Raw genomic sequence first — 57,671 nt, 5'->3', positions numbered from 1 at the left:
ATTTCCGGACGAGACCTTTCCGTACATCATGTACACGCATACGATCCATCGCTCGATTCCCGAAGGCAGAGGCTTTAACGATCTGCATTGGCATGAAGAATTGCAGATTACGTTAGCGACCAAAGGGAATTTAACGATCCAGATTAACGGAATCGACTATCGTTTGCATACGGGCCAGGCTATTTTCATCAACAAAAGCGTCCTTCACATCGTGACTGACCTGACCGCTGAAGGCGAATATGTCAGCTTTAACTTCCCGGAGAAGCTGCTTGCCTTCTATTCCGACAGTGCCATGGAAAAAAACTATGTCCTTCCGTTTACCAACTCCTATCTATTGTCCTTCGAGATTAAAGGCGATACGGAATGGCAAAAGCAAATCTTGAACATTCTCTGGTCCATGAAAAAGGAATTCGAGATCAAAAAAAGCTGGGGATGGCAGTATGAGATTTCGATTAAAACCGTTCAGTTATGGTTGATTCTGATCTCGAATATCTCCCTGCCGTCGGAGGAATCCTCTAAGCATAACCGGCTGAAGCAAGAGAGGCTGCAATTAATGCTAAGCTTTATCCATCAGAACTATTCGAATCCGATAACGTTGAAGGAAATTGCCGATGCCGCTCATTTAAGCGTGTCGGAGTGTACGCGCAGCTTTAAAACCAGCATCCGCATGACTCCTTACTCCTACTTGGTTAAGTACCGGATTAACAAAAGCTGCGAGCTGCTGCAGTCGACGGAATATACGATAACCGAAATAGCCAGCAGAGTTGGCTTCAATCAAGTGAACCATTTTATCCAGGCTTTTAAGAAGGATCTCAAGCTTACGCCAAAAGAGTTTCGTAAAAACAGGACGGAATAGCCGGGCATAAAAAAACCGCCAAAGCTTGGCGGTTTTTTCTATCTTCTAATCCTGTAAAGTCAGATAAGCCAAATCCGCTTCGGTAAACCGAATCTCATCGGCTTTTAAAGAATCCTCAAGCTGATCATGAGTATGGCAGCCAATGATCGGGATAGTCGGAAACGGCTGTGACAGCATATAGCCTAGAACGACTTGGCTGACGGAAATGCCTTTCTCTTCTGCGAGAGTACGGATCCGCTCTAATTTCTTCCGATTATGTTCCGATCGATACTTCGGCGCAACACTATCGTTGTCAAAGTTTAGCCGACCAGCGGCAAGCTTGCTGAATAATCCTTGCGCCTGCGACGAATACGGAATGGCAGCCAGACCAGTCCGGCGATGCAGCCCAAGCATGTCCTCGTCCATAACGACCAGCGTTTGATCTTCCAATTGGGATGGATCAACCGAAGCCAGACTCCACATCGGCTGGTTCGCGGAAAATGGCTGCAGCCCATGCGATGCGGCATAAAGCTGCGCCTCTTGAATTCTATCCGTTGTCCAATTGGAGCAGCCGAAACATCGTATTTTACCTTCCTTAACAAGATCATTCAAAGGCTCCACAATCTCGCCGACATCACGGCTATTATCATCCCGATGGAGCCAGTACAGATCGATGGTGTCCGCTTGCAGTCTTCCCAGACTTCCTTCAACGTCTTCTCTGATTTCCTCGGGAGACATGCGAGAAGTCAACATCGTCGATAACCGAGGATGCGCCCCCTTTGTCGTTACAATTAATTGATTGCGGTTGCCTCTGGACTTCATCCACTTTCCGATTGTACGCTCGCTGACGCTTGGTTCGCCCGGCAGCCAGTTCGCGTACACCTCCGCCGTATCAACCATATTTCCGCCGTTGCCCGCGTAAGCATCCATTAGCGCAAATGACTCCTCTTCGCTCAGCGCACTGCCAAAAGGAACACCGCCCAGCGCGAGCGATGAACTTGTAAGATCGGTTCCCGGTATCTTTACCTGCTTCATATGTACCTCCTAACCTTAGTCCTCCTTATATTGTATCAGGGAATAATTTCTATAAACAATCATCAAACCTTGCTCCAAGCAAAAGCGGCAACGGAAAATGATATCCGATTGCCGCTGTTATTGCGCATGTACTCCTATATTCAGCTATCCAGTCCGAATTTCCACAGCAGCACGCGTTCGAATTCACACCGGCGCGTTATTCTCTCTATGTGACGCTCTAATGCTACTTTTTCGCCAACCTCTTCACGGCGTTCTGCGCTGCCTCCATTATCACTTCACCTAATGTAGGATGAGGATGGATAGTTAACGCCAGATCTTCAACCGTCGCTCCCATCTCGATGGCAAGGCTAAGCTCCGATACGAGAGTGGAAGCTTCTGCTCCAACGATTTGAGCTCCCATAATCAATCCCGTTTCCGCGTGGGCAATCACTTTTACGAAGCCTTCCGGCGCTCTGACTGCCAAGGCCCTTCCGTTTATGCCAAATGAAGACCTTCCGGCAATCGTCGGAATCGCTTTTGCTTTGCACTCCGTCTCGCTTAATCCGACGCTTGCCAGCTCCGGCCCGGAGAACACGACAAGCGGGATCACTTTGTAATCTATCATGGTTGGCAATCCGGCAATAGCTTCGGCTGCAACTATAGCTTCGTAAGAAGCTTTATGGGCAAGCGCCGGTCCTTCGGTAATATCCCCGATTGCAAAAACATGAGGAACTTCGGTTCTGCATTGCTTATCCGTCCCCATTAATCCTTTGCTTGTTGTCCGCAAACCGATTCGGTCGAGCCCTAGGCTTCCATCCGTATTTGGTCTTCTTCCGACCGTTACCAGCGCATAATCGGCTCTAATGGAGTGGCGGACGTCATTTCCGACGTAATGAAGCGTAATCCCTTCCGAATCCTGCTCCGCTCTAACAGCTGTGGCTTCGGTTACGATGGTCATCCCGTCGGCATTCATTTGCTTCATAACCGGAGCAACCAGATCTGCTTCGAACCCTGGCAAGACTTGTTGTCCCCCCTCCAAAATAGTGACCTTGCTGCCGAATTTCGCGTACATCTGTCCCAATTCAACCCCGATATAACCGCCCCCGATCACAATCAGGCTCTCCGGTATGCTGGCAAGAGACAAAGCTTCCGTCGAAGACAAGACACGGCTGCCAAAGGGAATGGCCTTAAGCTCAACCGGACGAGAGCCCGTCGCCAAGATTGCGTATTTGAAAGCTACTGCCTGCTCCGTTTCCAATTGTGTGATCCTGGCCGTATGTTCATCAATAAAGCTCGCCTCACCTTCCAGAACCGTGACGCCGGCACTCTTTAAGAGGTATTGAACGCCTCCTGATTGCTTGTTGACGACCGCTTCTTTAAAAGCCTGGGCCTCCTCAAAAGAATCCACGGAGCTGGAACGGCTCCATAACCTACGCGAATGATAGCGATGCGCCTCCGCGATTAACGCTTTGGAAGGGATACAGCCCACATTCGTGCATATACCGCCTATTGGGCCGCGTTCAACCACGATTGTCTTCATTCCAAGCTGCGCTGACCGTACAGCCGCCGCATAACCTCCCGGCCCCGAGCCAATGACTAAAACATCTGCTTCTATTTGTCTCTCCATTTCCGACAACCTCCCAAACCCTAAATATGATGACCATAATATATTATTATCATCATATATAGATGGAGTCAATATATCGACTAAATGGCGAATTAAAATTGCATAAACGTTAAAAATCCCTATAATAATATTAAGATCATCATATTTACGGGAGTGTGGATTGGAATGCCCTATACCAAAGCCCATAAACTAAATATCCGCGAGAAAATAGTTCAAAATGCCGCCAATGAATTCCGCCAGAAGGGTATCAAGGAAGTCAGCGTACCTCAAATCATGAAGGGGGCCGGCTTAACGCATGGCGGTTTCTATGCCCATTTCGCGAATAAAGATCAACTCGTGGCCGAAGCTTGCCGGAAAGCCATCGAAGAGACGATTAATCTTCTGCAAGGAGCTACGGTTCGGAAAGAAGATGCTGCCAAATTACAAACCGTCATCGATTATTACCTCAGCACCACGCATCGGGATCAACGGGAAATCAGCTGTATCCTCCCTACGCTGTCCAGCGAAATCTCCCGTTCTTCGGAAGAAATTAGAGAAGCGTTTACTTTGGAGGTCACCCGATTTTTCAGCTTCATAGCGGGAATGATCGGAAAAAACAATGAAAAAAGCATGGCCATTGTAAGCTCTATGGTTGGCGCTTTGTTACTAGCCCGCTCCGTTAACGATCCCGAATTAAGCCGGAATATTCTGGATGCCAGCAAGCGCTATGCCAAAGAAATGGCAGCCTTGCAATAAGTCATTCAAGCTGCTCGCGCACGTCATATTAACGTATTGTTAAGTTTATAAAAAAAGGTAAGTAGCATTGCAACCTTTTTTGGAAAAGCCCGTCTATGAGGAAGGAACGTTCCAAAAACTTGATGAGGTGATTCCAGCATGACGAAAAAATCCAAATTCGTTACTTTAGCAGCTACAGCCGTACTTACCCTGTCCATTGCCGGACAGAGCTTTGCGGCAACAAATCCGTTCTCGGATATTGCCAATGTACCCGCTAAGGATAAAATTACGGCATTGCAAAATAAAGGTTTGGTGCAAGGCGTTGGCGAGGACCGCTATTTCCCTGACGCAACGCTAACTGCAGCACAAGGTATTCAGCTTATTGTTAATGCTCTTGATCTGAACATCGATACGCTTCGTTTCTTCAAAGAGCCTCATGCTACGGACTATTTCCCGAAAGCAGACGATAATGCTTGGTATGCGGATGCGCTTATCATTGCGGCTAACAATAACATTGGCCTGCCAAATGATCTGGATCCTAACAAAACATGGACCAAAGAAGAGTTCACCCACCAGCTTATCCTTGCTATCGAGCAGCATAGCAATCTGCCGATGATTAAAATTGCTCCGGTGGCGTTTAACGACCAAGACGAGGTATCCGTCTCGTACGATGGTTCCATCCAAAGAGCGCTTGTTCTGAAAATCGCTGAGCTTGACCAGGATGGAAACTTCAATCCTACGGATGATATTACTCGCGCGGATGCAGCCGTACTCATCTACAATGCACTCGCCTACATCGGTGAAGCTCCCGCTCCATCGGCTGAATAATTGTTAGAAGAAAACAGCTGGCCCATTGGGCCGGCTGTTTTTGCGTTGCAGTATTTTTTGTGAGATACCTCGTGCATAATGGCGGTTAAAATATCCATAATAATACAGGTTGTATGATTAAAAATGCACAAGGAGCAGATAAACGTGAAAATGAAATGGATACTGGCATTACTTTTAACCTTCGGGCTCGTTACTACCTTGAATCCGGCAGGTGTATCCGCTCAGGCGGCTAAAGAACAGAAAGCGGAATGCATAACTCCCCAGATGGTACAATTGAAAGCGGATATGCAGAGACTTTTGATCGACCATACCATATGGACGAGAAGCTATATTGTAAGCGCGCTATCGGATCTTAAAGATCAACAGGACGTTTTGGACCGACTTTTGAGGAACCAGCAAGACATCGGCAATTCAATTAAACCTTACTATGGGGAAGCAGCCGGAAATAAGCTTGCTGATTTATTTAGAGAACATATTGTGATCGCAGGAAAAATTGTAGCGGCTGCAAAAGCGAACAAACAAGACGAAGTAAAGAAGTTAGAGGCTGATTGGCATAAAAACGCGGATGATATTGCTGCATTTTTAAGCTCCGCAAATCCAAACTGGCAGTTTAAAGCCTTGCAAGATATGCTGTACACTCACCTTCAGTATATTACAGATATGGTGCTGAGCTATATTAAGGGAGATTGGAAGGCAAATATTACGACTACGGATCAAAATGAGACGCACATGATCCATCTGGCTGATATGCTAACGGAAGGCATTATTAAGCAGTTCCCCAATAAGTTTTAGATTGAGTAAAAAATGAACAAAGAGACTCCTGTTGTTTGGGAGTCTTTTTTATTTTCCAGTATTTGACTGTTATCGAACAAGACCGACCTAACATAAGCTTCATGAGGCGACAATTACGGGAGGGTGGTTGCAATTGAATGAATTTGTAACGCGTTCGCTAGACGAGGTTCGTTTCTGGTCCAGAATTATGAAAGAGCATTCGCTGTTCTTGAAACTTGGATTTCGCTGCGAGGACACCCAGCTCATTCAAGAAGCTAACGGATATTACTCCGTGTTTGAACAGATTGAAACAAAGGCGGATCAATATAATGCTAACACTGACCCTCAAACCATTCGGGCATTCAATGTAGAGGTGTATAATGCCGCCGTTCATATATATGTTTTTAAACGCAAGGTGCTTGGTTTAATCATAAACTGCAAGCTCCCTGGCGGAAACAACTTCCCCCTCTTGGTGGACCATACCAGCAGAGAAGCCAACTACTTTAGAAATCGTCTCGCCGAACTCAATAACGGTCAGCTTGAACCGCTGCATGATGCTATTATTGATGAGAACGTGTTCTTCTTAAAAATCATGGCCGACCATGCCAAATTTATAGGACATTTACTTGATCCTTCAGAACGGAAATTAGTGGAGCAAGCAAGGGATTTCAGCAATGATTTTGATACCTTGCTTTGGCAGGCCCAAGATTTAAGCTCCATGAGGCCCCAGTCGCAAAGCCAACCCTTATTGACTCAATTTTTGGATCAAAATCGTGTTTCCGTGGTCAGCCTTCGCGATTTCAAAAAGACTGCAAGGGATCTTATTGAGGCTTGTCGCATTAAAAGCATCATTCACCCTTTGCTTGCTGATCATGTTTATAGGGAAGCCGAGCGGTTCCTGGAAATTATCGATATGTTCGAAAATCATTTAAACGGGAATCGGCCACCGGATTTTGATTATCATTCATTGCATTGAGTTTCCTTTTTGATAATCGAGCAGCCGGTCATATTGACCGGCTGTTGTTTAGCTGTTCATATAATGTCTTAAAGCTTTCGGCCACCGTTTGATGAGCGGTATCGATGACGATGCGATCTCGGTCCCAAGGTTCGTACTGACGGTTCCTGACCTGCTCCCACGTAGGTAGAGCAAAGTCCGGAATATCTGCTTCACGCGTTTCGACCCGATGCCTGTGTTCGCGTTCGTCAGAGCAGACCACTTCGATTTCAACTAACGGAATTTCAAGAGCTTCCGCCACATGGCGCCAAGCCTCACGCGTTATTTGGATGGGATTGACCGTATCCGCTATCACGTCAAGACCTAACCTGAGATTCTGCGATGCCATCGCGTAACATACCATGTAACCTTCAGGTCCATCGATCAACATTCCAGCTTCCTTCATAGCCTGCTCCACCACATCCACCCGGAGATACACACCGCGTAACTCCTTGGCCAAAGCTGACGATAAGGTTGTCTTCCCAGCGCCGGGCAATCCGCTAAATATATAAAGCATATACTCGCCTCCTTCGCGACCCGATAGTTGATTTTTATGCTATAGATTTATTAGTTTTTATTCAAGTTCATCCGCTTATTTCTTAGCCGTCATTTCATAATTACTCTTTACTGGAATAGGTCTGCTGCTCCACAAGACAAAAAAGGAAATAATGACGGTCGCAAGGCATACCCAGTAAACGTCTCGAATTCCTGCATATTCAGCAATAATACCGCCGCCTAAATTCCCCAATAATCTTCCCATAATGGATCCGTTGTAATAGATCGTCGAAGCCATACCCGGCGATTCCGGAAGCAACTCCGTAAAAAAACTTAATCCGTTCCCCATAACTATAGCTACAAATATGGCTTGCAAAAGCTGTGCCGGAATTAGCTGCCAGGCATCCGTAGACACACTTAATACAACGTTGTATAGGATGGCAATAAAACAAGCGCCTATCAGCAAGAGATGGTTCGATACTTTTCCGCCGAATGAACCTAAAATAAACATGATCGGAATCTCCAAACCGGCACAAATACTAACAACCAGCCCTACTTCAGAATGTGAACCATGAAGCTCGTTTACTATAAATAGCGGCGTCACAATTCCGTTTACGGCATTTACCGCAAATAGAAAAATAAAAGCGATCAAAGGATACCATATCCTCTTTCGGTCAACTGAGGTTGCGGCAGTATGGTTTGCTTTCTTTTTTTGAATCGCTCTTCTATTTGGAAGCAATAGAAATACGATAGTTGCAACAACAATAAAGATAGCGGACGTTCCGAGGAATAGTCCCTTATAACCGTTGACTTCCAAAATAATGGTCCCAAATAGCGGTCCCACTAAGAATCCTAGCGATACAAGCGAACGCAGCGCAGACATCGCAAACGTCTTATCATCCGAATTGCTTTCATTGGCGGATTCGTGCGCATAAGCGTAAATCTGGGGCATGGCCGATGCTCCTAATCCGCTGAAAAAGCTAACGACAATAAGTAAAGTCAAAAAGTTATCAAACACGAGATAAGAAATATAACCAAGCGCGGACGACGTGGCGGCTAAAGAAATAATGATTTTTCGATCAAAGTTACGATCCGAGTATTTGCCTATGATGGAGTTCGCAATAACCCCGCTTAACGAACCCACAGCTGTAAAAGCGCCAAACGCTCCGGTGCTCATCCCTAATTTCTCGGTGCAATAGAGAGCTAAGTAAGGCATTGTAATCGAGATTCCGATACCGATTAAGAGAACGCAAATGACAAATAACCGATATCCCTTAATTACCAAAATACTTTTTAGTCGCAGATACACTTTTGACCTCCTAATAGCATCTGAATTCTTTTATCTTATTATGGAGGTCGTAAACAAAAAGCCGTTATCCCGTTTATCCCGAATCTTTGCCTATTCCTCTCAATGCTGATAAAAGCATTGATTCATTCAGGCTGTCAAATAGGCGACTGACCTTTGAAACGTTTAATATCCTGGATAGGCGGAGAGCCAAACATTCTGGCATACTCCCTGCTGAATTGCGAAATGCTTTCATAACCAACCCGATAGGCGACATCAGAGGCATCCGTTGACTCGGTTAGTAATTGCCTTCGAGCTTCCTGCAGTCTCATTTGCTTTTGAAATTGAAGAGGACTCATGGCCGTAACCTCTTTGAAATGACGATGGAAAGTTGAACTACTCATGTTCGCTATCTCTGCAAGTTCCTCGATCCGTATTGGATGATGGAAATTATTCATGATATGTTCGATCACGTCTCTAATTTGATGAATTGAACTCTCCTCCATGACAATTCCCTTTAAAATATCTCCATTTTCCCCTTGCAGCACTCTATAGAGAATTTCATCCGTATACAGCGAAGCAAGTAAGGGAATATCTTCAGGATGATCCAGCAAACGGGCCAGCCTGATAACCGCATCCAGCAGCGAAGTTTCCACATGGCTGACAAACATAGCGCGTTTAGGGTTCTCTTTAGGAGCGGTTTGAAGTTTAGAATCATACAGAACCTTTAAGATTTGACTAGGCATAAATTCAAGCCTGAGACCTAAATAAGGGACATCGGGAGTAGCTTCCGTAACCTGGGTGGTAACCGGCAAATGAACCGATGCAACAAGATAGTCGGCAGGACTGTAGACAAAGTGGTCTTTACCCAGCCATACGTCCTTCTCCCCTTGCGCGACTAGACAAAATGAAGGCTTGTATACTCCATGGCTCGGACCGGTCGCATTCGAACGCCGCATAAAAAACAGGGATGGAATTGCTGTTTTTAGAACTCCGTCTTCTTCTACGTAACGTTCAATAATTTGGGCAAGCTCATTTTGCCGCGTAATGATTATAGACATTTGATTCTCCCCGTTCCATTGATCTGTAAGTTAATTATAGACCAGATGTTCTCTGTTAAATAAGTAGTCGCGAGAGGATTAGGCAAACATTTGGGATGAATGGGATAACGATCGCTGTATCATTAGGTACATAATAACGATGTGATTAAAAATATGGGAGGGTAATATATGCAGCAAACCGTAACTTTGAACAATGGCGTTGAAATGCCTATTCTCGGCTTTGGAGTTTTTCAAATTCCGGATCCTTCCGTATGCGAACAAAGCGTATATGACGCTATTATTGCAGGTTACCGGCTCATTGATACCGCGGCTTCTTATTTAAATGAAGAGGCGGTCGGAAAAGGAATCAAACGCAGTGGCGTGGCAAGAAAGGACTTGTTTATTACTACGAAGCTTTGGGTTCAGGATACCGGTTACGAACGCACTAAAAAAGCATTCGAAAATTCGTTGAACCGATTGCAATTGGATTATTTGGATTTGTACTTAATACATCAGCCTTATGGAGATGTTCACGGCTCTTGGCGTGCTATGGAGGAATTGTATCACGAAGGTAAGGTCCGGGCGATTGGCGTCAGCAACTTCCATGAGGACCGCTTGATCGATTTGATTCTTCATAACGAGGTAGTCCCTGCCGTAAACCAGGTTGAGACGCATCCATTCCACCAACAGGTTGAGAATGCAACATTTATGAAGGAACATCATGTTCAGATTGAATCCTGGGCCCCGTTTGCGGAAGGGAAAAATAACTTATTCCAGAATGAAGCGTTAGTAGCTATAGCTGCAAAGCATAACAAATCCGTTGCCCAAGTGGTTTTACGTTGGTTAACCCAAAGAGAAGTTGTTGTCATCCCTAAGTCGGTTCGCAAAGAAAGAATTATCGAGAACCTTCATATTTTCGATTTTGAATTAAATCGCGAGGATATGGAGTTGATTGCTTCTTTAGATACAAAACAAAGCTTGTTCTTCTCGCATCGGGATCCCGAGATGGTGAAGTGGCTCGGTACCCGCAAACTTGATATTTAAACAAATAAAATCCCTCCGGTCGACAAAGCCGTAATCAGGCTCGCATGCGCCTGATTGCGCTGTCTTCCGCGAGGGATCTTATTTTGCTGACGAATTTTCATTAATTTGATATAGCAGCTTCTGGATCGTTCCGTTCAATACGCCAATTTCCGTTTCGGTCATCCCGCTTGCTTCAAGAAGCGACCTCGGTACGCACATCGATTGATCTTTGAGCGCTATTCCTTTGTCGGTAATCCGGATATGCAGAACCCGCTCGTCTTCCTTCGAACGTTCCCGCCGGACAAGTCCCGCGGCTTCCATTCTCTTCAGCATCGGCGTCAACGTACCGGAATCCAAGACCAATTGTTCGCTAATATCTTTGACCGACATCGTCTCATGTTCCCATAGTGCAAGCAGGACCAGGTATTGAGGGTAGGTTAAGTCCAAATCGTCCAGCAACGGCCGGTACATACGGAAAATAGCTCTCGAGCACGCATATAACGAAAAACACAAATGAGCATCCAACGGTATATGAGGCCCCTGACTATCTTGATTCATCGTTCATCCCTCCTCTGACGTTTCTTCGTTGCCCTTCATATTACAATCCTTTTCCTAAAAAAACAATGCAACTGAAGAAGGCCCTTTGAGCGAAAGCTGGTCAAAGGGCTCTTCATCTCCAGGCCGAGGGATCGCTTACTGCGAGAGCTCGCGCAAGGCAGTAAGCGCGGCATCGTAATTCGGATGATCGGACATCTCGCCCAAATATTCGGCGTAGCGGATGATATCGTTGGCGTCGACGATAAAGATCGCGCGTTGATCCAGCTGCAGTTCCTTAATCAACACGCCATATGCCGCGCCGAAGCTGCGATGTTTATAATCCGACAAGGTGATGACGCGCTCGATGCCGGCTGTCGCGCAAAACCGGCTCTGCGCGAATGGCAAGTCAACCGAGATCGTCAATACGACAACGTTATCGCCCAGCTTCGACGCTTCTTGATTGAATCGGCGAGTTTGCGCATCGCATACGTCGGTATCCAGCGAAGGCACGACGGAAATAAGCTTGATTTGGCCTGCATAGTCGGAAAGGCTTGCTTCGGTCATGAGATCTTTGTTGATGGTGAATGCCGGAGCCTTGTCCCCGATTTTCAACTCCGGGCCTATCAGCGTAATCGGTTGTCCGCCTACTGTTGCTTTACCTGTACGTTCTTGTGTCATGAGAAAAACCTCCATTAGATAATTAGTTTTTATTGTTATTAATTCGAATTAGTGCTGTTCAAACAAAAAGCTTTCGCAATCCAATGCCGCTTTGGCGCCGCTGCCCGCTGACGTAATCGCCTGACGGTATATCGGATCCATGACGTCTCCGCAGGCGAATATGCCGGGAACGTTCGTGCGGGAGGTTCCAGGAACAACCTCTATATAACCGTGCTCGTCGGTTTGAATCTGGCCGCCTAGGAACCCGGTATTCGGACGATGTCCGATCGCGAGGAAAATTCCGTCCGTTTCCAGCACTTCTTCCTCTCCCGTCGCGTTGTTGCGTACTTTAAGACCGGTTACTCCTTTGCCTCCGGATATTACTTCCAAAGGAGTCTCATTGAGACTCCACGAGATTTTCTCGTTTCTGCGCGCGCGATCCTGCATGATTTTCGAAGCTCGCAGCTCTTCTCTGCGATGCACGAGGCGGACTTCGGAAGCGAATCGCGTCAAGAACTGCGCCTCCTCCATCGCGGTGTCGCCGCCCCCGATGACGATAATTTTTTTGTTGCGGAAGAAGAATCCGTCGCAAGTTGCGCAAGTGCTGACCCCTTGGCCGATATTTTCGACTTCGCCGGGTATACCGACCATTTTCGCCGAAGCCCCGGTGGACAGGATCACCGCATCCGCCGTTATTTCGGTTCCGCCTTCCAGATACAACGTAAACGGACGTTTCGACACATCCACGCGGGTTACGAAGCCGGATTGAATTCGTGCACCGAATCGCTCGGCTTGCTTACGCATATTGTCCATGAGCTCCGGCCCCGTGATTCCATCGGGAAAACCGGGGAAGTTCTCAACTTCCGTCGTTGTTGTCAATTGTCCACCCGGCTGCGATCCTTCAATAATAAGCGGAAACAGGTTCGCCCGAGCCAAATAGATTGCAGCTGTTAGTCCCGCAGGACCCGTTCCGATAATAACCGTTTGATGATGCATGATGTACTCCTCCTCAAATTCATTTGCCAACAAATCGTTTGCGCACAAATCTTTTGAACTAAGCATATCCTCTGCATATTAGTTTGTCAACAAATTAATTGTAAACAATTTAAATGACGGCATTTCACTTATCGGTACGGGATGGCAATCGGAACGAGAATCATATCATCCACGATGGTTTGGTTTCACTCGCTTTGGCGTCCATTGTGTAATCATCCTTTTAAATAAAGAGTGCCGCTCTGAACAAGAGCGGCACTTTGTTATCAATCATGTTTCAAATGTTGTAGGGTTTGAACGAAAATTTGCTCAACGTGCTCATCATCAAGAGAATAAAACACAGTCTTTCCCACTTTACGTCTCTTCACAATCCGCATATTGCGCAAGGAGCGCAATTGATGGGAAATCGCTGACTGTCCCATTCCCAGCACCTCACATAAATCATGAACACATAATTCGGACTGTAATAAGGTATGGATAATTCTAACCCGAGTCGGATCCCCTAATGCTTTAAATAAATCTGCTAAATCCGTTGCTGCGGATTCAGGTATCAGTTTTTCTTGTATTTTAGTGATATCAACCGCTGTTCCGTTGCAAGTCTCATCACATGCATCAACTAATGTTTTATCCGTCATAGGTACCTCGCCGGTATTTGTCTTTTAACGTGAAGATCATTATATCATAGACGATGCAAGTTAACTATGCGGATGTCGGATGTCACTACTCTCCAACTCAATTGCTCCAACACATGAACATATTCTCAATTATTAATTCATGATAAGATAGATCCCAGTAGTCCAATCCTTGCTTTGGAGTTGATTCTTTGTATATCTACTTTTTTGAAACTCTTCTTTACCTCTCGTTCGCCATCACCGCAGGCTATCTTTTACTCGAGTTTATCCCGGGCGGATTAAAACCGGAAGTCCTTGTACCCGTTCGCATTATCCAATTAGCGGCTATTGGAATTCCGATATTCTCTTTTGCGTCTATCGTGAGAACGTCCGTCATTCTAATGGATTTTGCCCCGCAAATGTCTTTTGCGGAAGTCCTACTGATTGTGTTAAACGACTATTCATTCGGGCGGGCCTGGATCATGAGTTTTATTCTTGGCAGCGCTTTATTTATGGTTATTTCTTTTAATGGCTTAAAGCATAAATCTTCGAAATGGGTCGCAGCAGGTATTTGGATTTGCATGGTTCTGGTTCACGGATATGCAAGTCACCCCGCCGCACTCTCCAAAACCTGGGGACTTCTAGCTCAAACTATACATGTTGGTGCAGTCTCTGTTTGGCTTGGCATTCTTATTCTTGTCGCTTGGTTTAGAAAAGGAAGCTGGAATTGGAGAGCCTTTACGCGCTGGTACACGCCATTGTCGATCGCTTGTATGACGCTTATCGTAATCGCGGGTTTTGTGATGATGTCAATTATCATTGAGGTTGGGTATATCAACTCATGGGGAATTAATTATGGCGAGGCGCTGCTGTTAAAGCATCTACTGTTCATTCCGCTTATCCTGTTAGCATTCATGAATGGATTTCTAACCAAAATATATGCAAACGGCCAGAATGAACGTAGCTTACAGTCCTGGCTTAAAGCGGAAGGTCTTGTTGCCTTATTTATTCTTATTACAACGGCATTCATGGGTATTCAGGAACCGCCTCACGAGACAGAATCCGAAGAACCCGTACCTTCTCCTTTGTTTAAATTGCTACATAATGAACGAACTGACTTATCTCTTCAATGGCATTGGAATATGGTTGGAGCCCTTTGCGTGGCAATGGGCCTTATTTCGTTCCTTCTTTTATTTGCAGCCTACAGAAAAAACAAAATGGGGTTATTCGCGATCTGTACGGTGGCTGCCGTGTTATTCCCTTTCTTAGGCTTGCTTCAATCCGTGAGTTAGAAAAAGTTCAATGCGAGAGACAGCTTTCCTTCTTTTGGGCAGAATAGGTTTGACAATTCTCAGCCTGTAACATAATATATGAGCAAGTATTCATATAACGAAAGAAGGAAGTTCCTATGAATGAATATCGCATTAAAGGACTGTCCTGCGCCGGTTGCGCGCAAAGAATCGAAGATGAAATAAAACAGCTCGATCACGGTGAAGATGCTTCTCTTAGCTATAACTCTGGGAAATTAAAGGTTCGTCCGGATATAGCAATGCCCGAGGTTAATCGAATCCTAAAGTCAGATGGGGCATATATCTCCGAGCAGCTTAACAAGCAAGCGGAAAGTCACGATCACAAACACGATGGTCATAGTCATGGTGAACATGCTCATGATCATGAGCATGAGCACGAGCATGGCAACGGAAACAAAATGTTAAAGCTCCTTATTGCCTCCGGTATCATTTATGTTGCGGCAATCTTATTGGATGGCGTTTTGCCGAATTGGACCGTTATTATCCTTTATTTAATGGCCACCGTTATTAGCGGTTACACGACTTTTTTCCGCGGATTAAAAAACCTGACCAAGCTCAAGTTTAATATTGATACGCTTATGACCATCGCATTAGCTGGCGCGGTTGCGATTGGCGAGTGGAAAGAAGCTACCTTAGTTGCGATCCTGTTTGGCTTAAACGAACTTCTTGAAGGCTACGGCATGGAAAAAGCCCGTCGTTCAATGGAAACCTTGCTGCAAGTGGCCCCTAAGGAAGCCATAAGGCTGGAGAATGGTCAAGAAAGCATTGTCCCTATTTCCTCCCTGCGCGTTGGAGATCTCGTGAAAATCAAGCCCGGCGAAAAAATCCCGTCTGATGGCGTTGTATTAGAAGGGAAAAGCTCCGTTAACGAAGCTGCTATAACAGGCGAGTCCCTCCCGATCGAGAAGGAGACCGGTGAACCTGTTTTTGGCGGAAGTATCAACAACGAAGGCTTGCTAATCGTTAAGATCGAAAAGGCCTATAACGATTCGTCTTTGGCCAAGATTCTTCACCTCGTTCAAGAAGCGCAGGAAACGAAAACACCTACGGAGTTGTTCATTAATAAATTTGCCAAATACTATACGCCTCTTATAATGATTGTTGCGGCGCTGGTAACCGTGGTCCCTCCTCTTTTCTTTCAGGGCAGTTGGATCACCTGGCTTTATCAGGGACTGTCCGTTCTAATCGTTGGTTGTCCATGCGCGCTAATCCTATCCTCGCCGATTGCCATCGTGTCCGGCATTACGCGTAACGCGAAAAACGGTATTCTCGTTAAAGGCGGCGTTTTCCTGGAGCAGCTTGGAAAAATCGATACTCTTGCTTTTGACAAAACCGGTACGTTAACGAAAGGCGAGCCGCATGTCGCGCAATTAGAGATTTATGATGAAGAACGTTTTCTGACAGTAGCCGGCGCCATCGAGAAGTCCTCTTCTCATCCGTTGGCAAAAGCAATCATGAAGGAATTGGCCGATAGAAACATCGCAGCGCCCGACCCGGATGAAATAGAAACCATTACAGGCCGCGGGATAAAAGCCAAAGTAAATGGCGTGTCTTATTGGTTGGGGAACGAAAAAAGTATTGCGCACCTTACGATACCTGAACCAATTCAAAGTCAGATCAATCTCTTCAAAGAAGAAGGGTTAACGCTTGTTTTGGTAGCCGACGAGCTTCAAGTGCTTGGGATGTTCGGAATTGCCGATGAGATCCGTCAAGAGAGCAAAACGGTCATTGCCTCCCTGCACAGATTAGGGATTAGGAATACCGTCATGCTTACCGGGGATCATCAGAAAACGGCAGAGAAGGTAGCTTCAGCGGTTGGCGTCACAAATTTCTATGGAGGCTTGCTGCCGGAAGACAAAGTCAATCACATCAAGGAGCTCTCTTCAAAGGGAATTGTGGCCATGATCGGTGATGGCATTAACGATGCTCCCGCTCTTGCCTCCGCGCAGCTCGGTATTGCCATGGGGAAAGGCACGGACAGCGCAATCGAGACGGCCGACATTGTACTGATGCAGGATCATTTAGGCAAGCTGCCGGCTGCTGTTGCAGTCGCCAAGCGGGTTAACCGTATTATTCGTTTCAACATTATCGTGGCCCTTGGGTTAAAAATCATTGCGTTATTGCTGACTATCCCGGGCTGGTTGACCTTATGGATCGCCATTCTCTCGGATATGGGCGCTACCATATTTGTTACGCTTGTCAGCTTGACCGTCCTCATTGAAGGCAGAATAGAAAAAATCTAGCAACGAGGCAGCCCTAATTCCATCACAATTAGGGCTGCCTTTTTGATGCCAAACTTTTGGATGTCTAGAGAATATAAAACCTATATAATGAGTAATGACCCAATAAATTGCATGGAGGTGGGCCTTAATGGGACTTTTTGATTGGATTCGAGAAAGTATTACTGGTCAAAAAATCTGCCCTCCAGAACATCTGGAAAGCTATAAGCGACTCGGAGAGCAGGTGTACGGCTTACACGTTGAGCTTGTGAACAGCGAGATGCCAAGAGCTCTCGCATTTCTGCAGGCTACGCGAAGCATGCAAATGATGGCAGACGCGCTACTGGGAGACGCACTCTTGAGCGAATCAATATCGGTACCCATAATTACTCACAATCAAGCCGATATTTGGTATGGCAAAATTCCCGACTTAATGGTGGCAACAAGGCAAGAGGCGGTTTTCGCAAATGCAGCATCCATCGCGTTGCCAATCCAGCTCGGTCAGCAGGAAGAAGGTCCTTCCCCTTGTCCTGTCGAGCATTTGGCAGGCTTAAGACGTTCGGCAGAAGTAATGGATGAGATGACAGCACAAGCGGTTGAATTAATACGGGATCAAGGTGAAAAATTCAAAGAAGTTATTCTATTGTACGCATCGGCTAAAACACGCAAACAAGCAGGCGATGCGATCGTCGGAAACATTTCGAACGGACGCAAGGTATCGGCAGAGAGCCATGAAGATGCCGAGGAACAATATTGGATGGCGCTTTCGGATTATTTGCTTGTCGCACAGGGGTTAAAGGTCCCTGACCTGGTTAAACGTTCTAATACAGGTTCCTCAAGTCATTTCTTCGTAAATGCTCGTTGCAAATTAGATTCATCTGACATTTGGAAAGTGACTTCGGCAGAAGCAAGAAATGATATTATAGAATCCGGTGAATGGGCACAAGCGGTTGCAGACTTGGAAGAACATTGGTCCGCTTGTATAATAACGCCGCTCGAGCGCGAATATGAGACCACAGCTGAAGAGCTTATAAAACAGGGTCTAATTAAAGAAGACGGATACTGGTATTGCTGTCCCTTCCCTCCGGTCTACCGGGTAACGGGCGATTCGGTTCATGTGCTTGGAAGAGTGCTTCCTAGAGGCCATGTTTTTGTTTATGAATATGGGGATGATGGAGCTTCAGGAAACTTTATTACGGCAGCTTCCTTCCAATCCGGTGTGGATCGGAAATATTGCGAAGATGATTAAACGATTTTGAGGAGGGTATTCGATGGGGATCTTTAGCCGCATGAAGGATCTATTCTTGTCCAGGGTTAACAGCCCTCAAGAAGAGCATCCCGTGCGAATTCTCAACGCTTTTATCGAGTCCTACTCAGAAAAACTGCGCGAACTAACCGTTTCCGTAAATAAATCGGAATCAGAATGGTTGCTTTTAAAAGGAAAATTGAAAACATACCAGGTCAGCTCGTCCATGCATCGGGATAAGGCCGAACAAGCAGCTAAAGAAGGCAATGCCGATAAGGCCAGACATTGGCTCGCGCAGGCCCATTCGCAGAAAGCTTATTCTCAGAAGCTGGAGCCCGAGGTGGAGAGATTAGAGCGGACCACGGAACAATTAAAAGATACATTAGCTCAACTTGAAAACAAACTTCAGACAGCTAAGGACATGCGGCAGCAATTCATTCTTCGTATTGAAGCAGCCCATTCACAATTGAAAATGAATGCAGCATTAAATGAATCGTTCTCTGCTTCCGCAATGGAAAGATTAAAAGAGGAAACTTTTTTAGCTGAAGCTAAGGCCGAACTAATGCGGTCACGTTCGTAATCGACTTATACCGGATGCGAAAAGCCCCTAAGATATCAGCTATCTTAGAGGCTTATTTGTTCCCCGCTGAATCCCACGTATTCGGGGGTCCGAAGCATATGATTTGAGGTCCAGTCACGGAACCTTACGACTACTTTAAGTATGGGCTTTACATAGACAAAATGTTTGTCTTGTCCGGTAACAAGAGATTGAGCCCGTTTGTAAAAAGCTTTCCTGTCATCCGTCGGAATCGTCCATTCGATACAGCCGACTGTTCTTCCTTCATGCTCGATAAGCCACCCGAATTCTTTACGTCTGTAGGCGCAGATGGAAACCTCAAGGTATTGATAGTTAATGACCTTGAGCCAATTTTCGGATCTTTTGCTCACGTACTTAGAGTTCTTTTTCTTTGCTACAATGCCTTCCAGACCTTTATCCTCCATTACTTTGAACAAAGCTCTGCCCTCGTTTTCAATGGACATGGTTATATGATAATAACCGCTTGGTTTAAGAATCCGGGCAAGAATCTCTTTCCGTTTGACAAGAGGCAAGTGCGCCAAGCTTTTTCCGTTCAGATACAAGATATCGAAGACGTAATATTGCACGGGATGAGTTCTGGAAGCATCCTTTATTTTTGTTGCTTTGCCAATCCGGTATCTTTGAATAAGTTCTTCGAAATCATTCGTTCCGTCTTCCCTAAGCCTCACAACTTCCCCGTCAAAAACAACATCCACACCGCTATCAACCGGAACATTGAACAGCTCGGGGTACTGTCTTGCAACTTCATTGTTGTTCCTGGTGTACATCTTCACTTGTCCGTTGATAAAAGAAACGATTAGACGATGACCATTCAATTTGGGTTCAAATAAAAACTCCTCTGAGTTGAAGGGTTCCTCAGCTTTCGTAGGCTGCATAGGCGAGATAAACATAAACATTCCCCTCTCATCTCACCATTATAACATCGTCATTATTTGCTAGCCGATGGTAAGTGATGTGCGAGATGGAGGGGAATTACTGTTTTGCTTACTATCTTCTTGTATTGGAGAATTGTGCTCCGCTTAAAGATTGTTCTGCCATTTGAACAAGGCGTCTCGTAATGTTGCCGCCAATCGTACCCGCTTCGCGAGTCATCAGATTGCCGTTATAACCTTCGGAGAGCGGAATGCCGTGTTCAGTAGCAATTTCGTATTTCATGCGGTTCAAAGCTTCTTTCGCTTGCGGTACAACTAAATTGTTGGATTGGTTAGCCATAATAGTCAACTCCTTCTTGGATGTGAGGTTATTTTGCGGAGTCGCTGGAAATTTATACGTGGGATAAAAACTTTTTCGGCTAACTGCTCCAAGCTATAAAACGCGCAACTATGGCGGACACTTCTGCCCGGGTGACGCTACTTGCGGGTTCCAGAAGATTCCCTGGCTTGCCGTTCAGGATCCCCGAGGCTGCAGCCCAATCCATAGCTTCCCTTGCCCAAGCGGAGATATCGTTGCTGTCCGCAAAGCTTTTGCCGTTGGCGCTGGCGTCAGGTTGTCCGGCGTACCGATACAGAAGAGTGATCAACTGCTCCCGTGTAATGGCAGCTTCAGGGGCGCTGCCGTCACTAATCCCGGCAGTCACAGCCCAGCCTTGCGCCTTTTCGTACCAATTGGAACCGCCTTCGGTCTCCACGCCGTTAAACCGGGCCAATACGGTAAAGAGCATTGCGCGGCTCATGGATGCATTTGGGGTAAAAATCCCTTGCTCCGTTCCAAGGAATAGTTCGCGGCTGGCGGTAAAGGCAATCGCCTCCGCGGCCCAATAGCTGTCCGGCACATCCTTGAAGGTGATCTTATTGTCCATCAGTTTCACCGTCATATCGCCTTTGGCTATGAAGCTCACTCCATCCTTCGTTAGAACGGAATCCCCAATGATTTTCTTGGAGCCGTCTCCTTTGACCATATAGGCCACAGTGGAAGCGGAGGCCTTCTTGGCGGGAATCGTAATCCGCGCCTGCGCCACTCCTTCGGGCAGCTGGACGTTGGCCGTTACTTCCCCAAGAGAAGTCGTCATCGTCGTAACCTTGACCCCGTTAGGCCAAGTGGTCGTCTCCGTTACCGTTCCGGTTGTCTGATCCGTGACGATGGTCGTCGTACTTCCATCCTCGTTTTTAATCGTAGTGCCAGATCCATTGCTGGAACCGCTGTTTCCACCACCGCCGCCAGCGGTATATACCGACACAGTCACTGTGCAAGACGCGGTGTAACTGCCGTCTGCAGTCGTCGCCATAATAACGGCTGTACCTGAGTTGCGGATCGTCACAAGGCCGTTTTCGTCCACCGTAGCTACAGCCGAATTTGACGTGCTCCACGTCACCTTTTTGTTCGCTGCATCAGCAGGCTCCACATTGGCGGTAAGCTGAACGGTCGAGCTTCCATAGTTGGTATACAGCTGGGCGCTGGTCTTTTCCAGGCTCACCCCGGTAACAGGATTCGGCTGAGTATAGCCCGTAACGGTCAGCTCCACATGGGAGCTGGCTTTATGGGTATCCGTCTCCCGGTATCGAACCCAGTAGGTTCCCGGAGACAGATTCGAAATAGCATCCCCCTCTACTGTAGACCACGTCCCTCCATTGTCGGAGGACCATTCCATCGAGGCGTTCACGCCGGTAATGCGCCCATCGTTGGCTCCAGCCGCTGTTTCATTGCCGGCGGCAAGCCCTTCGGGCGTAGCCTTCGCGACTCCGGTAACCATAACTTTGAAGTCGTCAAAGTCGATGGAGGCATTGGCGTAACCGTCGACGCCAAACCGCTGGCCGGTTAGCTCAGTGCCGCCTGTATGGCGGAAGACGAAGTCCGTGGCCACTGGAACCGGATCGTCGTTTATATAAACGGTGTAAGTCTTGGCATCCCAGTTTGCCACCATCTTAATGTCGTACCAGGTATTAAGCGCATAGTTTAGGACGGATTTCTTGGATCCTCCGTTTTGCACCATAATCTTACCCGTATCAAAAGCCGTAACCATCGAATAATTGCTTGTACCGCTGTCGTTCCTCGTCATGGCGCCATTGGCATACTGGAAGTTGGTATTTAATCTTGCGCGATATTCGATAACGATGCGCTGATCCCCCGTAGCCGTCACCTCACCCAGATAAGGCAGGAACAGGTTAGCTTTGCCCGACGTAGCCGTTGTAGTCAGCCGAAGGAACTTATTCCCGTCTTCTTCCTGCACGGTAGCGGCAGCGCCGTTGGTTAGATCTTCTACGTTAAAGCCGTAAGGAACTTCTCCCGCTTCATCTCCGGAAAAATCTCTGTAGGCATTATAGGCCACGCCATCCTGTGTAAGGACGAGAGAATTGGCTAGCGCTGTCTCGGCGACAGTAATAGCATTCAGAGCTTCGTCAGCTTGCTGCTCAGTAGCCGTACCGCTCTTAGCCAAGGCATCCGCCGCGTTCAGCGCATTCATCAAGGAGTCATAGGCAGCTTGACGGTAATGACCAAGAGCATCGCCTAATGGATAAGAAATCCCGGACATCCCGGCGCGCTTTGCGTCCACGGCAGCTTGGAGCCTTTGTCCCGCAGTACTCTCCGTCCGGAGGGAAGGATTCCATAGGGCGTCGGTTGGGGTTTCTCCACTTTTCGTCAGGTAGATGCGATCAATATACAGGCCGTCCTCGCGCATCCATAGGCTGAAGGAGTGCTCGTCCGCTGTCGCGACGTTAACCTTGCCTACGTTTTTCCAATGCCATTTCTCATCCAAATTATTGGTGAAGAAAACATCCGTCGAGAAATTTCCGTTACTTCCATCTAAGCCGCCGCGAATGGAGTCGGAAGCGTTGTCCACATACCTCCAGCGTACCCAGACATTATAAGTTCCCGTATTGCTAAAATCGATTTTATACGTCAATTCCGGACTGTATACAGGGAATTCGGCAGTCTCGGACCACTGTCCGCCCAGGTCGGGAAGGCGCATCGCCATGCCGGTGTCTGATTGCGTGAGACGCCAGGCATTGGGGATCTTTCCTGCAACCTCGACAGCCTTATCACGCTTGGAAACGGTGTAAGCCTTCATGTCATCCGTAATTTGACTTTCGGATTCAAGCTCATGTTCCATGGCGAACTCGGCTTCAATGCCTACCGTACCACCCGATTCAACAAAAGCACCCGCTCCCCAGCCGGCCGGGATGTTTTTCGGTTCCGCTGCTGTTGAGGTCCTGGGCAGAAGATCGGTGCCAGGACTGAACTTCGTATTATATTTATTGTTGTAGCTTTCGTCAGGACCAAGCTCGGTTGGAATGACGCCATCCGGACCGGTATACAGAACCATCTTGTCAATCATCATAAAACTATCCACCATCCACAGCTTGATGGTATGTTTTCCCGCTGTCATAGCGGGCATTTTCACCACATGCTTCTCGATCATATGGAAGAGGTTGCTTACCCAGATCGTGCCTTGCCCCTCATCGGCAGCGGCGGATTCCACGACAATCGGGGATTCGTCGTCCACGGATACGGCAAAGCGTACCTTCCCTTTGGAATTAAGCGTGGGAATCCGGTATATCTCGAGCGGGAACTGTCCTGCGGAAGTTAGGTTGATATCATACTCCAAGCTGGGAGCAGTAGAAGTGATCGCAGCTTCATCCACGGCTCCAAGATCAGGATCGTAAGCACGTACGACATCACCGCCATTCCCACGACCCAGGTCGTGAATGATTTGCCAGGTCTTATTGCCGTTTGCGTTTAAGCGGCTGTAATGCTCCGCTACAATCGAGACGTAACCGTCGGCTTCCGCATATCCTTGAATTTCGGAAAGGGCCAATGCCGGATTCTCAATCGCCACCTGAATGGTCTTGGCCGTGCCCGCTGTCGTATCGGTAATCGTAATCGTTGCTGCTTCGCCTTTGTGGGCTTCCATCTCATCGATTGTAACGGAGAGGCGAGTCTCGTCGCTGATGGCGCCTGCTAAGGAGGAGAGATGTACCCAAGGCTGATCGGCGGCTGCAGTCCAATTGATGCTGCCGGCTCCTTTATTGAAGATATCGATAAATTTACCGTCTTGGTTGTAAGGGGAGAAGACTAACTTAGAATTCTCCTGCGGTAAATTCTCGCCTTGTACAACCACGCCTAGGGACGGTTCCCCCAGCACTAGCGCCGGCGTGCCTGGCGGAAGCTGATTAATGACCGGAGGCGCCGCATTCTCGGGATCAATGAATCCCTTCCACTTGCCGCCCGCCATTGTGCTGTATCGCTCAATTTCCGCTTTCTTCGCCAGATCCGCCTCTTGCGACAGCTTGAGGAACGAATCGGCGGAAGCCATCCTGCCCTGATCGTAAGCCAGATTGCTTCGATCCGCATAATAGTAGGCTTTATTGACATAATACGCCCAGTTTATTTTGGATTGGACCAGCTCATAGAAGCTTAGCCTCTGCTCCTCTGGCAGCGCATTATAAATGGCCGCGGTGCGGTTGAACAAGTCCTGATATACCGCCATGCGCTTCGAAGCTTCATCCCCGTATTGGGTCTGGTTGAAGACGCCAACCTGCATATGCTCAAGCTTGCGAACGTTGGTCTGCTGGTAGAAGGCAGTGAGAATGTCAGCTGCCTCGTCGCTGTGCGTGCTGCCGAACTGTTCGCCAATCCAGTCTTTCAAAAATTGATCCGACTGATTCTTGTATTTCTCTACATCCCATCCGTAACGGATAAAGAAGGTCATCTCCGCTTCCTGCGGCTTAATATCGCCTATATTCAATATCCAAGACTTTCGAATATTATGGTCCCAGGACTTGCTAAGCTCCTCCCCCATTAAGGAAAGAGGGATTGAATTGAGCCACGTATAGCTCTGGTCAGCAGGAGCCCAGTAGGAAACGTGATCGTATAACCCATGTCCGCCTTCGCGAGCGCGTTCTGTAGCATCAGGCATTCTCCGCATGATTCCGTGATTATCGTCGCACCAGATCACGGTCACATTCTCGGGCAGATCAAATTTGGGATGATTATAGATCGGAAGAACTTCCTTGTAAGGGATAAACGCCTGGAACGAATTATCGTATTTTTCCTGACCTAATATCTCCAGAAGCATCTTCTGCTGCTCCCGAACGATCTCATTCATCAGTCCGGCTTTCCGCTCATCCAGATCACCACCCAGGTAATCATAGGCGGGTTCCATCAGATTTTTCACATTGAAAGCTTCATCATGTATGCCCCGCATCCCCAGTGTCCATTGCGCATCGATATCTTTATGGCTTTCAATGCTTTCGCGCCAGTACTGGAGCACGGCATCCTTGCTTACCGTGTAGTCATATTCGATTGTATCCGGATTAATCCCCATCTTCGCGGCATAGTCCTGTTTCCAAGCATCCCACTCGTGCGTGTTCGTCCGCAGGAGCATATCCGGGTGACTGGAACCAAGCACGATGCCGTATTCCTTTACGAGATCAATATTACCCGGTACATTGTTAATCGAATTAACATGCATAGCCGCCCAGATGTAGTTGCCTTTCAATCGTAAAATAAGCTCGAAAATTTTGGCGTATGTTTTGGGCCCCATATTATCCGGGTCTTTAAATACTTCCTTGGCCCAGCGGCCAAGCTTCTCTTCATCATTGAGGAAAACGCCGCGGTACTTCACATCCGGCATATCGGTAACGGAAGTACCGGCAGCTACATATACGGTGCTCTTGGTCTTGATTGCTGCGTCGGCAAAAAAATACCAGGGGCTAACCCCCATACGTTCCGAGAGCTCGTATACGCCAAAAATAGCTCCGCGGGTATCCGAACCTGCTATAACCAGGGTGTTTTCATCCACCACTTTGATTAAGTAGGCCTCCCATTTATCTTTAATTGCGCTTACTTCATCGGCTGTAATTTTCCCTTCGCTCACCAGCGTCTTAATTTCAGCGCTGTCAGCGAATGTGCCCACAATCACGACAGGACCTGAAGGCAGCGCCGATTCGCTGCTTACATTGGCGTCCAGATTGGTGACTCGCTTGATGTCCTCCTTCAAGTCGTTCACCACTCGTCTGACCGGAGCTTCCTCCGCATCATCAACCCAGATGTTCGCTGCCGTTCCGTTAACCGCTACGGGGAAATCGCCAGCTTCTCCCTTTTCCGATACAAGTCCGTCGTCCTCAGGGGAAGGATTACTTGCTGCATAGGCGGGCATCATCCCGGCAAAAAGCGTGATCATGATCATTACGGCGATCACGCGTCTTGTATATCTGATCACTTTAATTCACCTCATTTTCCGTTTTTGTTATCGCTTACATTTTCAGTTAAAATACACTCCCATTTGGACAAAGCCTGAAAATGGGAGTGTAAGGATAAGTTCTTGCTAGATCCGCAAAGCTATAAAACGCGCAACTATGGCCGACACTTCAGCCCGGGAGACATCGCTGCCAGGCTCCAGAAGGTTCCCTGGCTTGCCGTTCAGAATCCCCGTCGCTACAGCCCAATCCATGGCCTCCCTTGCCCAAGCGGAAATCTCGCTGCTGTCCGCGAAGCTTTTGCCGTTGCCGCTGGCGTCAGGTTGTCCGGCGTACCGATACAGAAGAGTGATCAACTGCTCCCGTGTAATGGCAGCTTCAGGGGCGCTGCCGTCACTAATCCCGGCAGTCACAGCCCAGCCTTGCGCCTTTTCGTACCAATTGGAACCGCCTTCGGTCTCCATGCCGTTAAACCGGGCCAATACGGTAAAGAGCATTGCGCGGCTCATGGATGCATTAGGGGTAAAAATCCCTTGCTCCGTTCCAAGGAACAGTTCGCGGCTGGCGGTAAAGGCAATCGCCTCCGCGGCCCAATAGCTGTCCGGCACATCCTTGAAGGTGATCTTATTGTCCATCAGTTTCACCGTCATATCGCCTTTGGCTATGAAGCTCACTCCATCCTTCGTTAGAACGGAGTCCCCAATGATTTTCTTGGAGCCGTCTCCTTTGACCGTATAGGCTACTGTGGAAGCGGAGGCCTTCTTGGCGGGAATCGTAATCCGCGCCTGCGCCACTCCTTCGGGCAGCTGGACGTTGGCCGTTACTTCCCCAAGAGAAGTCGTCATCGTCGTAACCTTGACCCCGTTAGGCCAAGTGGTCGTCTCCGTTACCGTTCCGGTCGTCTGATCGGTGACGATGGTCGTCGTACTTCCATCCTCGTTCTTAATCGTAGTGCCGGATCCGTTGCTAGAACCGCTGTTGTTGCCACCACCGCCGCCGCTAGCGGTATATACCGATACAGTCACCGTACAGGATGCGGTGTAACTGCCGTCTGCGGTTGTCGCCGTAATAACGGCTGTACCCGAGTTGCGGATCGTCACAAGACCGTTTTCGTCCACCGTAGCTACAGCCGAATTTGACGTGCTCCACGTCACGTTTTTGTTCGCAGCATTAGCAGGCTCCACATTGGCGGTAAGCTGAACGGTCGAGCTTCCATAGTTGGTATACAGCTGGACGCTGGTCTTGTCCAGGCTCAGTCCGGTGACGGGATTCGGCTGAGTGTAGCCCGTAACGGTCAGCTCCACATAGGAGCTGGCTTTATGGGTATCCGTCTCCCGGTATCGAACCCAGTAGGTTCCCGGAGACAGATTCGAAATAGCATCCCCCTCTACTGTAGACCACGTCCCTCCATTGTCGGAGGACCATTCCATCGAGGCGTTCACGCCGGTGATGCGCCCATCGTTAGCTCCAGCCGCTGTTTCATTGCCGGCGGCAAGCCCTTCGGGCGCAGCCTTCGCGACTCCGGTAACCATAACTTTGAAGTCGTCAAAGTCGATGGAGGCATTGGCGTAACCGTCGACGCCAAACCGCTGGCCGGTCAGCTTAGTGCCGCCTGTATGGCGGAAGACGAAGTCCGTGGCTACTGGAACCGGATCGTCGTTTATATAGACGGTGTAAGTTTTGGCATCCCAGTTTGCCACCATTTTAATCTTGTACCAGGTATTAAGCGCGTAGTTTAGGACGGATTTCTTGGATCCTCCGTTTTGCACCATAATCTTACCCGTATCAAAAGCCGTAACCATCGAATAATTGCTTGTACCGCTGTCGTTCCTCGTCATGGCGCCATTGGCATACTGGAAGTTGGTATTTAATCTTGCGCGATATTCGATAACGATGCGCTGATCCCCCGTAGCCGTCACCTCACCAAGATAAGGCAGGAACAGATTGGCTTTGCCCGAAGTAGCCGTTGTAGTCAGCCGAAGGAACTTATTCCCGTCTTCTTCCTGCACGGTAGCGGCAGCGCCGTTGGTTAAGTCTTCAACGGTAATCCCGAACGGATACTTGCCCGTCTCATCGCCGGAGAAATCCCGGTAAGCGTTATAGAACACGCCATCCTGCGTACTGCTCAGCGAACCTAACAGATCTGCTTCCAATTGAGCCAGAGAACTCTGTTCCTCGTTGAACTGCTCTTCCGTCAGACTCGCGTCTGTGGCTATTTCCTCCGCATGGCTCAGCTTATCCAGAAGGGCATTATACGCGGATCGGCTATAATTGCCGAGGCCTTCGCCCAGAGGATAGGAGAAATTGTCTATCCTGCTGCGAATTTGATTCACGATTTCGTCAAGGCCCCATCCCGGAATAACCTCCACGGAAACGGCAGCAGGAATACTCTCGCCATTCAGCGTCAAAATGACGGGCACCTGAACATGGCCTATGGAGTTGAAATCAATTCCTTCCAGCTTCCAGCTTGCCTCTGCAGTGCCCTTCTCCCCCTTGTAGTCGACGTCAACAACGCCGGGCAGTCTTGGTGTCATTCCGGAGGGAGTCTTTACTTGAGTAAGAACCTGAGGCAACTCGGACGGATCAGGTGTTACCGTTAAGTTGAAATTTGCTTCCTTGCCATCGTATGCGGCTGTAATCACCGTATCTCCCGGTTGAACGTCATATACCTGACCCGTATCCGTAACCTTAGCCACGTCGGGGTTGCTGCTGGAGTACGATGCACTAGACGTCACATCCTGAACTTCATAGGTGTTGTAGCTCGCATCCAACTGCAATTGCCCTGTCATACCGCTGTTCAGGATGTTGTTCAATCCGCTGATGGCAATAGACTTCACGGACTTAGGCTCAGCGGCAACAACTACCGTAGCCGAGACCGTTTGCCCGTTATATGCCGCGGTGATCGTGGCGCTGCCCGCCTTAAGCCCCTTCATCTCATTCCCATCAATATCCAGAATCTCTTTGTTGGAAGAAGTGAAGGAAACTCCGCTGTTAATAGGGGAATAACTAGTGCCTGTCACCTCATACACGGGTAAACTGCGGCTTTCACCCAAACCAAGCGTATACCCCGGAGTATCGAATAAAATTTCCGATGCCACATTAAGCTTAACGACATCCATACTGTCCATTTCGGCAAGGTTCGTACCCGCACGGAAGCGAATGCTATTGTCGCCTTGCTTCAGATAGACCTTCGCCGTGGAGGCCCCCCAGCGATTGCCGCCGGAATAAACGATGTTCAAATTAGTGCCGGAGCTGCCGTTGACCGACAAGATTTGGGAGGCATCCGCCCCGTTTGATGCGCCGTTAGCATTTCGCGCGGACAGCACGTAAAATCCCGCCTCCGGGACGTTGACTGTAAACTGAGCATAATCGTTGGCATTCTTGATATTGGTGATCTTCTTCCCGCCGGAAGCGGTATTTTCCAGCCTAACGGCGGGAGAGGTTTCGCCGCTCGGATCCTTCACCAATAAAGCGGTCTCCGCTTCATAGCGCTGGCGTACCGGCTCCCCCGAAGGTATGGCAATCGGTTTGTTCGGATCGACCGGTTCTCCGAGGTTCGGCGTTCCGTCTGCATTCCAGGTAAATTTCTGCGCACGGACATTGCGGGTCCACCCGGAGCCTGACCAGCGGGCGGAATGGTAGATAATCCAGTCCTCGCTGCCGTCGGGAGATGTGGTGAGGCTATGGTGACCAGGGCCGTAAACGCCGTTGGCGCTGGAGAAAATCGGCTTGTCCTGTTTTACCCAAGAACTGGGGTTCATCAGATCGTCGCCAATTTGGGCAGTGATTAGTCCAAGGCAGTAGCTGTCTGTCCAGCTGCCGTTTGCGGAATAGACCAGATTGATGGTGTTGCCGCGAATGGTGACCTCGGGGCCTTCATTGATCCGGCCCGGGGATGTTTCCCAATCATGGTCAGGCGTCGATATTAATACCCGATTCGAGCTGATCGTCCGCGGATCGCTCATTTCCGCCATATACAAGTTTTGAAAGCTTCCATCCGTGTCCTCCCAGCCGGACCAGATGAAATAATGTCTATCATTTACCGTCATCACGGTACCGTCGATCGCCCAACGGTCGGTAGAATCGGTAATTTTCCCTTTAAACTCCCAGGTTCCGGTCATCGGATTATCACTGGCATTCTCCAGCACGTACATGCGGTGGTTGGCATTGGTTCCGTCGTCAGCCGCGAAGTAAATGTACCATTTATATTTGCCGTCGGTATCTTTGAGATAGTGCATTTCCGGCGCCCATACATCGGAGCTGTACATAGTCCCCTTAACCGGTGTCCAGGCTAAGCTCCTCTCGCCCGAGTCAATGCCGGTGATAGTCGTGGATCTGCGGATCATAATGCCGCTGGCGTTGACAAAGACGTTGTAGTAATAGCCATCCGTATGCTTGTAAACCCAAGGGTCAGCTCCTACCTGCATAATGACATTATAGAAATCCGACACCTCCGTCCCCCCCGTTGCTGCCGATGTCGATATCGAATCTGTCTGGTCCGGCGTCTGTTCAGCCGCCGCAGCCGCTCCGCTCCATTGCGGCAGCATCAGCAGCACCGCGAGACAAAGCAGCAAATACCTGAATCTTTTCGTGAGCATTTACAATCCTCCCCGGAATCATATCAATAAACAGCCCCAAGCTAAGTCCTATCGGCCAAATAAACCGCTTTCATTTATTCCCTCCCTGCCGTAGTCATTTTTGGCTATTGCCCTCATTCTACCTTTGGCGGAAATCTTACAAAATGTACTATCTTAAATTGTTTTTGGTAATCGTTTTAGAATATAAAGATCGAAGGTAGATTGAAAAGTTTATAAAAAAGAAAAGACTGAAGACATGGTTGGAATAATCGCCAACCAAGCTCCAGTCATTTTTAAGACTGCTATTTCGTTTCATTCCCAAACCTATCAGCTATATTTCCGCTGCCTCACAGCCTCATACAAAAGCACCGTTGCGGCCATCGCGACATTCAGCGACTCCGCTTCGCCCTGCATCGGAATAATAACCGATTCGTCAACCGCCAGCCGTACCGCATCGGACAATCCTTCCGATTCATTGCCCATCAGTAGCCAAGTGCCGGCCGTCCAGTCATATGTATAGCAGGTGTGCGTCGCCTGCAGGCTTGTCCCGACAAGCTTGATTCCTTTGCTTTGCGCCTCGGGCAGCAGTTCCGCGAGATCCGCCTCGATAATCGGCAGATGGAATAACGAGCCCATCGTGGAACGCACCGTCTTCGGATTATACAGATCTACGCTGCCTTTGCCCAGCACAACCGCATCCGCGCCAACCGCATCCGCACTGCGGATAATCGTGCCGACGTTGCCCGGATCGCGCACCCCGTCCAGGACAACTACCAGGCTGTTATTCCGGAACAAAGCGGTATCGTCGCGCTTCAGCTTCTCCAGCACGGCGAACACCGGCGGCGGCGTATCGGTTCCCGTGCATTTCGCCATCACTTGCGTTGTTGCCTGCACCCATTCCGCCCCGCCCTCCCGGGCAAGCTGCTCAAGCTCATGCGGGATGCCGCGCTCCGAATTATACACGACGCATTGCACGGCTGCGGAGGACTTGAATGCTTCTTGCACAAGATGGACGCCTTCAATAATAAAAAGGCCTGTCCGGTCCCGGTATTTTTTATCCAGCAAGGAAGCCCACTGCTTCACCCGTTCATTTTGAATAGAGGTTAATAGTAAATGATTCATAATTCCGATCAGCCTTCCGAATAAGCTATTTCCAAATTGGATAAATCCGCGTTTCTTCCAACGATAACAAGGACATCCTCCGGACGGATCAGATCATCGGCATAAGGGGCGATGTTCATTTGTCCGTTCGTCTTGATCGCCATTACATTGCATTTGAATTTCGCCCGGATATCCAGCTGCTTGAGGCTCTTCCCGATCATCGCTTCCGGCGCCTTCAGATCAATGATACTATGATCCTCCGAGATCTCGATATACTCCAGAATATTAGGGGAAATTAAATGATGAGCGACGCGCATGCCCATATCCCGCTCCGGATAGACCACTTTATCCGCACCGATCTTGGTTAATACTTTGCCGTGCAGTTCGTTTTGCGCTTTGACGACAATCATTTTGACGCCAAGATCCTTCAGGATTAGCGTAGTGAGAATACTTGCCTGAATATCTTCCCCAATGGCCACTACGACAACATCGAAGTTGCGGATGCCAAGCGAACGAAGCGCTTCTTCATCCGTTGAGTCCGCCGATACGGCATGGGTAACTTTATTAATGGCGTCCTGAATACGGTCTTCGCTCGAATCTATGGCCAGCACCTCAAAGCCCATTTCCGTTAGTGAACTGGCGATACTGGAGCCAAACCGCCCCATTCCGATAACTGCAAATTGTTTCTTGGCCATTTCGTTTCATCCTACTCCCTTCAAAGCCTGCAAGATGCGTTTACGACGTTGCCTAATCCTGATTATTATAGCATATCCACCGCGCCCGGATGAAAATCGCCTGATTCGGAAACAGTAATGAAGCACGATTTCATGAAGACTTGGAGGGAATCCGATTGATTAATCTGGATTTGCGTCAAGCCATTATCAACAACGTCAGAAACAACACAAAAGAACAAATGAAGGACGTTATCGAGGACTCCGTCGGCAATGAGGAAAAAACGCTCCCCGGACTTGGCGTATTATTTGAGCTGATCTGGAAAGAGATATCCGCCGAGGAGCAGTCAAAGCTTGTTGATGCCCTGCATGCGAAGCTTCAGCAACTGAAGCCGGCTGCGACCTAACGCACATCCGCAGTATAGACGGTTTTGCCGCCAACAATGGTATGCGTAACCCAAGGATGGCCCTGGTATTGATCAACAAGGATTAAATCTGCAGCTTTACCCGGCGCGATCGCCCCGTATTGATCGGCAATGCCAAGCGCCTGCGCCGGGTAAAGAGTCCCCAAACGAACAGCCGCCGGCAAATCCAGCACTTCCTGCTCTGCAAGCATAAAAATAGCCTTTAATAACGAGGACGGATGATAATCGGAGCAAATAATGGTTGCTTCGCCTTCCTTAATAACATCCAATGCTCGCAGGTTATGATCATGGGATCCTCCTCTCACGAGATTAGGAGCTCCCACGCATACGAATAAACCTGATCTGGCGGCATATTGGGCGGTTTCCATGTTAATCGGAAATTCCGTTACCGAAACGCCAAAGCCCCTCGAACGCTCTACTTGCTCCACCGAATCATCATCGTGGGAAGCAAGCCTGATGCCTTGCTGTCCAGCCAAACGGCTGAGCTCGCGAAGATTCTCCCAATCGATCTGGTTTCTGCGCATAAGCAGCTCTTCAACGATAACCTGTACTTCCTCGATGCCAACCCCTTGATTTTTCATGACATACCGTTCAAAAGATCCCGGCGCCCTGTACTGACCTTGACCCGGGGAATGATCCATAAAGGACAAATAGTCTATCTTCCGATCTTTAATATACTGTTCAACGATTGAATAGCCCGCTAGGTAAGAAACCTCATAACGCAAATGGATCCGGTTGCGGATAACCGAGCGCTCCCTCCGGTACTGGTCAATACATTCAACCATCCCCGTCAACAGATGATCTCCTCGCAAGCTTAAGCCTACGCCAAGCGACAAAGAATGGTACATCGTTGTAATGCCATGAAGCGGCATTTTGCGTTCGAATTCCAGGAACGACATCGCGAGCGGAAATAAAGTGTTGGGCCTTGGCTGCACTTCTTTCTCTATCGCGTCGTTATGAATATCAATTAATCCGGGGAGAATATATCGCCCTGCTGCATCAATCCGATTCATAGCCTCATCTCCGCAGCTATGCTCATACTGCCGAATAGCCTCTTCATCAGTCAGAAGCGCGTCAATGATACCGTCCTTGACGGCGATCGTTGCAGCGACAAGCTGGTCTTCAAGCACAACAATCCCATTACGGATGAGCACGCGGTTCTGCGTTTGAGCAGTCATCAGGCATAACCCCTTTCAGGCTTCTACCCAAAAGATACCATAATTTAACTCCGGCCATAAGAGGGTTTAATCGAAAAAAAGCCGGCGGGATACCCGCCGACCTAGAATGGCTTATATTTAAAAAATTAGTCCAAGCTGTTCGGTTGAAGACCAAGCGTAAACGGCGCCGGCTTCTCGCAGCTGCTCTTCATGGTATAATGCGCGCCTTGCTCGGCCGCATCGAAGAAGCCATGCATCGCTTCCAGCACGTGATAAGCAAGCTCGCCGCTTGGACGCGCTTTGCGTCCGGTAAGCGCCGCTTTCGCAAGATCGGCAGCGCCTAGGCCGCGTACGTTATCCGTGTTCGGATACACGAGCGGAATCTCCGACCACTCATGCGAGCCCGCGCGTTTGAACTGGATAGGACCGCCAAACGTATTGGGATCCGGAACAAGCAAAGTGCCCGCCGAGCCGTACACTTCGATGCGAGGCAAAGTGGACCCGCCTCTTACGTCAAAGGTTTGCAGAATCGTGCCAATCGGACCGGATGCAAATTCGATAATGCCCGCGACATGCGTTGGAACCTCAACCTGAATCTTTTGCCCGAACTTCGGCTGGCTGGTAATCGTCCGTTCAGGGAAGGAAGCGCGAGCCATGCCGGTTACGCGGCTGATTGGTCCAAGCATGGCTACCATAGCCGTCAGATAGTATGGCCCCATATCGAACATCGGGCCGCCGCCCTTCTGATAATAAAACTCAGGAGCCGGATGCCACATCTCGTGTCCGCCCGACATCATAAACGCCGTTGCGCCGATTGGCGTACCGATCCAGCCGTCTTCGATCAGCTTGATGCTCGTTTGAATACCGGCGCCAAGGAACGTATCCGGCGCGCTGCCCACAAGCAGCCCTTTGCGTGCCGCAAGCTCTAGCACGGCTTGCGCTTCTTCGCGGGTAACCGTGAATGGCTTCTCTACGTATACATGCTTGCCGGCTTCAAGCGCCTGCAGGCATACCGCCGCATGCGCCTGCGGAATCGTCAGGTTGATGACCATACCGATTTCCGGATCGGCGAGCAGTTCTTCCACCGAGCAGCCGCGGATGCCGAATTCCTCGGCTTTCGCCTTCGCGCGGTCTACATCCAAATCCGCGCAAGCGACAATTTCCATCGAATCGAATTTCGTTCCGTTGTTCAAATACGCGCTGCTGATATTGCCAGTTCCGATAACGCCAACCTTAAGCTTTTGCATGAGCGTGAGTCCCTCCGTTTACCGCTGCCGTTTTGCCTTCCGCACACCAGTTGAAGCCCCGGCGCATCATTTCTTTGACAACGGGAATATCGATAATGTTGGCTTGGTGGCCAAGCGAGTTATAATAAACGCGTCCAACGCCCCAACGCTTCGTCCAGGCTACCGGCATATCAACCGCCTTGTTCAGGGAGTGAGGCCCTTCAGTCACCGGGAACCGGGTTGTTGCGAGCACTTCAACTGCCGGATCGACATGCAGGTAATACTGCTCCGAGCTGACTTCAAAGTCTTCGATGCCTTCCGTCAGAGGGCTGGAGCTATGCTTGATATTTACGACATAATCCGTACCGTCATTGCCCGGATGCGCTACCCATTGGCCTCCGGTCATGAACTGCCAGTCTACGTTTTCCCGGAAAGCATCGCACATGCCGCCATGACAGCCGGCAAGGCCAACGCCGCTTTGAACGGCTTCCGATACGTTTTGCACATACTCCGGCTTAATCTTATCCATCGTCCAGATCGGAACGATCAGATCAAGGCCCTTCAGCTTTTCCCCGTCCGCAAACGCGTCCAACGTATCCGATACTTCTACCTCGAAGCCTTCCTTCGCCAGCACGTCTTGAAAAATACCCGCAACTTCCTTCGGCTGATGACCGTCCCAGCCGCCCCATACGATCAGTGCTTTTCTCATCGTCTTCGTTAGTCTCCTCTGCCCGCAGAATTATTGGAACTCTTTCAAAGCAACCCAACGGCGTTCCGCAATCGAACGTTCCACCGCAACAAGCACCTCTTGGCATCTCACGCCGTCATGGAAGTTAGGCACCGGCTGACGGTCTTCCGCGATTGCCGTCATCAGCTCATGCACCTCATGAGTGAAAGTATGCTCGTATCCGATTGTGTGACCGGCCGGCCACCAAGCATCCATGTAAGCATGGGAAGCATCGGTTGCGAGTACGCGGCGGAAGCCTTGCACATCGTCGGCATCCTCCGTGAAGTATACCTCCAGCTCGTTCATCCGTTCGAAGTCGAACTTGATGCTGCCTTTGCTGCCGTTAATCTCGAACGCATTCGTGCAACGGTGGCCTGCCGCAAAGCGCGTCGCCTCAAAGCTGCCAAGCGCACCATTCTCGAACCTTGTCAGGAACAGCGTTGCATCATCAACCGTTACTTCACCGCGCGGCGCGTCCGCACCGCTTTTTGTTGCGCTAAGACCCGTCATCGATTCGGACACCGGACGTTCCTTGACGAAAGTCTCTTCCATCCCGATGACTTCCTGGAACTCGCCAACGAGGAAACGGGCCATATCGATCAAATGAGCGCCAAGGTCGCCATGCGAACCGGAACCGGCAATTTCCTTCTTCAGTCGCCATACCAGCGGGAATTCCGGATCAAGAATCCAGTCCTGCAGGAAGACGGCGCGGAAGTGATGGATTTTACCGATACGGCCTTCCGAGATCAGCTTCTTCGCCAATTGAACAGCCGGAGCAAAGCGGTAGTTAAAGCCAACCATATGCTTCACGCCTGCTTTCTCGGCAGCAGCGAGCATTTCGTTAGCATCTTCAAGCGTCAATGCAAGCGGCTTCTCGCAGAACAGATGCTTGCCCGCTTCGGCGGCCGCAATCGTAATCTCCTTATGAGCATCGCTTGGCGCATTAATGTCGATCAGATCAATATCCTCGCGTGCGACCAGCTTGCGCCAATCGGTCTCGCTGCTCTGCCAGCCGAATTGCGTCCGCGCCTTCTCGAGACCCACCGGATCACGTCCGCAGATCGCCGACATTTCAGGCAGTACCGCGGTTTCCGGGAAAAACATCGGCAGCGCGCGGTACGCGTTGCTGTGCGCCTTCCCCATAAATTTATAGCCAACCATTCCGACACGAAGTTTGCTCATTCTTAAACTACCGCCTCTCGAATACGTATTTTAGGTTGTTTCTCTCTTAATGAGTTGAACGGGAAGAATCGTATTCCCCGGCTCTTCGGTTTCCGCTGCCAGCAGCTTCATAGCCGCTCTCCGTCCCATCTCGTAAAAAGGGACCGATACCGTCGACAGCTTCGGCGTTACGATTCTCGAACTATCCGAGTCATCGTAACCAATCAGGCCGATATCCTTGCCCGCTTCAATGCCGTGCTCCCGAAGACCGTCCATCAAGCCAATCGCCATCCGGTCATTAGCCGCAAAAACAGCGTCAATCTGCCTGCTCTTAATTCCCTCAACTAGCCGCGAGGCCGCTTCATACCCGCTCTTCCTGCTGTAATTACCGGTAAATATCCGCTTTTCCTCGTGCCGAATTCCCGATTCCTCCAGCGCACGTTTATAGCCGGCAAGCCTGTCCCCGCTGCTAGAGAAAGCATCTGGCCCGTTTAGGAAGGCAATCTGCTTGAAGCCGTTTGCAATAAGATGCTGAACAGCCGTATAGCTTCCCGACTCATGATCCGCATCAACGGTCAGGTATCCTTCCTCGTCAAACCGCTGGTTCACAAGGCAGAACGGATAACCTTCTTCTTGAAGCTCGGCTAATGCTGCACGTTCCTCGGCAACATTCTGAGCGCCCAGCACGATACAGGCATCCACCTTCTGCGTTCGGAACAGCTTGGCATAATCACGCGGACTGTCCTGCTCTCGGAATATTAGCAGCAGATCATAGTTGCAGGCTTTCGCCGCCTCGCCGATCCCGCTTAAAATTTCCGCGAAATAATAGGTCGAGAACAGATGAACCTTCGGCACAAACGGCAGAATGACGCCAACGTTCCCGCTTTTCCTTCTGGCAAAACGCTGGGCAAGCGAATTAGGCACATATCCCAGCTCTTTGGCCGCCTCCAGCACGCGGATTCGAGTCTCTTCCTTAATAGGCCCTACATTGTTCAGTACCCGGGATACCGTTGCTTCCGATACACCGGCCAGCTTCGCTACTTCTTTCCTGCTGATAGTCGGCGCCTCCTGTTATTGCATTTATTACTTAAGTCATTTGCTGTTGCATTTCTATAATGTACACGCGTACATTATGTCATGAAAGCGCTGTTCCGTCAACCGGATAAGGCAATAAAGATTTCCATTATTTTTACGTAAATTTGGGTTGTATGATTTTTACATAACCCCTATACTTTAGCTGGTGGACTACAATTTAGATAAAGGGGAGCAATACATGTCATTTAACATCGCGCAAAAAAGCCAACTCGACGCCAGGGAACTACTTCTGCTGGAGCAAGAAGTGAAGGATCGGGGCAAGAATATGATCGTCGCTTACGTGCTCTGGTATTTCCTCGGCATGTTTGGCGGTCACCGCTTCTATCTCGGGCGCAAGGGCTCCGCGATTGCACAGCTTATTCTAACTATTTCCGTAATCGGTACGATCGTGACTTCCGTCTGGTGGATCGTGGATGCTTTTCTCCTGCACCAATGGGTGAGAGACCGCAACCGCGCTGTCGAGGGTCAGCTTATTGATGAAATTTTGGCTCACAAGCATTTTCACGGTGGTTCATTCTAGGAGGTCCCCATGAATCGACAAGACCTCACGCTGAATGAATTGATGGTATTCAACTCCGAGATGCGAAGTAGCGAAAAATCGGCGGCTATCGCTTATCTGATGCTTCTTGGCGGTCACTTGGGTGTACACCGCTTTTACCTGAAGCGCAAGAAGACAGCCATTATCCAGCTGATTCTCTTCCTCATCGCAACTCCAGCCTATATATTACTCAGTATTGCATCCGCAGCTGAACAAAAGGCCTTGCAAATTATCGGAATCATCCTATTCGCCCTGCCTGCCGCTGCCTTGTTCATCTGGGTTATCGTGGATCTCTTCTTAATCTCCAGAATGGTCAAAGAGTACAACAAGGAAGTCGAACGGGATTTAATTGAGCAAATTATCCGCTACCGGCAATAGCAATGCAAAAAAATCCCCTGATCTCAACCGATCAGGGGATTTTTTCATTATGAGTCTGTTTCCACTTAGGGAGCAGTCTCCAGGAATTTCATTGTTGGATTCTTATCCATCGCTGTACGCATCGCATATTCATTCTCGAAGAGAACAACGTAATTGCCTTTTTTGTCCTTCACGAGGGTAGAGTTGATCCGGAACTTCGAAGGATCGATCTTGTCGTCAATGATCCAGCGCGCGAATTGGAACGGCATACGGTGCAGTTGAATATCAACGCCGTATTCACCCTTCATCCGGTACTCGAATACCTCGAACTGCAGGTGGCCGACTACGCCAAGAATCGTTTCGTCAGCAAAGCCGCTTGCAGAGTAGAACACCTGAATGGTGCCTTCCTCCGTCAGTTGGTCTATACCCTTCTGATACTGCTTATGTTTCAAAGCGTTCTTCACGGTAACCTTAGCAAAGATCTCCGGCGAGAATGTCGGAAGCTCGTCGAATACAACCTCGGAGCCTTGCGACAAGGAATCTCCGATTCGGAAAATACCCGGGTCGAACAAACCGATAATATCGCCCGGATAAGCCGTTTCGACAATATCGCGGTCCTGCGCCAGGAATTGCTGCGGCTGGGACAGCTTAATGTCTTTGCCTGCACGGATATGGCGTACGCTCATGCCGCGTTCGAAACGTCCGGAGCAAATCCGAAGGAAAGCGATACGGTCGCGGTGTGCCGGATTCATGTTGGCTTGAATCTTGAAAACATAACCGGAGAACTTCTCGTTTGTTGGGTCAACGGAACCGTTTGTGCTCATCCGTGGAGCCGGCTTTGGCGCCAGCTCCAGGAAGTTCTCCAGGAAGGTTTGAACGCCGAAGTTGTTCACGGCGCTGCCGAAGAAGATCGGTGTCAATTCGCCTGCCCGAACCTTTTCGAAATCAAATGGATCGCCCGCTACATCAAGCAGCTCCAAGTCCTGTATAAGCTGATCATGCAGGTAGTCGCCAGCCATTTCGCGGATGATAGGATCATTATAATCCTCGACTTTGCGAACCTCGATCGTACTGTGGTCATTGCCCTGGAACAGCTCAACCTGATTTTTCATCCGGTCGTATACGCCGCACAGCTCGCGGCCCATGCCGATTGGCCAGTTCATTGGCACCGAACGAATGCCGAGTACCCGCTCCAGCTCTTCCATCAGCTCGAATGGGCTTTGGCCTTCACGGTCCAGCTTGTTAATAAAGGTGAAGATCGGAATACCGCGTTTGCGGCAGACCTGGAACAGCTTGATTGTCTGCGCCTCGACGCCTTTCGCAACGTCGATCAGCATGACCGCGCTGTCCGCTGCAGTCAGCGTACGGTACGTGTCTTCGGAGAAATCCTGGTGACCGGGTGTATCCAGAATGTTAACCCGGTGTCCCAGGTAATCGAACTGCATCACACTGGACGTAACGGAGATACCGCGCTGCTTCTCGATTTCCATCCAGTCGGATGTAGCATGACGGCTCGCTTTGCGGGCTTTTACCGACCCTGCAAGACGAATAGCTCCCCCGAATAAGAGGAGCTTCTCTGTTAACGTGGTTTTACCGGCGTCAGGGTGAGAGATAATCGCAAAGGTACGGCGTTTATCTACTTCCTGTGTTATTTCATTACTTAACGTTTGGCTCATGCTTGCCTTCCCTTCATGGCGTCGCCGCGAAGCAACGCTCCTTTATCCATTCCCGATCAGCAGCGCGCGTGCCGGCGCCGCTTCAATACCGGTCAATTTCAAAGGTGCAATCACCATGAAATAAGAGCCAGGGGGCACTTCCTTCAGGCGAAGCCCTTCTACAATAATGACATTGTTGCGGAACAACGTCCGGTGGGTTGGATACTCCGCCTGGGAGCGTTCAATCCCAAGTCCGTCCGTACCAATCCCGCGAACCCCTATCTCAACGAGATAACGGGCGCCATCCTCCCGCAAGAATACAAAATCGGATTCAAAGGAATCCGTATATGAATTCTTCGTTTTCACAAGAATGAACTCGCCCTTTTGCAGGCCATGCTTCTCCAGGTCTTCTCTTGTAATGCTGTCGTTCACGTCCGTGAAGTCCAGAACCCGGGCATTTCCGACGAGCTCCTCGAGACCAATTGTTTCGATTGTTGAGCCATCCTCCGGCAACATATGCAGAGGCGCATCGACATGGGTGCCGCAATGGACATCCATATCGATGCGCGATTCGTTAACGCCGTCTGGAGAGGTAGGCTGAGAGTTGATTTCGGGCTGCTTGCCGTCATGGTTGCCCCATACCGGCATGCCCTTTTCGATTGTCATCGAAATATCGTAAACCTTAAACATTAAGGCATATCCCCCCGTCAGCGGTGTGCTATAAATGAATTACTTGCCGCTATTCGATACCCAAATCACATTGTCTTCTGCTTGCCCGTTAACCGGCCACCATTTGAAGCCGTCTTGCGCCAGCAGCTTTTCAGCTTTCTCTGGGCCCCACGAGCCCGCAGGATAGTGCTGCAGATCAGTCGGATCCTCACGCCATGCAGCTGCAATTCGGTCAACGAATTCCCATGCTTGAGCCACTTCATCCCAACGGGTGAAGTACGTCGAGTCACCGCGAACCGCATCATGGATTAGGCGCTCATAGGCTTCCGGAGTATTGATGCCGATTTGGCAGCTTTGGCAGAATTCCATGTTTACGGGTTGTACCGAATTGTCTTCGCCCGGCGTTTTGGCATTCATTTTAATATAGATGCCTTCCATCGGGTTAACGCGAATAACGAGCAAGTTCGGCTGCAGGTCATGACGCTGCGCGAACAATACGTTTTGCGGCATCGATTTGAATTCGATAACAACTTCCGTTGTTTTTACCGGAAGGCGTTTGCCTGTACGGATGTAGAACGGTACTCCCGCCCAGCGGAAGTTATCAACCGCCAGCTTAGCGGCAAAATAAGTTTCCGTTGTGGAGTTCTCGCCTACCGAGTCCTCTTGACGGTAACCGGGAAGTTCTTTCCCTTTGAGGGAGCCTTCGCTGTATTGGCCGCGTACAACCTGGTTGCGCACTTCGTCGCTCGATTTGTAAGGACGAAGGGAACGAAGCACCTTAACCTTCTCGTCGCGGATATCTTCGCCATGCAGACGGCTAGGCGGTTCCATAGCGATCATCGTCAGCATTTGAAGCATATGGTTTTGACCCATGTCGCGAAGGGCGCCGGATTTATCATAGTAACCGCCGCGTTCTTCTACGCCAACCGTTTCGGAGAGTGTAACTTGCACGTTTGCGATATGATTATTGTTCCACAGCGGCTCAAAAAACGCATTCGCAAAACGAATCACTTGAATATTTTGCACCATCTCTTTGCCGAGGTAGTGGTCAATACGGTAGATTTCTTCTTCTTTGAATACTTGCGTGATTTGGTCATTCAGCTTTTGTGCCGATTCCAGATCATAGCCGAACGGCTTCTCGATTACGACGCGGTGCCAGCCCTTGGATTCGAGCAGTCCGCCGTCACGCAGGCTGAACGATACAGGTCCGAACAGCGACGGTGCAAGCGCCAGATAGAACAAACGATTGCCCGGAATATTGAATTTTGCATCCAGTTGATCGGACAGAGTAGCCAGACCGCGGAATGCTTCTACATTGTTAATATCAAGAGGCATATATTCGAAGTGCTCCGCGAAGCGGTTCCAGAGCTCTACGTCATCTGCTTTATAACGGCAGAATTCCACAATGGACTCATACAGGTCGGCGCGGAACTGCTCGTTTGTACGCTCTCTGCGTGCTAAGCCTACAACGGCGAAATTTTCAGACAGCTTTCCTTCTTTATATAGGCTGAACAAGGCAGGAAACAACTTGCGCTTCGCCAGATCGCCTGTCGCCCCGAAGATATAATAAATAGCGCCTTGCGCATTTGATGATTCAACGTTCATAACAGTTCAGTTCCCTCATTCTTTCCATATATTTTTTTATTTTTATTTATGTAGTTTAGCATATTAATCCTTAAACTGCTATTGATCCAATCATAAAAAAAACTAATTAGCCATCATATTTCTTCTAATCGTTTCCTGCTTCCGAAACGGTGTAATCTCCCGTTATTAACGGGGTTCCGACGATTAAAGACAACGCTCCGGATTCCGTTTCGCGATGCTCGGCAATTTGCAGATTCGCCTTCTTCCCCGCCCCTGCTTCTACCGATGAAAACAGCTTTTCAGAGTAGTAAGCTTCGCTGACCGTTCCGCTCTCATCCTTGTACCGGTCAATCCGCTTGCCGCCCGCGGCCTGGGCCAGACGTTCCGCTGCGTTATTATATTCCGTCTTGCCCCGAACCGTCATCCCTCCGGAATAGGTAACGCCCTCCTTTTTTAATACGGCTTCCGTACGGTTTACGATAGCAAGCAGCTGCTCCTTGTCCGCCTTTTGAGTGGTCGTAAATACAAGCATCGCCTGATGCTCCGACGTTAGCGGGAATATGGACAGTGTTCCCTGCTTCTGCCCCTTTTCATCCGCCTGAAGCCGCTCTTCCGCCTGCTCCAGGCCAGATGCTTCCCCTTCAAGATCCCATCTTATTGTCCATTCGGTATCAGCTGCGCCTTTACTGTAGAGCTTGTCCGTCCACTGCCATAGCAGAACTAGATCATGAGCAACGATACCGGGATTTTCATCGGACCGGAGCTGATCCCTATTGAAGACTGCCCATATGATGCCGACCACCAGTACAATTGCTGCCAAAATAACCGCGCGCCGTGCTTTCTGCCGGTTGGACTGCTCGGCTGTCTTTTGAACAAATCGATTCGCTGCGATGTCAATAACCTCCCCTTGACCATTTATTACTGCTAGGTGTTTAACCATACCTATTCGCCTCTGGGTGAATACACTGGTTGCAAAGCCTAATGCAAGTAAACATAAGGAGGAGCCTGAAATGGAACAGATTTATCCTCTCGAGGAAGATATCGTATCGCGATATTGCGGGATGCCTGTATATATCATTATGAAGGATGGATCGAGGCATATCGGTATGTTGAGCAGATGCGCGGGTGGAAAGCTTACGCTTAATGGAGATCCTAATGTTTCCTCTGCCGGTGAGCCGGAGGATGTTCCTGCTAAATCTTCGAAGAAGAACAAGAAAAGCTCAAAATCCAAACTCCAGCCTCAAGCCAAATCAAGCAAGCCGGAACAGCCCGTACAAACGCAATCCTACCCGTTTGACCCTTATTACTACGAGCCTCGCCCATACTATCCGTTCCGCGATTTGATTACGCTTGATTTCGCGCTAATTGCCTTTTTATTTCTTTTGTTCTGAGAGACACCATTCGCCAGCCTTTGCCGCGAAAGCATAATATGCTGGTCATACCAAACGTCAAAGGAGGCAGTCTAAATGCCAATGATGTCTATAACGCCTGCCAGGCAAACCGACCGGCTTCTAGCCGCTTCTCCGGTTCGCCCTTACGGCAAAAGTACATTCCGTGAAGAAGAGCCGATAAGGCTGTCTCCCGGATCTGCTATATTTGACAGCTTCGATTGGGGCGCCCCTTACCGTCATGCTGCCGAAACGGCCGCAGGATGGCTTCGGCACAGCAGACAAGCCCAGCTCATGATCCGGCTCTCCGCCCGTAAAATCAAACAAAATCCTTCTTTGTCTGTCATTGAGGAAGAACTGCGGAAGGTGGCCGGAGCCGTAAACGGACTGCTTGCTTTCCTCGAAGAGGCTGAACCCTTCCTGAGTCCGCAGCTTAGGTTCACTATTGAACAAGCAATGTCCCATCCTGCTGCGGTTGAATACGGACTGATGCTTGAGAACGGTACCTGGCAGATCCAACTCCCGGATTCCGGTAAGAACGAATCCTCCGTTCAACTGCTCACAGGTCCGCAAGGCTGGATTACCTGTCTTCACAAGGCGCTGGAAGAGCCACTATCTGCAAGAGTACTGGATTTACTGCGCAAGGATATCCCGCTTCTGCAGCCCTATAGCTGTTACTACAATTCCATGGCAACGTATTGGCCTTTTCCTTCAAGCGGAATGCTTCTTAACCGCCGCCTTTAACTTATTTTAGCAAAAACTGGGCTTCCTCTCCAGCTGTCACAAGAAAAAAGGGGCCTGCCGGAAGTTCAACTTCAGGCGAGCCCCTTTCTGATATATATGCTTTCTACTCCGCAATCCCTTGCTTATGTGCATAAATCGCCGCTTGCGTGCGGTCTTCAACGTCAAGCTTGTTAAAGATGTTCGTAATGTGGAACTTCACGGTCTTCACGCCGATAAACAGCTCGTCCGCTATTTCCTGATTGGACATTCCTTGCGCTACCCGCTTCAGCACGTCCATCTCCCGTTCCGTCAAATCATCATGAAGCGCGGCCTGTACCGGCTGCTTTGGTTTGCGGAGCCGGTTCATCATCTTGGCGGCAACCTGCGACTCCAGTACCGACTGTCCGCGTGCCGCTGCGCGTATCGCATCCGCAATCTCCGTTGCTCTCGCCGTCTTGAGAAGGTAGCTGAACGCCCCCGCTTCAATAACCGGATACAGCTTGCTATCGTCAATAAAGCTGGTTAATACGATAACCTTGCATTCCGGATACAGTTCAAGCAGCTTTTGCGTTGTCTCCACGCCATCCATGCCATCCATAACAAGATCCATAAGTACGATGTCAGGCTTATAGGCCTGAGCCAGCCGGATTCCGTCATAACCGTTGCTTGCTTCCCCTACGACTTCGATACCTTCTTCCGTATCTAACACCGCAGCGAGTCCGATACGCACCATCTCATGATCATCCACTAACAATACTTTAATCCGTTCATTCAGTTGCTCGATCGGTTCCACCTTATTCACCGCTTCCTTCAACATGTACATGGTCCTACTTCTCTATATCGCCGCCGTCAATCGGAACCCGGATATCTATGCTTGTTCCCTCTCCCGGTTTTGAGATCATATGTAAATAGCCGCCAAGCTCATTCACACGCTCTTCCATCGTTAATAAACCGTAAGAGGTTTGTTTCTTCGCTTCCAGGTCGAAGCCGATGCCGGTATCTTTTAATAACATACGTACTTCGGGGCCTTTCCGATGCAGCTTAATTTCCATACTTTCCGCTTTTGAATGCCGAAGGGTATTCGACAAGGCTTCTTGCGCGATCCGGAACAAATGATCCTCCGTTTCAGGCTTCATCGTAATCGAATCATCAACATCCAGATCAATTGTCATCGGAACCTTCTGCTTAAGCTCGTCCACCAGCGCGGTTAATGCGGCAGCCAAATTTTTGCCGTCCAGGTGAACGGGTCTTAAATGCAGCAGCAGGGCGCGCATCTCTGATTGCGCTACGGAAGCCATCTCCTCGATAAGCTGTACCTGTCTCTTCGCCCGCTCCCAGTCCCGCTCAATCGTGCGGCTGACAGCCGTCGCCGTCATCGAGATTGCGAACAGCTGCTGACTGACCGCGTCATGCAGCTCTCTTGCAAGCCGCTGACGTTCTTCGATAACAGCCGAGAACTTGACCTTCTCCGTCCAGATCGCATCGCTTTGCTCCTGTTCGGACACCGGAACACCGCCTTCCTCCTCCGCCGAATTCAGCGTTACCCGATAACTGCGTCTGCGTTGCTGTTCGCTAAGCCGCTCAACTGCCTGCTTGAGTTTGGAATTCTGCAGAAAACCAACGATCGCCGCTGCTGCCATTGCTGCCCCGATTACGGTAAGTCCTAAGATAGCCCACTTGCCTTGGAAAGTATACAACCGCACGTAACCAATCGCTTGCAGCACAATGATGACAAGACTCACGATAATAATGAGCCATAATACGGTCTCGGTCACATTTTTGCGTCTTGCTTCTTTATTGGGCCTCTCCGCACGATGGTGCTCATTCGCTTGTCCTTCAGCCATCCAGGTCCACTCCTTCAAATACGCACGCAGGGAAGAGCAGACCGGTCCCCCCGTCAATTTCATTAAGTTAAAGCTTAATGAAATTGCGGTTACCCGATCCGCTCTTCCGTCTTTGCATACTGCTAGTTGATTATACTTCTTCCGGTTTGTTCAGCTTGCTTTTCAAAGCTTCAAGCTGCTCGTCAACCTTCAGCTTTTTCTCCATGTCAGCAGAACTGAAGGAGCCTGCGTTGTTGCCTGTACCGCTGTATGCTGCCGAGTAAGGAGTGCGAAGAACATCCGCTTCCGCTTCAAGCTGCATGATTTTCTCTTCCATACGGTAGAAGCCTCTCGATGCTGTACCGCTGTCGATCGTATGGTTCGAAGAAATTTGAGCCATTTGCTTTTGCGCTTTAGCAATTTGAGCGCGGGATGCCAGCTCATTGCGTTTATTTCGAAGCTGGTAGAACTCATCCTTCATGCCGTGCAATTGCTGCATCAGCTCTTCTGCTTGCGTTTTCGCTTGTGCATGAAGATCGCTGTATTCATTCACCTTCTGGTCGAAATAAAGCTTCTCTTCGAGCAGCTTGCGAGCGAACTCCTCTTGGCCGGCGCGAAGTGCTGCTTCTGCCTTCGACTCACGGTCGGCAATGCTGCGTACCGCTTCATCCAGACGTTGTTTCAGACGGCGTTCGTTAGCCATTTGTTTCGCTACCGTTACTTCCGCTTGATGAATTTCCGATTCCATGTCACGCAGATATTGATTCAGCATGACTACCGGATCTTCCATTTTATCCAATACCTCATTCACCGATGCCTTAGTCAGATCCTTCATTCTTTTAAAGATTCCCATTGTTAAATCTCTCCCTTCTCATATTTAGCCAATTTGGCGCGTAATTCTTCGATTTCTTTACGAAGTGCTTTTTTCTCCAGATCATCCATCATGCTATCGAATTGCGACGACGAGGCCTGCTGCCCGGGACGAGCTTGCGAGAAATTGTCCCATTGTCCTTGCGGCGGGTTCTTGTATGGACCGCCGAAGGAGGAACCAAAGCCGCCTTGCCCGCCTTGACCACCGTTATAGCCGTTACCGTAACCGCTGCCGCCGTAGCCGCCTCCAAACCCGCCAGGCCCAAAGCCGTGACCGTTATAAAACGTTGGTTCCTTAGGAACGATAAGGCCGGCAATGATATAGACAGGAATTGCGAAGCCACTTGTAAAGATGGTAACGACGATGAGCAGGATACGGATAAGAGTCGCATCGACATTGATCATTTCCGCGAGTCCGCCGCAAAGACCAAACAGCTTCTTGTCGCGGGTAGACCGGTACAGTTTTTTCAAGACGACCATCCTTCCTTCTCAAGCTTCTTCTTTAATTGCTGCAGCTCGCGTTCGATAACGGATTGTACTTGATTGCCTGCTTCGCTGATGAACTCTTTGCCCATCCGGCGAAGATCATGCAAGCTTTTTGCCTCCATCTCCATATCGCCGATCCGGTCTTCCAATCTGCGGAACATCGAGCCTGGCTGAATGCCGCCCGCTTGGCCGCCTTCTGTGTACCGCGCATTCATGCGCTGCTGAAGTCTGAGCGACTCCATTCTGGCTGCATAGTATTCGCGTTTGTCATAGACGAGCTGATATTCGCTCCGCATTTCGCGAAGCTGGTCTTCCAGGTCCATCGTATTCTGACGGCTTTGCTCGTACAGCTCGCGGTATTGATTCGATCGTTCCTCGCTTGTCGTCTTCTCGTGAAGGGCGATTCGTGCAAGCTGCTCTTCGCCGGCTTTCAATGCGGTCAGCGCTTGCTGTTCGCGCTTTTCCTTCTGCTGTTCTGCTTGCAGCCATTGCGCTTTCAGATGATTGCTATGTCCCAGATATTGCTGGTGCAGCCGTTCCGCTTGAATAATCTCTTCGCGTGTCGACCAGAGGAACTGGTCAATCAGGCGAACCGGATCTTCTGCTTTCTCCAGTCTTTCATTTAAACTTGCCACTGTAATGTCGCGCACTCGCCGCATAATGCTCATGTATGGCCCTCCCAACTTTTTTTATTAGAAATGTCGATTGTTGTTCTTGTTTTTCACCATCGAAATACCGAACAGGATCAGCACGACAGCAATACCCAGCATAATCAGTTTGGATAATGCCGGCAGCAGCATCAAAATACCGATTGCGCCTACAATACCGCCAATAATCTTTCGATTGCTTCTCCAGGCAACTACCCCAAGTCCGATCAATACGATTGCGAACAGGGTACCTACCAGTGCACCAAGATGGATGCCGAAGAATTTTAATACCATGATGCCGCCTGCAACTGCAAGCAATAAGCCTAACGCTTTTTTACCATCCATTGCTTCTTCCACCGCCTCTCAAAGATTGCTTTGTTTTTCTCTTCTTGTGAAGCTCTCTTGCTTATGTTCCTATTGTAGATCGAATCCGCGCTTTCTAAAACGGACCAACGACGGTTTCTATGCTAGACCTAGGTCGAGTGGCTCTTCCGCCTTAAGGGTCGAATCTTGTCCTGTAACGACAAAAAAGGCGCTCACTCTATCCAGAGTCAGCACCTCATGATGATGATTGGTTCTCCTTAAAGCTGGAACGGAAAGCATCTATGCCAAGCAGCCCAACTGGGATAAGGACCATAAAGATGGTCGCGTACACGGAGAAAACCTTGGGCGTAAACGCAATAAAGCTAATGATATTGTCATAGACAAGAAGAGACAAGAAAACAAGCAGCAGAGCAAACGGAAGGGTCAACGTACGGTATTCTTTCAATTTCAACGTCTGAGCTGTCCCAAGTGTTACGGCATACACGCAAATCACCGTCTTGAAAAAGATCGTGATCAACCATATAATCGCCAGCATTGCCTCGACCCTCTGTAGAAAGTTCCCCACGCTGATTTGCTTCGCCAGGGTATAGCTGGCATACATATTCCTCTGCGTAAATTCAGTGCCCAGCACCAACGTCGACAGCAGAACGCTAACGATAATAACCACGCTGCCAAGCAATGTTCCTGCGATCAGGGCGCTTCTTGCTTTTTCCGGCCGGTTCGAATAGGGAATCAGCATCATTAGAATAACCTGTTCTTGAAGATTAAAATAATAAAACGCTCCTAGAATTATTGGTTTTATTCCATTCTCGAAAACAGGCTCAGCCCGGTCTAACTCAATCTGAGGCAGCAGGAAAAAGGTCAAGAACAGGAACAATGCGATCACAAAAGGCAAGAAAATCTCTGCTGCCCTAGCCGTTGTCTCAATACCAAGCCGAACCGCGTAAACCACTACAACCATAAATATAATGATGATTATTTCGATTGGCGTATTCGGCATGATATGAGTAGTCATAAAATTCCCCACGACCCGAAGCAAGAAAGAAGACAGCAAGAAGATAAACGATAGGAAAAACAACGAAATGGCCTTTCCAAGCCATTTCCCCAATATCTTCTCGCTAAATTCCGCAAGAGTTAGCGTAGGATAGCGGCCGGCCAGCGCGCTGTATGTCCATACGCTTAGAAGATTGGCTGCTATCCCTATAAGGCATGCAATCCAGCCGTCTTGTCTGGAGAACACGGCTATGATGGAGGGAACGATCAGAATGGAGGTGCCAATCGTATACAGAAGCGTAAGTACGGTCAACTGCCGGTGACTTATTTTTCCTTTCTCAAGCAATCTCCATCATCCCCCACTTAAATTTTGAAAAATTGCCTCGGCCAGGGGCCGCAGCATATAATCGAGCCCGTTTACGGGATTAGGAATATGCAAATTGAGGAACCTCATAATCACCAGCACGATACCTAACCCCATCAGACAAGAGAATACCCAAAGATCCTTCTTCAGCTTTCTCTTCCTCAACGACGGTACTTCAATCAGAATAATTACAGCTGCAGCTGCGAATAGCCATATATATTTCATCATAGTTGCTATTCCTTCTTAGTTCATTTCTTGCATAAACGAGTTATTAACCGTGCCGGTCTGCCGGATATTGACCACAACGTCTAGCTTGACCGGCATTTTCTGAAAGACGGAGTCCCAATTATTTTCAACTTTTTTCCAATAGGCAGGATTTGCGCGATGAACAACATCCCCAAAACCAAATATATCAACTTTGTACTTTTCCTGAGCCTGATCGATTGTTTTCTGCACAAAGCCTCTTATCGCATCCTCGCTTTTGTGCTCCATTTTATAAATAGACGATTTTTGAGTCAGATCGATTTTACACAACACTTCGCCTATGCTGGCCTCGATACGGATCGCTAAATGTATTTCCGGTTCTCCGTTTACAAACTTGGCTTTGGGTATCGTCTTTGATCGAATGACCTCAATAGTCATTTTCCCGCCATCAGGACACTTAAGAACCCCCACCGTATTATGAACATCGTTATGGATAAAAGAGTAACCCCTGCTTTCCACTTCATTCAGCCAGCCAATAAGCTTATCCTGGTTGATAACAGCCAAGCCTGAATACTGCAAGTGGGCTGCAGAAGCAATACTCTCCACATTTTCTCTGCTCATCCCTTTTTCCTGATCTCCTCGTAGGCGAAGTCCGGTAACAACCGGTTGTTTGCCTTTGCTAACGATATCCATAATGAGCTGATCCAGCGTTATCGATGCAGTTGGTGCCCATTGCTTCTGCGAGTTAAGCAAAGAGGAATACATCTGATTGGCAGGTATAGCCTCCAAATGGGTTAATATTTTCAACGTGCTTGCAGCGGTAGTCTCTCTTGCAATGGCGATGTAGAAATCGGTGCGATGCTCATAATATCTGGACATGTACTCAAGAGCGTCTCCAATCCCTTCTTTGGCTAACTCCTCGCCTATGACTAACATCCGAAGGTGGGCCGAATAAATAGGCCTCGGCGATACCGTGGTCATTTTTCGTATGGCTTCAAATATGGTTCGCCCCCTCGCTTGGTAAAACGTAACGGGAGTCCGTGTCATCGTTCTGTTGTTTGCGGCAACTTCTCCCGGGTCAACCACCTGAACCGAAACCTGGTATTGATTCTCCCCATCCTTATCGATTCCGATTGCCACGGCAATAGCTAGATCATTAAGCTCGCGGCGATTCCAGCAGCCCGCCAGCGTCATCGCTATTAAAACAAACAATAAGGGAACTAATAGTCTTCGCATCATCATCGCAATTCCTCATCTCGTTGCCTTTATTCTCGATTAACGCTTCGGACCGGGAGCCTTGTTATTGCCGCGGGTAATATTATTCTGACTAATTAGACGCAGACGTTTCCGCATCGCCCAATGCGGCAGCCGGAATAAGGTATCCTTCGTATCCTCGGCAATAAAGGGGCCAAACGGACTCATATACGGTACTCCGAATGTACGAAGACTGCATAAATGGAGTACGAGCGCAAAAATGCCCAAGATAATCCCGTATAAACCAAACGACGCAGCCAGACCCATTAACGCAAAACGGATCATCCGGATGGAAATCGACATATTCATTGCAGGCACAACAAAGCTTGATATAGCCGTGATGGACACGACAATGACCATCGCTGCGGAAACAATCCCGGCATCAACAGCTGCCTGTCCAATAACCAATGTACCGACAATCGAAATGGCCTGCCCCATTGTTCTTGGCATGCGAACCCCAGCTTCACGTAGGATCTCGAACGTAATCTCCATAATCAGCGCTTCGATAAAAGCGGGAAAAGGTATCCCCTCCCGTTGGGCAGCAAGTCCAATGAGCAGTTGAGTAGGAAGCATTTCCTGATGAAAGGTCGTTATGGCTATATATAGCGAAGGCCCTAACAAGGCAATAAAAATCCCCACAAAACGAAGAATCCTTATTAGCGAGCTGATATCCGCGCGCTGGTAATAGTCCTCTGCAGAATGCATGAAGGAAATAAACAGTGCTGGAACGACAAGAACATGAGGCGTTCCATCCACCAATATCGCCACTTTGCCTTCGAGAAGCTCGGCAGCGATGACATCCGGCCGTTCGGAGTTATACATGGTCGGAAATGGACTATAAGCGGAATCCTGAATGAGTTCTTCGATATAGCCGCTTTCCAGTATCCCGTCAATATCAATTCTGGTTAGTCGGTTACGCACCTCATCCACGATCTTATCGCTTACGATCCCTTTTACATACATAATGGAGACACTAGTCTGAGTCACTTTCCCTATCCGCATATTTTCCAACCATAAATTGGGGTTCTTTATTTTTCTTCTGACCAATGCCGTATTTGTGCGAATGGATTCCGTAAACGATTCTTTTGGACCGCGGCTAACCGTTTCCGTCATTGCCTCTGATACCGCGCGGTCTTTAATCCCATTCATAGCAATGGACAAAATTTTAGTGCTATCCCAAATAAGAATGACGTGACCTGAAAACAGATCATAATACATCGTTTCCGTCGATGTCACTTCTTCTACGTCTCCCGCAGTCAGCAAGTCCAGAAAAGGATGTTGATTCGTATCAAGCTTAGGAAACTCCACCATTAAAGTCTCCAATATAAAATCCTGAACAGATCCCGCATTTACCAGCCCATCCGCATAAAACAAATCCACTCTTTGAGAACGGTCGGCATATTCGATTTGAAATTCCTTAAAAACAATATCGTTACTATTTCCGAGTTTTTCTTTAATAGCTGAAACATCGATCTGATTCATGCTGCATCACATCACCTGTATTTGATAGTAATCAGTATGGTCATCCCCCATTCGATATAAACAAAAAAGCACCTAGCGGAGGTTGGTCCGTCAGGTGCTTATAAAGTATTTAACATGCAAAAAACGCTGACTGTACAAAGTACAATCAGCGCAATCATTTCAATATTTGGTGCCGGTGAGAGGACTCGAACCTCCACGGTTTCCCTCACGATTTTGAGTCGCGCGCGTCTGCCATTCCGCCACACCGGCATTTAGTAAATATGGCGTGCCCTAAGAGATTCGAACTCCTGACCTTTTGATTCGTAGTCAAACGCTCTATCCAGCTGAGCTAAGGGCACATTTATTGAAATAATTGTGGAGGCGCCACCCAGACTCGAACTGGGGGTAAAGCTTTTGCAGAGCTCTGCCTTACCACTTGGCTATGGCGCCACCTAATTATGGAGCGGAAGACGGGAATCGAACCCGCGACCCTCGCCTTGGCAAGGCGATGCTCTACCGCTGAGCCACTTCCGCATAAATGGCTGGGGATCAAGGATTCGAACCTTGGAGTGACGGAGTCAAAGTCCGTTGCCTTACCGCTTGGCTAATCCCCAACAAAAACCTTTTTTTAAATCTTAGTGAAAATGGGGCGATCGATGGGACTTGAACCCACGAATGCCGGAGCCACAGACCGGTGCGTTAACCCCTTCGCCACGACCGCCATACTCACTATAAAAATTATCTGGCAGGGGCAGCAGGAATTGAACCCACACCAAAGGTTTTGGAGACCTTTGTTCTACCTTTAAACTATGCCCCTAAGTGGTGGAGGGTGATGGATTCGAACCACCGAACCGTTAGGAAGAGATTTACAGTCTCCCGCGTTTGGCCACTTCGCTAACCCTCCGTAAAACTGGTGCCGGCGATAGGAGTCGAACCCACGACCTACTGATTACAAGTCAGTTGCTCTACCAACTGAGCTACACCGGCATATTAACTTTTCCAACCATCTAACATGGTGGCTCGGGACGGAATCGAACCGCCGACACGAGGATTTTCAGTCCTCTGCTCTACCGACTGAGCTACCGAGCCTGATGTTTGATTAAATGGCGGAGCTGACGGGATTCGAACCCGCGGTCTCCTGCGTGACAGGCAGGCATGTTAGGCCTCTACACCACAGCTCCACATCGAATTCTCGGTAACAACCGAAGATAAAGTTTTGGTTGCGGGGGCAGGATTTGAACCTGCGGCCTTCGGGTTATGAGCCCGACGAGCTACCGAGCTGCTCCACCCCGCGTCATTATGAATCTTATATGGTGGAGGCTGAGGGGATCGAACCCCCGACCCTCTGCTTGTAAGGCAGATGCTCTCCCAGCTGAGCTAAGCCTCCATATTCTCTCGAGCGACTTTTATAATATATCACATTCAAGTCTGCTTGGCAAGAACTTTTTTATTTCTTTTTTTGTAAAGATGGTGACCCGTAGGGGATTCGAACCCCTGTTACCTCCGTGAAAGGGAGGTGTCTTAACCCCTTGACCAACGGGCCTTACTTATTACGTAGCAATCTGCTATGTAAGAGAAATTATGGCAGAGAGGAAGGGATTCGAACCCTCGAGACCCGGTTAGAGCCTACACGATTTCCAATCGTGCTCCTTCGACCACTCGGACACCTCTCTATATGGCTCCCCGAACAGGACTCGAACCTGTGACAACTCGATTAACAGTCGAGTGCTCTACCAACTGAGCTATCAGGGAATATATTCAAAGCTTGCGCCTTGAAAACTGGATACGAAAGTTTGAATTCCTTAAGTGTTCCGATTGTTACACCGGGGTCCCCGAAAAGTAATCGGAATAAGCTATAACGCTTAACTTCACTTTTTGGGGGTTGTTTTAGGATAAGCCCTCGACCGATTAGTATTCGTCAGCTCCACACATTGCTGTGCTTCCACCCCGAACCTATCAACCTCGTCGTCTTCAAGGGGTCTTACTAATTGGGAAATCTCATCTTGAGGGGGGCTTCACGCTTAGATGCTTTCAGCGCTTATCCCGTCCGTACTTGGCTACCCAGCGGTGCTCCTGGCGGAACAACTGGTACACCAGCGGTACGTCCATCCCGGTCCTCTCGTACTAAGGACAGCTCCTCTCAAATTTCCTGCGCCCGCGACAGATAGGGACCGAACTGTCTCACGACGTTCTGAACCCAGCTCGCGTACCGCTTTAATGGGCGAACAGCCCAACCCTTGGGACCTACTTCAGCCCCAGGATGCGATGAGCCGACATCGAGGTGCCAAACCTCCCCGTCGATGTGGACTCTTGGGGGAGATAAGCCTGTTATCCCCAGGGTAGCTTTTATCCGTTGAGCGATGGCCCTTCCATTCGGTACCACCGGATCACTAAGCCCGACTTTCGTCCCTGCTCGACTTGTTGGTCTCGCAGTCAAGCTCCCTTATGCCTTTGCACTCTCCGAATGATTTCCAACCATTCTGAGGGAACCTTTGGGCGCCTCCGTTACATTTTAGGAGGCGACCGCCCCAGTCAAACTGCCCACCTGACACGGTCCCCGAACCGGTTTCACGGTTCCAGGTTAGAACTCCGATACGATCAGGGTGGTATCCCAACGTCGCCTCCACACAAGCTGGCGCTCATGCTTCTCAGGCTCCCACCTATCCTGTACAGATCGTACCAAAGTCCAATATCAAGCTGCAGTAAAGCTCCATGGGGTCTTTCCGTCTTGTCGCGGGTAACCTGCATCTTCACAGGTATTAAAATTTCACCGGATCTCTCGTTGAGACAGCGCCCAAGTCGTTACGCCATTCGTGCGGGTCAGAATTTACCTGACAAGGAATTTCGCTACCTTAGGACCGTTATAGTTACGGCCGCCGTTTACTGGGGCTTCGGTTCACAGCTTCGGATTGCTCCTAACCGCTCCCCTTAACCTTCCAGCACCGGGCAGGCGTCAGCCCGTATACTTCGCCTTACGGCTTCGCACAGACCTGTGTTTTTGCTAAACAGTCGCTTGGGCCTTTTCACTGCGGCCCCCTCGGGCTATTCACCCTACCGAGGCACCCCTTCTCCCGAAGTTACGGGGTCATTTTGCCGAGTTCCTTAACGAGAGTTCTTCCGCGCGCCTTAGCATGCTCTGCTCGCCTACCTGTGTCGGTTTGCGGTACGGGCACCTAGATCTAACTAGAGGCTTTTCTCGACAGCCGGAGTACATGACCTTCGCTACTGCAATTTTCGCTCCCCATCACAGCCTAGCTTACGCGAGTTGCGGATTTGCCTACAACTCTGCCTCACTGCTTGGACGGACTATTCCATCAGTCCGCGTCACTGCCCTTCTGTGTCACCCCATTGCTCAAACAATCTTCGGTGGTACAGGAATTTCAACCTGTTGTCCTTCCACTACGCCTTTCGGCCTCGCGTTAGGTCCCGACTTACCCTGAGTGGACGAGCCTTCCTCAGGAACCCTTAGGCTTTCGGCGGACAAGATTCTCACTTGTCTTTTCGTTACTCATACCGGCATTCTCACTTGTATGCTGTCCACCAGTCCTTACGGTCTGACTTCAACCTACATACAACGCTCCCCTACCCAAGCACCAAACGGTGCATGCCATAGCTTCGGTGGTGTGTTTAGCCCCGTTACATTTTCGGCGCAGAGTCACTCGACCAGTGAGCTATTACGCACTCTTTAAATGGTGGCTGCTTCTAAGCCAACATCCTGGTTGTCTTTGCAACTCCACATCCTTTCCCACTTAACACACACTTGGGGACCTTAGCTGATGATCTGGGCTGTTTCCCTCTTGACAATGGATCTTAGCACTCACTGTCTGACTCCCGGTAAACATGTCTATGGCATTCGGAGTTTGACTGGACTTGGTAACCCTTGGCGGGCCCCGCACCCAATCAGTGCTCTACCTCCACGACACTCTTAACCGAGGCTAGCCCTAAAGCTATTTCGGGGAGAACCAGCTATCTCCGAGTTCGATTGGAATTTCTCCGCTACCCCCACCTCATCCCCGAATTTTTCAACATTCGTGGGTTCGGGCCTCCAGTGCGTGTTACCGCACCTTCACCCTGGACAGGGGTAGATCACACGGTTTCGGGTCTACGACCACGTACTATATTCGCCCTATTCAGACTCGCTTTCGCTGCGGCTCCGTCTTCCCGACTTAACCTTGCACGTGAACGTAACTCGCCGGTTCATTCTACAAAAGGCACGCCATCACCCTTTTAACGGGCTCTGACTTTTTGTAAGCGCACG

Annotated in this window: 49 protein-coding genes, 16 tRNA genes and 1 rRNA gene (2 of these 66 only partly in view); 15 read left to right on the top strand and 51 right to left on the bottom strand. The window is 49.2% G+C overall.

All coding sequences use genetic code 11. From position 1 onward, the window contains the following. Positions 1 to 856, top strand: the 3' portion of a protein-coding gene (locus tag PJDR2_RS06030; RefSeq protein WP_015842771.1) for an AraC family transcriptional regulator. Its footprint begins 29 nt before the window's first position; 856 of the gene's 885 nt are visible here — the last part of the coding sequence; the start codon falls outside the window, past its left edge; the stop codon is at positions 854 to 856. Between the two features lie 45 nt (positions 857 to 901). On the opposite strand, the gene PJDR2_RS06025 is transcribed toward PJDR2_RS06030, so the two are convergent. Both PJDR2_RS06025 and lpdA read right to left on the bottom strand, forming a co-directional pair. Further along, on the bottom strand, positions 902 to 1,870 hold the full coding sequence (locus PJDR2_RS06025) for an aldo/keto reductase (RefSeq protein WP_015842770.1): 969 nt from the start codon (positions 1,868 to 1,870) through the stop codon (positions 902 to 904). Positions 1,871 to 2,093: 223 nt separating this feature from the next. Continuing rightward, positions 2,094 to 3,476 (bottom strand): dihydrolipoyl dehydrogenase, encoded by a 1,383-nt coding sequence (gene lpdA, locus PJDR2_RS06020; protein WP_015842769.1) that lies wholly within the window; start codon positions 3,474 to 3,476, stop codon positions 2,094 to 2,096. Between the two features lie 165 nt (positions 3,477 to 3,641). Here lpdA and PJDR2_RS06015 point away from each other — a divergent pair, with 165 nt between their 5' ends. The 4 genes from PJDR2_RS06015 to PJDR2_RS06000 all read left to right on the top strand — a co-directional run bounded on the left by PJDR2_RS06015 (position 3,642) and on the right by PJDR2_RS06000 (position 6,765). Beyond that, positions 3,642 to 4,211, top strand: coding sequence for a TetR/AcrR family transcriptional regulator (locus PJDR2_RS06015; RefSeq protein ID WP_015842768.1), 570 nt, complete (start codon positions 3,642 to 3,644; stop codon positions 4,209 to 4,211). A gap of 138 nt (positions 4,212 to 4,349) precedes the next feature. After that, positions 4,350 to 5,018: an S-layer homology domain-containing protein gene (locus tag PJDR2_RS06010; RefSeq protein WP_015842767.1), complete on the top strand. Its 669-nt coding sequence runs from the start codon at positions 4,350 to 4,352 to the stop codon at positions 5,016 to 5,018. Positions 5,019 to 5,162: 144 nt separating this feature from the next. Further along, entirely contained in the window at positions 5,163 to 5,810 is a 648-nt protein-coding gene (locus tag PJDR2_RS06005; protein ID WP_015842766.1) for a hypothetical protein, read from the top strand. 133 nt (positions 5,811 to 5,943) lie between these two features. Beyond that, positions 5,944 to 6,765, top strand: a complete 822-nt coding sequence (locus PJDR2_RS06000; RefSeq protein WP_015842765.1) for a DUF2935 domain-containing protein — start codon at positions 5,944 to 5,946, stop codon at positions 6,763 to 6,765. 28 nt (positions 6,766 to 6,793) lie between these two features. Here the strand turns inward: PJDR2_RS06000 and PJDR2_RS05995 are convergent, their stop codons facing one another. From PJDR2_RS05995 to PJDR2_RS05985, 3 genes are all read right to left on the bottom strand, one after another. After that, positions 6,794 to 7,300 (bottom strand): AAA family ATPase, encoded by a 507-nt coding sequence (locus PJDR2_RS05995; protein WP_015842764.1) that lies wholly within the window; start codon positions 7,298 to 7,300, stop codon positions 6,794 to 6,796. Positions 7,301 to 7,375: 75 nt separating this feature from the next. Further along, complete coding sequence (locus PJDR2_RS05990; protein WP_015842763.1) at positions 7,376 to 8,587, bottom strand: sugar efflux transporter; 1,212 nt, start codon at positions 8,585 to 8,587, stop codon at positions 7,376 to 7,378. 134 nt (positions 8,588 to 8,721) lie between these two features. After that, positions 8,722 to 9,624, bottom strand: coding sequence for an AraC family transcriptional regulator (locus tag PJDR2_RS05985; RefSeq protein ID WP_015842762.1), 903 nt, complete (start codon positions 9,622 to 9,624; stop codon positions 8,722 to 8,724). Positions 9,625 to 9,792: 168 nt separating this feature from the next. On the opposite strand from PJDR2_RS05985, the gene PJDR2_RS05980 reads away from it, so the two are divergent. Further along, on the top strand, positions 9,793 to 10,647 hold the full coding sequence (locus PJDR2_RS05980; RefSeq protein ID WP_015842761.1) for an aldo/keto reductase: 855 nt from the start codon (positions 9,793 to 9,795) through the stop codon (positions 10,645 to 10,647). 78 nt (positions 10,648 to 10,725) lie between these two features. Here PJDR2_RS05980 and PJDR2_RS05975 read toward each other — a convergent pair whose 3' ends face one another. From PJDR2_RS05975 to PJDR2_RS05960, 4 genes are all read right to left on the bottom strand, one after another. Beyond that, a complete protein-coding gene (locus tag PJDR2_RS05975; RefSeq protein WP_015842760.1) occupies positions 10,726 to 11,184 on the bottom strand; it encodes a MarR family winged helix-turn-helix transcriptional regulator in 459 nt (152 codons plus the stop codon). Positions 11,185 to 11,319: 135 nt separating this feature from the next. Beyond that, entirely contained in the window at positions 11,320 to 11,841 is a 522-nt protein-coding gene (gene tpx / locus PJDR2_RS05970) for a thiol peroxidase (protein WP_015842759.1), read from the bottom strand. Between the two features lie 48 nt (positions 11,842 to 11,889). Beyond that, on the bottom strand, positions 11,890 to 12,816 hold the full coding sequence (gene trxB / locus PJDR2_RS05965) for a thioredoxin-disulfide reductase (protein WP_015842758.1): 927 nt from the start codon (positions 12,814 to 12,816) through the stop codon (positions 11,890 to 11,892). Positions 12,817 to 13,079: 263 nt separating this feature from the next. Next, positions 13,080 to 13,448 (bottom strand): ArsR/SmtB family transcription factor, encoded by a 369-nt coding sequence (locus PJDR2_RS05960; RefSeq protein WP_015842757.1) that lies wholly within the window; start codon positions 13,446 to 13,448, stop codon positions 13,080 to 13,082. 188 nt (positions 13,449 to 13,636) lie between these two features. Here PJDR2_RS05960 and PJDR2_RS05955 point away from each other — a divergent pair, with 188 nt between their 5' ends. From PJDR2_RS05955 to PJDR2_RS05940, 4 genes are all read left to right on the top strand, one after another. Continuing rightward, entirely contained in the window at positions 13,637 to 14,716 is a 1,080-nt protein-coding gene (locus PJDR2_RS05955; RefSeq protein ID WP_015842756.1) for a copper resistance D family protein, read from the top strand. 116 nt (positions 14,717 to 14,832) lie between these two features. Beyond that, positions 14,833 to 16,977, top strand: coding sequence for a heavy metal translocating P-type ATPase (locus PJDR2_RS05950; RefSeq protein WP_015842755.1), 2,145 nt, complete (start codon positions 14,833 to 14,835; stop codon positions 16,975 to 16,977). Between the two features lie 127 nt (positions 16,978 to 17,104). Then, positions 17,105 to 18,202 carry a hypothetical protein gene (locus PJDR2_RS05945; protein WP_015842754.1) on the top strand — a complete coding sequence of 366 codons (1,098 nt, stop codon included), beginning with the start codon at positions 17,105 to 17,107 and terminating at the stop codon, positions 18,200 to 18,202. A 22-nt stretch (positions 18,203 to 18,224) separates the two neighbouring features. Further along, a complete protein-coding gene (locus PJDR2_RS05940) occupies positions 18,225 to 18,779 on the top strand; it encodes a PspA/IM30 family protein (protein WP_015842753.1) in 555 nt (184 codons plus the stop codon). Between the two features lie 44 nt (positions 18,780 to 18,823). On the opposite strand, the gene PJDR2_RS05935 is transcribed toward PJDR2_RS05940, so the two are convergent. The 6 genes from PJDR2_RS05935 to PJDR2_RS05910 form a co-directional block, all read right to left on the bottom strand. Further along, positions 18,824 to 19,687 carry an RNA ligase family protein gene (locus tag PJDR2_RS05935; protein WP_015842752.1) on the bottom strand — a complete coding sequence of 288 codons (864 nt, stop codon included), beginning with the start codon at positions 19,685 to 19,687 and terminating at the stop codon, positions 18,824 to 18,826. A gap of 97 nt (positions 19,688 to 19,784) precedes the next feature. After that, positions 19,785 to 20,009, bottom strand: coding sequence for an alpha/beta-type small acid-soluble spore protein (locus PJDR2_RS05930; protein WP_015842751.1), 225 nt, complete (start codon positions 20,007 to 20,009; stop codon positions 19,785 to 19,787). Positions 20,010 to 20,088: 79 nt separating this feature from the next. Beyond that, on the bottom strand, positions 20,089 to 25,956 hold the full coding sequence (locus PJDR2_RS05925) for a glycosyl hydrolase 115 family protein (protein WP_015842750.1): 5,868 nt from the start codon (positions 25,954 to 25,956) through the stop codon (positions 20,089 to 20,091). Positions 25,957 to 26,061: 105 nt separating this feature from the next. After that, a complete protein-coding gene (locus tag PJDR2_RS05920; RefSeq protein ID WP_015842749.1) occupies positions 26,062 to 30,531 on the bottom strand; it encodes a family 43 glycosylhydrolase in 4,470 nt (1,489 codons plus the stop codon). A 306-nt stretch (positions 30,532 to 30,837) separates the two neighbouring features. Further along, the gene (locus tag PJDR2_RS05915; RefSeq protein ID WP_015842748.1) at positions 30,838 to 31,632 is read right to left on the bottom strand and encodes a TrmH family RNA methyltransferase; all 795 of its coding nucleotides are present in this window, start codon (positions 31,630 to 31,632) and stop codon (positions 30,838 to 30,840) included. Positions 31,633 to 31,640: 8 nt separating this feature from the next. Beyond that, the gene (locus PJDR2_RS05910) at positions 31,641 to 32,306 is read right to left on the bottom strand and encodes a potassium channel family protein (protein ID WP_015842747.1); all 666 of its coding nucleotides are present in this window, start codon (positions 32,304 to 32,306) and stop codon (positions 31,641 to 31,643) included. A 155-nt stretch (positions 32,307 to 32,461) separates the two neighbouring features. On the opposite strand from PJDR2_RS05910, the gene sspI reads away from it, so the two are divergent. Beyond that, positions 32,462 to 32,689 carry a small acid-soluble spore protein SspI gene (gene sspI / locus PJDR2_RS05905; protein WP_015842746.1) on the top strand — a complete coding sequence of 76 codons (228 nt, stop codon included), beginning with the start codon at positions 32,462 to 32,464 and terminating at the stop codon, positions 32,687 to 32,689. On the opposite strand, the gene PJDR2_RS05900 is transcribed toward sspI, so the two are convergent. The 5 genes from PJDR2_RS05900 to PJDR2_RS05880 all read right to left on the bottom strand — a co-directional run bounded on the left by PJDR2_RS05900 (position 32,686) and on the right by PJDR2_RS05880 (position 38,034). Further along, on the bottom strand, positions 32,686 to 33,885 hold the full coding sequence (locus tag PJDR2_RS05900) for an alpha-D-ribose 1-methylphosphonate 5-triphosphate diphosphatase (protein WP_015842745.1): 1,200 nt from the start codon (positions 33,883 to 33,885) through the stop codon (positions 32,686 to 32,688). The genes sspI and PJDR2_RS05900 overlap by 4 nt on opposite strands. 125 nt (positions 33,886 to 34,010) lie before the next feature. Next, complete coding sequence (locus PJDR2_RS05895) at positions 34,011 to 35,111, bottom strand: Gfo/Idh/MocA family protein (protein ID WP_015842744.1); 1,101 nt, start codon at positions 35,109 to 35,111, stop codon at positions 34,011 to 34,013. Beyond that, entirely contained in the window at positions 35,098 to 35,799 is a 702-nt protein-coding gene (locus PJDR2_RS05890; protein WP_015842743.1) for a ThuA domain-containing protein, read from the bottom strand. Before PJDR2_RS05890 ends, PJDR2_RS05895 begins: the two co-directional genes overlap by 14 nt. 30 nt (positions 35,800 to 35,829) lie before the next feature. Next, complete coding sequence (locus PJDR2_RS05885; RefSeq protein ID WP_015842742.1) at positions 35,830 to 36,999, bottom strand: Gfo/Idh/MocA family protein; 1,170 nt, start codon at positions 36,997 to 36,999, stop codon at positions 35,830 to 35,832. Positions 37,000 to 37,029: 30 nt separating this feature from the next. After that, positions 37,030 to 38,034: a LacI family DNA-binding transcriptional regulator gene (locus PJDR2_RS05880; RefSeq protein ID WP_041613301.1), complete on the bottom strand. Its 1,005-nt coding sequence runs from the start codon at positions 38,032 to 38,034 to the stop codon at positions 37,030 to 37,032. 217 nt (positions 38,035 to 38,251) lie between these two features. Between PJDR2_RS05880 and PJDR2_RS05875 the strand changes: the two genes are divergently transcribed. After that, complete coding sequence (locus PJDR2_RS05875; protein WP_015842741.1) at positions 38,252 to 38,593, top strand: TM2 domain-containing protein; 342 nt, start codon at positions 38,252 to 38,254, stop codon at positions 38,591 to 38,593. 9 nt (positions 38,594 to 38,602) lie between these two features. Continuing rightward, positions 38,603 to 38,989 (top strand): NINE protein, encoded by a 387-nt coding sequence (locus tag PJDR2_RS05870; RefSeq protein WP_015842740.1) that lies wholly within the window; start codon positions 38,603 to 38,605, stop codon positions 38,987 to 38,989. Positions 38,990 to 39,054: 65 nt separating this feature from the next. Here PJDR2_RS05870 and PJDR2_RS05865 read toward each other — a convergent pair whose 3' ends face one another. From PJDR2_RS05865 to PJDR2_RS05850, 4 genes are all read right to left on the bottom strand, one after another. Next, positions 39,055 to 40,644: a peptide chain release factor 3 gene (locus PJDR2_RS05865; RefSeq protein WP_015842739.1), complete on the bottom strand. Its 1,590-nt coding sequence runs from the start codon at positions 40,642 to 40,644 to the stop codon at positions 39,055 to 39,057. 42 nt (positions 40,645 to 40,686) lie between these two features. Next, the gene (locus PJDR2_RS05860) at positions 40,687 to 41,313 is read right to left on the bottom strand and encodes a cyclase family protein (protein WP_015842738.1); all 627 of its coding nucleotides are present in this window, start codon (positions 41,311 to 41,313) and stop codon (positions 40,687 to 40,689) included. A gap of 39 nt (positions 41,314 to 41,352) precedes the next feature. Beyond that, positions 41,353 to 42,897 (bottom strand): glucose-6-phosphate dehydrogenase, encoded by a 1,545-nt coding sequence (zwf, locus tag PJDR2_RS05855; RefSeq protein WP_015842737.1) that lies wholly within the window; start codon positions 42,895 to 42,897, stop codon positions 41,353 to 41,355. A 124-nt stretch (positions 42,898 to 43,021) separates the two neighbouring features. Continuing rightward, the gene (locus tag PJDR2_RS05850; protein ID WP_015842736.1) at positions 43,022 to 43,816 is read right to left on the bottom strand and encodes a YwmB family TATA-box binding protein; all 795 of its coding nucleotides are present in this window, start codon (positions 43,814 to 43,816) and stop codon (positions 43,022 to 43,024) included. A 70-nt stretch (positions 43,817 to 43,886) separates the two neighbouring features. Between PJDR2_RS05850 and PJDR2_RS05845 the strand changes: the two genes are divergently transcribed. Together PJDR2_RS05845 and PJDR2_RS05840 are read left to right on the top strand one after the other, a co-directional pair. After that, entirely contained in the window at positions 43,887 to 44,267 is a 381-nt protein-coding gene (locus PJDR2_RS05845) for a hypothetical protein (RefSeq protein WP_015842735.1), read from the top strand. A gap of 75 nt (positions 44,268 to 44,342) precedes the next feature. After that, entirely contained in the window at positions 44,343 to 45,008 is a 666-nt protein-coding gene (locus PJDR2_RS05840) for a hypothetical protein (protein WP_015842734.1), read from the top strand. 103 nt (positions 45,009 to 45,111) lie between these two features. Here the strand turns inward: PJDR2_RS05840 and PJDR2_RS05835 are convergent, their stop codons facing one another. From PJDR2_RS05835 to PJDR2_RS05705, 27 genes are all read right to left on the bottom strand, one after another. Continuing rightward, on the bottom strand, positions 45,112 to 45,804 hold the full coding sequence (locus PJDR2_RS05835; protein ID WP_015842733.1) for a response regulator: 693 nt from the start codon (positions 45,802 to 45,804) through the stop codon (positions 45,112 to 45,114). A 10-nt stretch (positions 45,805 to 45,814) separates the two neighbouring features. Then, on the bottom strand, positions 45,815 to 46,831 hold the full coding sequence (locus PJDR2_RS05830; RefSeq protein ID WP_015842732.1) for a sensor histidine kinase: 1,017 nt from the start codon (positions 46,829 to 46,831) through the stop codon (positions 45,815 to 45,817). 130 nt (positions 46,832 to 46,961) lie between these two features. Then, a complete protein-coding gene (locus tag PJDR2_RS05825; RefSeq protein WP_015842731.1) occupies positions 46,962 to 47,663 on the bottom strand; it encodes a PspA/IM30 family protein in 702 nt (233 codons plus the stop codon). A gap of 2 nt (positions 47,664 to 47,665) precedes the next feature. Beyond that, positions 47,666 to 48,160 carry a PspC domain-containing protein gene (locus PJDR2_RS05820; protein ID WP_015842730.1) on the bottom strand — a complete coding sequence of 165 codons (495 nt, stop codon included), beginning with the start codon at positions 48,158 to 48,160 and terminating at the stop codon, positions 47,666 to 47,668. Continuing rightward, a complete protein-coding gene (locus PJDR2_RS05815) occupies positions 48,148 to 48,834 on the bottom strand; it encodes a PspA/IM30 family protein (RefSeq protein WP_015842729.1) in 687 nt (228 codons plus the stop codon). The genes PJDR2_RS05820 and PJDR2_RS05815 overlap by 13 nt, the downstream gene beginning before the upstream one ends. 24 nt (positions 48,835 to 48,858) lie before the next feature. After that, on the bottom strand, positions 48,859 to 49,158 hold the full coding sequence (locus PJDR2_RS05810) for a LiaF transmembrane domain-containing protein (protein WP_015842728.1): 300 nt from the start codon (positions 49,156 to 49,158) through the stop codon (positions 48,859 to 48,861). Positions 49,159 to 49,372: 214 nt separating this feature from the next. Further along, positions 49,373 to 50,476: a GerAB/ArcD/ProY family transporter gene (locus PJDR2_RS05805; RefSeq protein ID WP_015842727.1), complete on the bottom strand. Its 1,104-nt coding sequence runs from the start codon at positions 50,474 to 50,476 to the stop codon at positions 49,373 to 49,375. A 6-nt stretch (positions 50,477 to 50,482) separates the two neighbouring features. Continuing rightward, positions 50,483 to 50,722: a hypothetical protein gene (locus PJDR2_RS05800; RefSeq protein ID WP_015842726.1), complete on the bottom strand. Its 240-nt coding sequence runs from the start codon at positions 50,720 to 50,722 to the stop codon at positions 50,483 to 50,485. A 15-nt stretch (positions 50,723 to 50,737) separates the two neighbouring features. Further along, a complete protein-coding gene (locus PJDR2_RS05795) occupies positions 50,738 to 51,940 on the bottom strand; it encodes a Ger(x)C family spore germination protein (protein WP_015842725.1) in 1,203 nt (400 codons plus the stop codon). A gap of 33 nt (positions 51,941 to 51,973) precedes the next feature. Then, positions 51,974 to 53,434, bottom strand: a complete 1,461-nt coding sequence (locus tag PJDR2_RS05790; protein WP_015842724.1) for a spore germination protein — start codon at positions 53,432 to 53,434, stop codon at positions 51,974 to 51,976. Between the two features lie 167 nt (positions 53,435 to 53,601). Then, positions 53,602 to 53,683 (bottom strand) — tRNA-Leu (locus PJDR2_RS05785). A gap of 12 nt (positions 53,684 to 53,695) precedes the next feature. Next, a tRNA-Arg gene (locus tag PJDR2_RS05780) sits at positions 53,696 to 53,772 on the bottom strand. A gap of 17 nt (positions 53,773 to 53,789) precedes the next feature. Next, positions 53,790 to 53,863 (bottom strand) — tRNA-Cys (locus PJDR2_RS05775). Positions 53,864 to 53,872: 9 nt separating this feature from the next. Next, positions 53,873 to 53,947 (bottom strand) — tRNA-Gly (locus PJDR2_RS05770). Positions 53,948 to 53,952: 5 nt separating this feature from the next. Then, positions 53,953 to 54,027, bottom strand: a tRNA-Gln gene (locus PJDR2_RS05765). 31 nt (positions 54,028 to 54,058) lie between these two features. Continuing rightward, positions 54,059 to 54,134 (bottom strand) — tRNA-His (locus PJDR2_RS05760). A 22-nt stretch (positions 54,135 to 54,156) separates the two neighbouring features. After that, positions 54,157 to 54,230: transfer RNA gene (locus PJDR2_RS05755), tRNA-Trp, on the bottom strand. Between the two features lie 3 nt (positions 54,231 to 54,233). Beyond that, positions 54,234 to 54,317: transfer RNA gene (locus PJDR2_RS05750), tRNA-Tyr, on the bottom strand. A 7-nt stretch (positions 54,318 to 54,324) separates the two neighbouring features. Next, positions 54,325 to 54,400, bottom strand: a tRNA-Thr gene (locus tag PJDR2_RS05745). A gap of 26 nt (positions 54,401 to 54,426) precedes the next feature. Next, a tRNA-Phe gene (locus PJDR2_RS05740) sits at positions 54,427 to 54,502 on the bottom strand. Positions 54,503 to 54,517: 15 nt separating this feature from the next. Further along, a tRNA-Asp gene (locus tag PJDR2_RS05735) sits at positions 54,518 to 54,594 on the bottom strand. 36 nt (positions 54,595 to 54,630) lie between these two features. Beyond that, positions 54,631 to 54,707, bottom strand: a tRNA-Met gene (locus PJDR2_RS05730). A gap of 17 nt (positions 54,708 to 54,724) precedes the next feature. Next, positions 54,725 to 54,800 (bottom strand) — tRNA-Val (locus PJDR2_RS05725). Between the two features lie 81 nt (positions 54,801 to 54,881). Beyond that, positions 54,882 to 54,956 (bottom strand) — tRNA-Glu (locus PJDR2_RS05720). Between the two features lie 39 nt (positions 54,957 to 54,995). Continuing rightward, a tRNA-Ser gene (locus PJDR2_RS05715) sits at positions 54,996 to 55,086 on the bottom strand. Positions 55,087 to 55,089: 3 nt separating this feature from the next. Further along, positions 55,090 to 55,165: transfer RNA gene (locus tag PJDR2_RS05710), tRNA-Asn, on the bottom strand. 136 nt (positions 55,166 to 55,301) lie between these two features. Further along, positions 55,302 to 57,671 (bottom strand): 23S ribosomal RNA (locus PJDR2_RS05705) (it continues 563 nt past the right edge of the window).

Source organism: Paenibacillus sp. JDR-2, assembly GCF_000023585.1.
GTDB lineage: Bacteria > Bacillota > Bacilli > Paenibacillales > Paenibacillaceae > Pristimantibacillus.
The sequence above is the reverse complement of the archived record's forward strand: the minus strand, read 5'-3'. Positions and strand labels throughout refer to the sequence as shown.

Coding starts and splice junctions, on each gene's coding strand:
- PJDR2_RS05930 (WP_015842751.1), bottom strand. CDS start 20,009: ATGGCTAACCAATCCAACAATTTAGTTGTACCGCAAGCGAAAGAAGCT.
- PJDR2_RS05985 (WP_015842762.1), bottom strand. CDS start 9,624: ATGTCTATAATCATTACGCGGCAAAATGAGCTTGCCCAAATTATTGAA.
- trxB (WP_015842758.1), bottom strand. CDS start 12,816: ATGCATCATCAAACGGTTATTATCGGAACGGGTCCTGCGGGACTAACA.
- lpdA (WP_015842769.1), bottom strand. CDS start 3,476: ATGGAGAGACAAATAGAAGCAGATGTTTTAGTCATTGGCTCGGGGCCG.
- PJDR2_RS05980 (WP_015842761.1), top strand. CDS start 9,793: ATGCAGCAAACCGTAACTTTGAACAATGGCGTTGAAATGCCTATTCTC.
- PJDR2_RS05995 (WP_015842764.1), bottom strand. CDS start 7,300: ATGCTTTATATATTTAGCGGATTGCCCGGCGCTGGGAAGACAACCTTA.
- PJDR2_RS05870 (WP_015842740.1), top strand. CDS start 38,603: ATGAATCGACAAGACCTCACGCTGAATGAATTGATGGTATTCAACTCC.
- tpx (WP_015842759.1), bottom strand. CDS start 11,841: ATGACACAAGAACGTACAGGTAAAGCAACAGTAGGCGGACAACCGATT.
- PJDR2_RS05940 (WP_015842753.1), top strand. CDS start 18,225: ATGGGGATCTTTAGCCGCATGAAGGATCTATTCTTGTCCAGGGTTAAC.
- PJDR2_RS05815 (WP_015842729.1), bottom strand. CDS start 48,834: ATGAGCATTATGCGGCGAGTGCGCGACATTACAGTGGCAAGTTTAAAT.
- PJDR2_RS05865 (WP_015842739.1), bottom strand. CDS start 40,644: ATGAGCCAAACGTTAAGTAATGAAATAACACAGGAAGTAGATAAACGC.
- PJDR2_RS05850 (WP_015842736.1), bottom strand. CDS start 43,816: ATGGTTAAACACCTAGCAGTAATAAATGGTCAAGGGGAGGTTATTGAC.
- PJDR2_RS05820 (WP_015842730.1), bottom strand. CDS start 48,160: ATGGTCGTCTTGAAAAAACTGTACCGGTCTACCCGCGACAAGAAGCTG.
- PJDR2_RS05960 (WP_015842757.1), bottom strand. CDS start 13,448: ATGACGGATAAAACATTAGTTGATGCATGTGATGAGACTTGCAACGGA.
- PJDR2_RS06015 (WP_015842768.1), top strand. CDS start 3,642: ATGCCCTATACCAAAGCCCATAAACTAAATATCCGCGAGAAAATAGTT.
- PJDR2_RS05790 (WP_015842724.1), bottom strand. CDS start 53,434: ATGAATCAGATCGATGTTTCAGCTATTAAAGAAAAACTCGGAAATAGT.
- PJDR2_RS06025 (WP_015842770.1), bottom strand. CDS start 1,870: ATGAAGCAGGTAAAGATACCGGGAACCGATCTTACAAGTTCATCGCTC.
- PJDR2_RS06010 (WP_015842767.1), top strand. CDS start 4,350: ATGACGAAAAAATCCAAATTCGTTACTTTAGCAGCTACAGCCGTACTT.
- PJDR2_RS05915 (WP_015842748.1), bottom strand. CDS start 31,632: ATGAATCATTTACTATTAACCTCTATTCAAAATGAACGGGTGAAGCAG.
- PJDR2_RS05920 (WP_015842749.1), bottom strand. CDS start 30,531: ATGCTCACGAAAAGATTCAGGTATTTGCTGCTTTGTCTCGCGGTGCTG.
- PJDR2_RS05845 (WP_015842735.1), top strand. CDS start 43,887: ATGGAACAGATTTATCCTCTCGAGGAAGATATCGTATCGCGATATTGC.
- PJDR2_RS05945 (WP_015842754.1), top strand. CDS start 17,105: ATGGGACTTTTTGATTGGATTCGAGAAAGTATTACTGGTCAAAAAATC.
- PJDR2_RS05825 (WP_015842731.1), bottom strand. CDS start 47,663: ATGGGAATCTTTAAAAGAATGAAGGATCTGACTAAGGCATCGGTGAAT.
- PJDR2_RS05830 (WP_015842732.1), bottom strand. CDS start 46,831: ATGGCTGAAGGACAAGCGAATGAGCACCATCGTGCGGAGAGGCCCAAT.
- PJDR2_RS05810 (WP_015842728.1), bottom strand. CDS start 49,158: ATGGATGGTAAAAAAGCGTTAGGCTTATTGCTTGCAGTTGCAGGCGGC.
- PJDR2_RS05910 (WP_015842747.1), bottom strand. CDS start 32,306: ATGGCCAAGAAACAATTTGCAGTTATCGGAATGGGGCGGTTTGGCTCC.
- PJDR2_RS05875 (WP_015842741.1), top strand. CDS start 38,252: ATGTCATTTAACATCGCGCAAAAAAGCCAACTCGACGCCAGGGAACTA.
- PJDR2_RS05975 (WP_015842760.1), bottom strand. CDS start 11,184: ATGAATCAAGATAGTCAGGGGCCTCATATACCGTTGGATGCTCATTTG.
- PJDR2_RS05900 (WP_015842745.1), bottom strand. CDS start 33,885: ATGACTGCTCAAACGCAGAACCGCGTGCTCATCCGTAATGGGATTGTT.
- PJDR2_RS05835 (WP_015842733.1), bottom strand. CDS start 45,804: ATGTTGAAGGAAGCGGTGAATAAGGTGGAACCGATCGAGCAACTGAAT.
- PJDR2_RS05885 (WP_015842742.1), bottom strand. CDS start 36,999: ATGAGCAAACTTCGTGTCGGAATGGTTGGCTATAAATTTATGGGGAAG.
- PJDR2_RS05895 (WP_015842744.1), bottom strand. CDS start 35,111: ATGCAAAAGCTTAAGGTTGGCGTTATCGGAACTGGCAATATCAGCAGC.
- PJDR2_RS05795 (WP_015842725.1), bottom strand. CDS start 51,940: ATGATGATGCGAAGACTATTAGTTCCCTTATTGTTTGTTTTAATAGCG.
- PJDR2_RS05840 (WP_015842734.1), top strand. CDS start 44,343: ATGCCAATGATGTCTATAACGCCTGCCAGGCAAACCGACCGGCTTCTA.
- PJDR2_RS05890 (WP_015842743.1), bottom strand. CDS start 35,799: ATGAGAAAAGCACTGATCGTATGGGGCGGCTGGGACGGTCATCAGCCG.
- zwf (WP_015842737.1), bottom strand. CDS start 42,897: ATGAACGTTGAATCATCAAATGCGCAAGGCGCTATTTATTATATCTTC.
- PJDR2_RS05935 (WP_015842752.1), bottom strand. CDS start 19,687: ATGTTTATCTCGCCTATGCAGCCTACGAAAGCTGAGGAACCCTTCAAC.
- PJDR2_RS05800 (WP_015842726.1), bottom strand. CDS start 50,722: ATGATGAAATATATATGGCTATTCGCAGCTGCAGCTGTAATTATTCTG.
- PJDR2_RS05860 (WP_015842738.1), bottom strand. CDS start 41,313: ATGTTTAAGGTTTACGATATTTCGATGACAATCGAAAAGGGCATGCCG.
- PJDR2_RS05950 (WP_015842755.1), top strand. CDS start 14,833: ATGAATGAATATCGCATTAAAGGACTGTCCTGCGCCGGTTGCGCGCAA.